This is a genomic window from Pseudomonas sp. B35(2017) (assembly GCF_002113645.1).
Classification (GTDB): Bacteria; Pseudomonadota; Gammaproteobacteria; order Pseudomonadales; family Pseudomonadaceae; genus Aquipseudomonas; species Aquipseudomonas ekonensis.
In genome coordinates this window covers 1-57,671 of record NZ_NEIZ01000017.1, presented here as the reverse complement: position 1 = coordinate 57,671, position 57,671 = coordinate 1, and the positions used below count along the sequence as shown (strand labels likewise).

At 65.2% G+C, this 57,671-nt stretch carries 49 protein-coding genes and 1 pseudogene (1 of these 50 running past the window's edge); 22 read left to right on the top strand and 28 right to left on the bottom strand.

The window, feature by feature from the left end:
- The 11 genes from hemE to CAG41_RS22680 all read right to left on the bottom strand — a co-directional run.
- On the bottom strand, nucleotides 1–502 hold the 5' portion of the coding sequence (gene hemE, locus CAG41_RS22735; protein WP_085707495.1) for a uroporphyrinogen decarboxylase. Its footprint begins 566 nt before the window's first position; only the first 502 of its 1,068 coding nucleotides appear in the window; its start codon is at nucleotides 500–502; the stop codon falls past the left edge of the window.
- Between the two features lie 240 nt (nucleotides 503–742).
- Nucleotides 743–2,161 carry an FAD-dependent oxidoreductase gene (locus CAG41_RS22730; protein ID WP_085585409.1) on the bottom strand — a complete coding sequence of 473 codons (1,419 nt, stop codon included), beginning with the start codon at nucleotides 2,159–2,161 and terminating at the stop codon, nucleotides 743–745.
- 31 nt (nucleotides 2,162–2,192) lie between these two features.
- Nucleotides 2,193–6,638, bottom strand: a complete 4,446-nt coding sequence (gene gltB, locus CAG41_RS22725) for a glutamate synthase large subunit (RefSeq protein ID WP_085631053.1) — start codon at nucleotides 6,636–6,638, stop codon at nucleotides 2,193–2,195.
- Between the two features lie 350 nt (nucleotides 6,639–6,988).
- Nucleotides 6,989–8,596, bottom strand: a complete 1,608-nt coding sequence (locus tag CAG41_RS22715; RefSeq protein WP_085631055.1) for an AAA family ATPase — start codon at nucleotides 8,594–8,596, stop codon at nucleotides 6,989–6,991.
- Nucleotides 8,597–8,606: 10 nt separating this feature from the next.
- Nucleotides 8,607–9,707: a 3-dehydroquinate synthase gene (gene aroB / locus CAG41_RS22710; protein ID WP_085585415.1), complete on the bottom strand. Its 1,101-nt coding sequence runs from the start codon at nucleotides 9,705–9,707 to the stop codon at nucleotides 8,607–8,609.
- A 131-nt stretch (nucleotides 9,708–9,838) separates the two neighbouring features.
- Nucleotides 9,839–10,357, bottom strand: coding sequence for a shikimate kinase AroK (aroK, locus tag CAG41_RS22705; protein WP_085585417.1), 519 nt, complete (start codon nucleotides 10,355–10,357; stop codon nucleotides 9,839–9,841).
- A 4-nt stretch (nucleotides 10,358–10,361) separates the two neighbouring features.
- Nucleotides 10,362–12,440 carry a type IV pilus secretin PilQ gene (gene pilQ / locus CAG41_RS22700; RefSeq protein ID WP_085585419.1) on the bottom strand — a complete coding sequence of 693 codons (2,079 nt, stop codon included), beginning with the start codon at nucleotides 12,438–12,440 and terminating at the stop codon, nucleotides 10,362–10,364.
- Between the two features lie 13 nt (nucleotides 12,441–12,453).
- Nucleotides 12,454–12,978 carry a pilus assembly protein PilP gene (locus CAG41_RS22695; protein WP_085631057.1) on the bottom strand — a complete coding sequence of 175 codons (525 nt, stop codon included), beginning with the start codon at nucleotides 12,976–12,978 and terminating at the stop codon, nucleotides 12,454–12,456.
- On the bottom strand, nucleotides 12,975–13,616 hold the full coding sequence (gene pilO / locus CAG41_RS22690; RefSeq protein ID WP_085585423.1) for a type 4a pilus biogenesis protein PilO: 642 nt from the start codon (nucleotides 13,614–13,616) through the stop codon (nucleotides 12,975–12,977). The genes CAG41_RS22695 and pilO overlap by 4 nt, the downstream gene beginning before the upstream one ends.
- On the bottom strand, nucleotides 13,613–14,179 hold the full coding sequence (locus CAG41_RS22685) for a PilN domain-containing protein (RefSeq protein WP_085585425.1): 567 nt from the start codon (nucleotides 14,177–14,179) through the stop codon (nucleotides 13,613–13,615). Before CAG41_RS22685 ends, pilO begins: the two co-directional genes overlap by 4 nt.
- A complete protein-coding gene (locus CAG41_RS22680; RefSeq protein WP_085585427.1) occupies nucleotides 14,179–15,243 on the bottom strand; it encodes a pilus assembly protein PilM in 1,065 nt (354 codons plus the stop codon). Before CAG41_RS22680 ends, CAG41_RS22685 begins: the two co-directional genes overlap by 1 nt.
- A 218-nt stretch (nucleotides 15,244–15,461) precedes the next feature.
- On the opposite strand from CAG41_RS22680, the gene CAG41_RS22675 reads away from it, so the two are divergent.
- Nucleotides 15,462–17,900, top strand: coding sequence for a penicillin-binding protein 1A (locus tag CAG41_RS22675; protein WP_371917485.1), 2,439 nt, complete (start codon nucleotides 15,462–15,464; stop codon nucleotides 17,898–17,900).
- 244 nt (nucleotides 17,901–18,144) lie between these two features.
- On the opposite strand, the gene CAG41_RS22670 is transcribed toward CAG41_RS22675, so the two are convergent.
- From CAG41_RS22670 to rpmE, 3 genes are all read right to left on the bottom strand, one after another.
- Nucleotides 18,145–19,413, bottom strand: a complete 1,269-nt coding sequence (locus tag CAG41_RS22670) for a malic enzyme-like NAD(P)-binding protein (protein WP_085585431.1) — start codon at nucleotides 19,411–19,413, stop codon at nucleotides 18,145–18,147.
- Between the two features lie 182 nt (nucleotides 19,414–19,595).
- Entirely contained in the window at nucleotides 19,596–20,378 is a 783-nt protein-coding gene (locus CAG41_RS22665) for a thermonuclease family protein (protein ID WP_085585433.1), read from the bottom strand.
- A 41-nt stretch (nucleotides 20,379–20,419) separates the two neighbouring features.
- On the bottom strand, nucleotides 20,420–20,638 hold the full coding sequence (rpmE, locus tag CAG41_RS22660) for a 50S ribosomal protein L31 (RefSeq protein ID WP_085585435.1): 219 nt from the start codon (nucleotides 20,636–20,638) through the stop codon (nucleotides 20,420–20,422).
- Between the two features lie 203 nt (nucleotides 20,639–20,841).
- On the opposite strand from rpmE, the gene CAG41_RS22655 reads away from it, so the two are divergent.
- From CAG41_RS22655 to CAG41_RS22610, 10 genes are all read left to right on the top strand, one after another.
- Complete coding sequence (locus tag CAG41_RS22655; protein WP_085631063.1) at nucleotides 20,842–23,061, top strand: primosomal protein N'; 2,220 nt, start codon at nucleotides 20,842–20,844, stop codon at nucleotides 23,059–23,061.
- Between the two features lie 176 nt (nucleotides 23,062–23,237).
- Nucleotides 23,238–24,974, top strand: coding sequence for an arginine--tRNA ligase (gene argS, locus CAG41_RS22650; RefSeq protein ID WP_085631065.1), 1,737 nt, complete (start codon nucleotides 23,238–23,240; stop codon nucleotides 24,972–24,974).
- Nucleotide 24,975: 1 nt separating this feature from the next.
- Nucleotides 24,976–25,692, top strand: coding sequence for an SPOR domain-containing protein (locus CAG41_RS22645; RefSeq protein WP_085585441.1), 717 nt, complete (start codon nucleotides 24,976–24,978; stop codon nucleotides 25,690–25,692).
- 241 nt (nucleotides 25,693–25,933) lie between these two features.
- Entirely contained in the window at nucleotides 25,934–26,464 is a 531-nt protein-coding gene (gene hslV, locus CAG41_RS22640; protein WP_007968352.1) for an ATP-dependent protease subunit HslV, read from the top strand.
- A 53-nt stretch (nucleotides 26,465–26,517) separates the two neighbouring features.
- Entirely contained in the window at nucleotides 26,518–27,855 is a 1,338-nt protein-coding gene (gene hslU, locus CAG41_RS22635; protein WP_085656848.1) for an HslU--HslV peptidase ATPase subunit, read from the top strand.
- Between the two features lie 142 nt (nucleotides 27,856–27,997).
- Nucleotides 27,998–28,369 carry a gamma-butyrobetaine hydroxylase-like domain-containing protein gene (locus tag CAG41_RS22630; protein WP_085585445.1) on the top strand — a complete coding sequence of 124 codons (372 nt, stop codon included), beginning with the start codon at nucleotides 27,998–28,000 and terminating at the stop codon, nucleotides 28,367–28,369.
- Nucleotides 28,370–28,628: 259 nt separating this feature from the next.
- Complete coding sequence (gene phaC / locus CAG41_RS22625; RefSeq protein WP_085585447.1) at nucleotides 28,629–30,308, top strand: class II poly(R)-hydroxyalkanoic acid synthase; 1,680 nt, start codon at nucleotides 28,629–28,631, stop codon at nucleotides 30,306–30,308.
- A 61-nt stretch (nucleotides 30,309–30,369) separates the two neighbouring features.
- Entirely contained in the window at nucleotides 30,370–31,224 is an 855-nt protein-coding gene (phaZ, locus tag CAG41_RS22620) for a poly(3-hydroxyalkanoate) depolymerase (RefSeq protein WP_085585449.1), read from the top strand.
- Nucleotides 31,225–31,350: 126 nt separating this feature from the next.
- Nucleotides 31,351–33,033 (top strand): class II poly(R)-hydroxyalkanoic acid synthase, encoded by a 1,683-nt coding sequence (phaC, locus tag CAG41_RS22615; RefSeq protein WP_085631067.1) that lies wholly within the window; start codon nucleotides 31,351–31,353, stop codon nucleotides 33,031–33,033.
- A 27-nt stretch (nucleotides 33,034–33,060) separates the two neighbouring features.
- Nucleotides 33,061–33,681: a TetR/AcrR family transcriptional regulator gene (locus tag CAG41_RS22610; RefSeq protein ID WP_085585453.1), complete on the top strand. Its 621-nt coding sequence runs from the start codon at nucleotides 33,061–33,063 to the stop codon at nucleotides 33,679–33,681.
- Nucleotides 33,682–33,882: 201 nt separating this feature from the next.
- Here the strand turns inward: CAG41_RS22610 and CAG41_RS22605 are convergent, their stop codons facing one another.
- From CAG41_RS22605 to CAG41_RS22595, 3 genes are all read right to left on the bottom strand, one after another.
- Nucleotides 33,883–34,692, bottom strand: coding sequence for a phasin family protein (locus CAG41_RS22605; RefSeq protein ID WP_085585455.1), 810 nt, complete (start codon nucleotides 34,690–34,692; stop codon nucleotides 33,883–33,885).
- A gap of 10 nt (nucleotides 34,693–34,702) precedes the next feature.
- Complete coding sequence (locus CAG41_RS22600) at nucleotides 34,703–35,125, bottom strand: phasin family protein (protein WP_085585457.1); 423 nt, start codon at nucleotides 35,123–35,125, stop codon at nucleotides 34,703–34,705.
- A gap of 251 nt (nucleotides 35,126–35,376) precedes the next feature.
- A complete protein-coding gene (locus CAG41_RS22595) occupies nucleotides 35,377–35,652 on the bottom strand; it encodes a polyhydroxyalkanoic acid system family protein (protein WP_085585459.1) in 276 nt (91 codons plus the stop codon).
- A 154-nt stretch (nucleotides 35,653–35,806) separates the two neighbouring features.
- Between CAG41_RS22595 and ubiE the strand changes: the two genes are divergently transcribed.
- From ubiE to CAG41_RS29255, 11 genes and pseudogenes are all read left to right on the top strand, one after another.
- Nucleotides 35,807–36,577: a bifunctional demethylmenaquinone methyltransferase/2-methoxy-6-polyprenyl-1,4-benzoquinol methylase UbiE gene (gene ubiE / locus CAG41_RS22590; RefSeq protein WP_085585461.1), complete on the top strand. Its 771-nt coding sequence runs from the start codon at nucleotides 35,807–35,809 to the stop codon at nucleotides 36,575–36,577.
- Nucleotides 36,577–37,200 (top strand): SCP2 domain-containing protein, encoded by a 624-nt coding sequence (locus CAG41_RS22585; RefSeq protein WP_085585463.1) that lies wholly within the window; start codon nucleotides 36,577–36,579, stop codon nucleotides 37,198–37,200. Before ubiE ends, CAG41_RS22585 begins: the two co-directional genes overlap by 1 nt.
- Nucleotides 37,197–38,801 (top strand): ubiquinone biosynthesis regulatory protein kinase UbiB, encoded by a 1,605-nt coding sequence (gene ubiB, locus CAG41_RS22580; protein WP_085631068.1) that lies wholly within the window; start codon nucleotides 37,197–37,199, stop codon nucleotides 38,799–38,801. The genes CAG41_RS22585 and ubiB overlap by 4 nt, the downstream gene beginning before the upstream one ends.
- A gap of 81 nt (nucleotides 38,802–38,882) precedes the next feature.
- Nucleotides 38,883–39,287: a phosphoribosyl-AMP cyclohydrolase gene (hisI, locus tag CAG41_RS22575; protein ID WP_085585467.1), complete on the top strand. Its 405-nt coding sequence runs from the start codon at nucleotides 38,883–38,885 to the stop codon at nucleotides 39,285–39,287.
- On the top strand, nucleotides 39,280–39,612 hold the full coding sequence (locus CAG41_RS22570; RefSeq protein WP_085585469.1) for a phosphoribosyl-ATP diphosphatase: 333 nt from the start codon (nucleotides 39,280–39,282) through the stop codon (nucleotides 39,610–39,612). Before hisI ends, CAG41_RS22570 begins: the two co-directional genes overlap by 8 nt.
- A 25-nt stretch (nucleotides 39,613–39,637) precedes the next feature.
- Nucleotides 39,638–39,916, top strand: coding sequence for a twin-arginine translocase TatA/TatE family subunit (locus tag CAG41_RS22565; protein WP_085585471.1), 279 nt, complete (start codon nucleotides 39,638–39,640; stop codon nucleotides 39,914–39,916).
- Nucleotides 39,917–39,926: 10 nt separating this feature from the next.
- On the top strand, nucleotides 39,927–40,373 hold the full coding sequence (tatB, locus tag CAG41_RS22560) for a Sec-independent protein translocase protein TatB (protein WP_085631070.1): 447 nt from the start codon (nucleotides 39,927–39,929) through the stop codon (nucleotides 40,371–40,373).
- Nucleotides 40,370–41,158 (top strand): twin-arginine translocase subunit TatC, encoded by a 789-nt coding sequence (gene tatC, locus CAG41_RS22555; RefSeq protein WP_085585475.1) that lies wholly within the window; start codon nucleotides 40,370–40,372, stop codon nucleotides 41,156–41,158. The genes tatB and tatC overlap by 4 nt, the downstream gene beginning before the upstream one ends.
- The gene (locus tag CAG41_RS22550) at nucleotides 41,155–41,862 is read left to right on the top strand and encodes a 16S rRNA (uracil(1498)-N(3))-methyltransferase (protein WP_085695048.1); all 708 of its coding nucleotides are present in this window, start codon (nucleotides 41,155–41,157) and stop codon (nucleotides 41,860–41,862) included. The genes tatC and CAG41_RS22550 overlap by 4 nt, the downstream gene beginning before the upstream one ends.
- Before the next feature lie 147 nt (nucleotides 41,863–42,009).
- Nucleotides 42,010–43,011, top strand: a pseudogene (locus CAG41_RS29260) (methyl-accepting chemotaxis protein); the annotation flags it as partial.
- 42 nt (nucleotides 43,012–43,053) lie between these two features.
- Complete coding sequence (locus tag CAG41_RS29255) at nucleotides 43,054–43,926, top strand: methyl-accepting chemotaxis protein (protein ID WP_371857106.1); 873 nt, start codon at nucleotides 43,054–43,056, stop codon at nucleotides 43,924–43,926.
- 288 nt (nucleotides 43,927–44,214) lie between these two features.
- Here the strand turns inward: CAG41_RS29255 and CAG41_RS22540 are convergent, their stop codons facing one another.
- From CAG41_RS22540 to hutI, 11 genes are all read right to left on the bottom strand, one after another.
- The gene (locus CAG41_RS22540) at nucleotides 44,215–44,949 is read right to left on the bottom strand and encodes an amino acid ABC transporter ATP-binding protein (RefSeq protein WP_085585481.1); all 735 of its coding nucleotides are present in this window, start codon (nucleotides 44,947–44,949) and stop codon (nucleotides 44,215–44,217) included.
- The gene (locus CAG41_RS22535; RefSeq protein ID WP_085585483.1) at nucleotides 44,942–45,901 is read right to left on the bottom strand and encodes an amino acid ABC transporter permease; all 960 of its coding nucleotides are present in this window, start codon (nucleotides 45,899–45,901) and stop codon (nucleotides 44,942–44,944) included. Before CAG41_RS22535 ends, CAG41_RS22540 begins: the two co-directional genes overlap by 8 nt.
- Before the next feature lie 175 nt (nucleotides 45,902–46,076).
- Nucleotides 46,077–46,874 carry a transporter substrate-binding domain-containing protein gene (locus CAG41_RS22530; RefSeq protein ID WP_085585485.1) on the bottom strand — a complete coding sequence of 266 codons (798 nt, stop codon included), beginning with the start codon at nucleotides 46,872–46,874 and terminating at the stop codon, nucleotides 46,077–46,079.
- 220 nt (nucleotides 46,875–47,094) lie between these two features.
- Nucleotides 47,095–49,668, bottom strand: a complete 2,574-nt coding sequence (mdoH, locus tag CAG41_RS22525) for a glucans biosynthesis glucosyltransferase MdoH (protein WP_085631077.1) — start codon at nucleotides 49,666–49,668, stop codon at nucleotides 47,095–47,097.
- Complete coding sequence (locus tag CAG41_RS22520; RefSeq protein ID WP_371856121.1) at nucleotides 49,661–51,445, bottom strand: glucan biosynthesis protein G; 1,785 nt, start codon at nucleotides 51,443–51,445, stop codon at nucleotides 49,661–49,663. Before CAG41_RS22520 ends, mdoH begins: the two co-directional genes overlap by 8 nt.
- A 306-nt stretch (nucleotides 51,446–51,751) precedes the next feature.
- A complete protein-coding gene (dtd, locus tag CAG41_RS22515) occupies nucleotides 51,752–52,189 on the bottom strand; it encodes a D-aminoacyl-tRNA deacylase (RefSeq protein ID WP_085585489.1) in 438 nt (145 codons plus the stop codon).
- Nucleotides 52,186–53,157 (bottom strand): prolyl aminopeptidase, encoded by a 972-nt coding sequence (gene pip, locus CAG41_RS22510; protein ID WP_085585491.1) that lies wholly within the window; start codon nucleotides 53,155–53,157, stop codon nucleotides 52,186–52,188. The genes dtd and pip overlap by 4 nt, the downstream gene beginning before the upstream one ends.
- 104 nt (nucleotides 53,158–53,261) lie before the next feature.
- A complete protein-coding gene (locus tag CAG41_RS22505; RefSeq protein ID WP_085707493.1) occupies nucleotides 53,262–54,179 on the bottom strand; it encodes an alpha/beta hydrolase in 918 nt (305 codons plus the stop codon).
- 67 nt (nucleotides 54,180–54,246) lie between these two features.
- Nucleotides 54,247–55,194 carry a choline ABC transporter substrate-binding protein gene (locus tag CAG41_RS22500; protein ID WP_085585495.1) on the bottom strand — a complete coding sequence of 316 codons (948 nt, stop codon included), beginning with the start codon at nucleotides 55,192–55,194 and terminating at the stop codon, nucleotides 54,247–54,249.
- Nucleotides 55,195–55,482: 288 nt separating this feature from the next.
- A complete protein-coding gene (gene hutG / locus CAG41_RS22495; protein ID WP_085707492.1) occupies nucleotides 55,483–56,286 on the bottom strand; it encodes an N-formylglutamate deformylase in 804 nt (267 codons plus the stop codon).
- 10 nt (nucleotides 56,287–56,296) lie between these two features.
- Nucleotides 56,297–57,502, bottom strand: coding sequence for an imidazolonepropionase (gene hutI, locus CAG41_RS22490; RefSeq protein ID WP_085631085.1), 1,206 nt, complete (start codon nucleotides 57,500–57,502; stop codon nucleotides 56,297–56,299).
- Nucleotides 57,503–57,671 lie beyond the last annotated feature (169 nt).

The window sequence follows — 57,671 nt, the reverse complement described above, 5'->3', positions numbered from 1 at the left end:
TCTTGCGGAAGTCTTTCGACGAGCCGCCTTCGACCATGTAGGTCGCCAGGGTCCACGGGCTGCCGGAGAAACCGATCAGCGGCACGCGGCCGTTCAGTTCGCGGCGGATGGTGCTGACCGCGTCCATCACGTAGCCCAGGTCCTTCTGCGGATCGGGGATCGGCAGGGCTTCGATGTCGGCCAGGGTGCTGACGACTTTCTTGAAGCGCGGGCCTTCGCCGGTCTCGAAGTACAGGCCCTGGCCCATGGCGTCGGGAATGGTGAGGATGTCGGAGAACAGGATCGCCGCGTCCAGCTGCGGATAGCGGTCGAGGGGTTGCAGGGTGACTTCGCAAGCGAACGCCGGGTTCATGCACAGGCTCATGAAGTCACCGGCCTGGGCACGGCTGGCGCGGTATTCAGGCAGGTAGCGGCCGGCCTGGCGCATCATCCACACCGGGGTGACGTCAACGGGTTGCTTGAGCAGGGCGCGGAGGAAACGGTCGTTCTTCAGGGCAGTCATGTCGGCATCCGGAAAAAAAGTGCGGGCATTTTCTCAGAGCGCGACGCAAAAGGCACGGATGCAGGTCAGCCTTTTGTCTATCGGGTCAATTTGTCGCAATGAATGCGCAGGTTTCGGCAACACCGAGAAACAACTGTAGGAGCGAGCCTGCTCGCGATGGCGGCGGATCAGCCACTGTGCAGTGACTGAAATACCTTCATCGCGAGCAGGCTCGCTCCTACAGGGTTTTGTGCCGCCCGGTCAGACACCCAGGTAGTCGAGGATCCCTTCCGCCGCATTGCGGCCTTCGAAGATCGCCGTCACCACCAGGTCAGAACCGCGCACCATGTCGCCGCCGGCGAAGATCTTCGGGTTGCTGGTCTGGTGCTTGTACTGGCCCTTCTCCGGAGCCACGACGCGGCCCTGGCTGTCGGTCTGGATGCTGAACTGCTCGAACCACGGCGCCGGGCTCGGGCGGAAACCGAAAGCGATGACCACGGCGTCGGCCGGGATGATCTCTTCGGAGCCCGGGATCGGCTCAGGGCTGCGGCGGCCGCGGGCGTCCGGTTCACCGAGACGGGTCTCGACCACCTTCACGCCTTCGACCTTGTCTTCGCCGACGATGGCGATCGGCTGGCGGTTGTAGAGGAACTTCACGCCTTCTTCCTTGGCGTTCTTCACCTCTTTGCGCGAGCCGGGCATGTTCGCTTCGTCACGGCGGTAGGCGCAGGTCACCGATTTGGCGCCCTGGCGGATGGAGGTGCGGTTGCAGTCCATCGCCGTGTCGCCGCCGCCGAGCACCACGACCTTCTTGCCTTTCATGTCGACGAAGTCTTCCGGCGACTTCTCGAAGCCCAGGTTGCGGTTGACGTTGGCGATCAGGAAATCCAGCGCGTCATAGACGCCCGGCAGATCCTCGCCGGCGAAGCCGCCCTTCATGTAGGTGTAGGTGCCCATGCCCATGAACACCGCATCGTATTCGGCGAGCAGTTGCTCCATGGTCACGTCCTTGCCCACCTCAGTGTTGAGGCGGAACTCGATGCCCATGCCGGTGAAGACTTCGCGCCGGTTGCTCAGCACGGTCTTCTCCAGCTTGAACTCGGGGATGCCGAAGGTCAGCAGACCGCCGATTTCCGGGTTCTTGTCGAACACCACCGGGGTCACGCCGCCGCGCACCAGCACGTCGGCACAACCCAGGCCCGCCGGGCCCGCGCCGATGATCGCGACGCGCTTGCCGGTCGGCTTGACCCTGGACATGTCCGGACGCCAGCCCATGGCGAACGCGGTGTCGGTGATGTACTTCTCGACCGAACCGATGGTCACCGCGCCGAAGCCGTCGTTGAGGGTGCAGGCACCCTCGCACAGACGGTCCTGCGGGCACACCCGGCCGCAGACTTCCGGCAGGGTGTTGGTCTGGTGCGAGAGTTCGGCGGCCTGGAGGATGTTGCCCTCGGCCACCAGCTTCAACCAGTTGGGAATGAAGTTGTGCACCGGGCACTTCCATTCGCAGTACGGGTTGCCGCAACCCAGGCAGCGGTGGGCCTGGTCGGCCGACTGCTGGGGTTTGAACGGTTCGTAGATCTCGACGAACTCTTTCTTGCGCTGACGCAACAGTTTCTTCTTCGGATCCTTGCGCCCGACATCGATGAACTGGAAGTCGTTATTCAGACGTTCAGCCATTGTTAAAACCTCATCAAACTCTTCAGGCGCATCACTGCGGGTTGGCACGGGTGCTGGAAAGCAACGATTTCAGGTTGGCGGCCTTCGGCTTGACCAACCAGAAACGGCGCAGGTAATCGTCGAGGTTCTCGGCGAGCTCACGACCCCACTCGCTGTCGGTTTCCGCGACGTACTCGTTCAGCACGTTCTGCAGGTGGCTGCGATAGGCCTCCATCGCCTCGCCGCTGATCCGCTGGATCTCCACCAGTTCGTGGTTGACCCGGTCAACGAAGGTGTTGTCCTGGTCGAGCACGTAGGCGAATCCGCCGGTCATGCCGGAGCCGAAGTTGTAGCCGGTCTTGCCCAGGACGCAGACAAAGCCGCCGGTCATGTATTCGCAGCAGTGATCGCCGGTGCCTTCCACGACCGTGTGGGCGCCGGAGTTGCGCACGGCGAAACGCTCGCCTGCGGTGCCGGCGGCGAACAGCTTGCCGCCGGTGGCGCCGTACAGGCAGGTGTTGCCGATGATGGCGCTGTTCTGAGTCTGATAGGCGCTGCCCTTGGGCGGCACGATGGTCAGCTTGCCGCCGGTCATGCCTTTGCCGACGTAGTCGTTGGCGTCGCCTTCCAGGTGCATGTTCAGGCCGCCGGCGTTCCACACGCCGAAGCTCTGGCCCGCCGTGCCCTTGAAGCGGAAGGTGATCGGCGCCTTGGCCATCCCTTGGTTGCCGTGCTTGCGCGCGATTTCGCCGGAGACCCGCGCACCAATCGAACGGTCGCAGTTGCAGATGTCCAGGCTGAATTCGGCGCCGCTGAGGTCGTTGATCGCCGCGGTCGCCATCTCGACCATTTTCTCGGCCAGCAGGCCCTGGTCGAACGGCGGGTTGCGTTCCACGCCGCAGAACTGAGGCTTGTCCGCCGGCACGTGGTCGCTGCCCAGCAGCGGCGTCAGGTCCAGGTGGTGCTGCTTCTCGGTCTGGCCTTCGAGCACTTCCAGCAGGTCGGTGCGGCCGATCAGCTCTTCGAGCGAGCGCACGCCGAGCTTGGCCAGCCACTCGCGGGTCTCTTCGGCGACGTAGGTGAAGAAGTTCACCACCATGTCGACGGTGCCGATGTAGTGGTCCTTGCGCAGCTTCTCGTTCTGGGTCGCCACGCCGGTGGCGCAGTTGTTCAGGTGGCAGATGCGCAGGTACTTGCAGCCCAGGGCGATCATCGGCGCGGTGCCGAAGCCGAAGCTTTCGGCGCCGAGGATCGCGGCCTTGATCACGTCGAGGCCGGTCTTCAGGCCGCCGTCGGTCTGCACCCGCACCTTGCCGCGCAGGTCGTTGCCGCGCAGGGTCTGGTGGGTTTCGGCCAGGCCGAGCTCCCACGGCGCGCCGGCGTACTTGATCGAGGTCAGCGGGGAAGCGCCGGTGCCGCCGTCGTAGCCGGAGATGGTGATCAGGTCGGCATAGGCCTTGGCCACGCCGGCGGCGATGGTGCCGACGCCCGCTTCAGCCACCAGCTTCACCGAGACCAGCGCCTGGGGGTTGACCTGCTTCAGGTCGAAGATCAGTTGCGACAGGTCTTCGATCGAATAGATGTCGTGGTGCGGCGGCGGCGAAATCAGGGTCACGCCCGGCACCGCATAGCGCAGCTTGGCGATCAGGCCGTTGACCTTGCCGCCCGGCAGTTGACCGCCCTCGCCCGGCTTGGCGCCCTGGGCGACCTTGATCTGCAGCACTTCGGCGTTGACCAGGTACTCGGGAGTCACGCCGAAACGGCCGGTCGCGACCTGCTTGATCTTCGAGCTCTTGAGGGTGCCGTAACGCGCCGGATCCTCACCGCCTTCGCCGGAGTTGGAACGCGCGCCGAGGCGGTTCATGGCTTCGGCCAGGGCCTCGTGGGCCTCGGGCGACAGGGCGCCGAGGGAGATGCCGGCGGAGTCGAAGCGCTTGAGCACCGATTCCAGCGGCTCGATCTCACTGAGGTCCAGCGGCTTGTCGAGGGTCTTGACCTTGAGCAGGTCGCGGATCATCGACACCGGACGGTTGTCCACCAGCGCGGTGTATTCCTTGAACTTGGCGTAGTCGCCCTGCTGCACGGCGGCCTGCAGGGTGTTGACCACGTCCGGGTTGTACGCGTGGTATTCGCCGCCGTGGACGAACTTCAGCAGGCCGCCCTGCTGGATCGGCTTGCGCGGGCTCCAGGCTTCGGTCGCCAAGGCCTTCTGCTCGGCTTCGATGTCGACGAAACGCGCGCCCTTGATGCGGCTCGGCACGCCGCGGAAGCTCAGGTTGCACACTTCCTCCGACAGGCCGATGGCTTCGAACAGCTGGGCGCCGCGGTACGAGGCGATGGTCGAGATGCCCATCTTCGACAGGATCTTGAGCAGGCCCTTGGTGATGCCTTTGCGGTAGTTCTTGAACACCTCGTAGAGGTCGCCCAGCACTTCGCCGGTGCGGATCAGGTCGCCCAGCACCTCATAGGCCAGGAACGGGTAGACCGCCGACGCGCCGAAGCCGATCAGCACCGCGAAGTGATGCGGGTCGCGGGCGGTGGCGGTCTCGACGAGGATGTTGGAATCGCAGCGCAGGCCCTTTTCGGTCAGGCGGTGGTGCACCGCGCCGGTGGCCAGCGAAGCGTGGATCGGCAGTTTGCCCGGCGCGATGTGGCGGTCGCTCAGGACAATCTGGGTACGGCCGGCGCGCACGGCTTCTTCGGCCTGGTCGGCGACATTGCGGATCGCCGCTTCGAGGCCGACGCTTTCGTCGTAGTTCAGGTCGATGATGTGCCGCTCGAACCCCGGACGGTCGAGGTTCATCAGCGAACGCCACTTGGCCGGCGAAATGACCGGCGAGCTGAGGATCACGCGGGAGGCGTGCTCCGGCGATTCCTGGAAGATGTTGCGCTCGGCGCCGAGGCAGATCTCCAGCGACATCACGATCGCTTCGCGCAGCGGGTCGATCGGCGGGTTGGTCACCTGGGCGAACTGCTGACGGAAATAGTCGTACGGCGTGCGCACGCGCTGGGACAGCACGGCCATCGGCGTGTCGTCGCCCATCGAGCCGACGGCTTCGTAGCCTTGCTCGCCGAGCGGACGCAGCACCTGGTCGCGCTCCTCGAACGTGACCTGGTACATCTTCATGTACTGCTTGAGCTGGTCGACGTCGTAGAAGGCCGAACCGTGGTCGTTGTCTTCCATGGTCGCCTGGATGCGCAGGGCGTTCTTGCGCAGCCATTGCTTGTACGGATGGCGGGACTTGAGACGGTTGTCGATGGCGTCGGTGTCGAGGATCTGCCCGGTTTCGGTGTCCACGGCGAAGATCTGGCCAGGGCCGACGCGGCCCTTGGCGAGCACGTCCTCAGGCTGGTAGTTCCAGACGCCGATCTCCGACGCCAGGGTGATGAAACCGTTCTTGGTGGTGACCCAGCGCGCCGGGCGCAGGCCGTTGCGGTCGAGCAGGCACACGGCGTAGCGACCGTCGGTCATCACCACGCCGGCCGGGCCGTCCCACGGCTCCATGTGCATCGAGTTGTACTCGTAGAACGCACGCAGGTCCGGATCCATGGTCTCGACGTTCTGCCAGGCCGGCGGAATGATCATCCGCACGCCGCGGAACAGGTCGATGCCGCCGGTGACCATCAGTTCGAGCATGTTGTCCATGCTCGAGGAGTCGGAACCGACGCGGTTGACCAGCGGACCGAGCTCTTCCAGGTCCATCAAATCGTTGGTGAACTTGGTGCGGCGGGCCTGGGCCCAGTTGCGGTTGCCGGTGATGGTGTTGATCTCGCCGTTGTGGGCGAGGAAGCGGAACGGCTGGGCCAGCGGCCACTTCGGCAGGGTGTTGGTGGAAAAGCGCTGGTGGAACACGCAGATCGCGGTCTGCAGGCGCTGGTCACCCAGGTCCGGATAGAACGCGGCCAGGTCGGCCGGCATCATCAGGCCTTTATAGATGATGGTCTTGTGGGAAAAGCTGCAGATGTAGTGGTCGGTGTCGGCGGCGTTGGCCACGGACGAGCGACGGCGGGCGCTGAACAGCTTGACCGCCATGTCCTGGTCGCTCAGGCCTTCGCCGCCGATGAACACCTGCTCGATCTGCGGCAGGCGCTCCAGGGCCAGGCGGCCGAGGACGCTGGTGTCGATCGGCACCTTGCGCCAGCCGATCAGCTGCAGGCCTTCGGCGAGGATCTCGCGGTTCATGTTTTCGCGAGCGGCTTCGGCCTTGGCCGGATCCTGATTGAAGAAGACCATGCCCACGGCGTATTGCTTGGGCAGTTCGACGCTGAAGGCTTCCTGGGCGATGGCGCGCAGGAACGCATCAGGCTTTTGAATCAGCAGACCGCAACCGTCACCGGTCTTGCCGTCCGCGTTGATCCCACCGCGGTGGGTCATGCAGGTCAGGGCCTCAATGGCCGTTTGCAAAAGGGTATGACTGGGCTCGCCCTGCATGTGGGCTATCAGGCCGAAGCCGCAGTTATCCTTGAATTCATCTGGTTGGTACAGACCTGCTTTCATAGACACTTTCTCACCAGGCTGCCTCTTTTCGAGGCAAATTTCTTTTCAATTCAACCACTTGCGTCTCGCGCCGAACGTACGCCGGCTTTGCGGGGGCAAAAGGGTGGTCATTGTACACAGCGACACAGAGGCTCACAAATTTGACGACGAAATGTCGCAAATTCATGTCGCGTTTGTGAAATGTTTAAAGCGATCTGCTGTGCTAGTCAAAACTTTTTTAATTCTGACCGCAACGACTCAAAGACTACTGTGACGCAGACACCACAAGGCACGCGACCTTGGAAGGAAGCGCGCACTCGTGGAGATTTTGAGGTGCCGGGAGAGGCGGCCTGGGTAAGGCCGCCGAATCTTCAGCGAGTTGTAGCCAGTTCCTGTTGGACGCTGGCGACAGTGCGAGGCCAAGGTTTACCAGCCTGAACCTTCGCTGGCAAGGCCTTGATGGCAGAAACGGCCGCATCACGGTTGGCGAAGCTGCCATAGGTGATCACGTAGAGAGGCTTGCCGTTGAGAACCTTCTTGAAATAGCGGTACTCGCCGCCCTGCTCCTTGACGAAGCTTTGCGCGGTCGCTTCGGAGCTGGTGCCGAGGATCTGCACCACGTAGTTGCCCGGCGCCTGGCCGGCGTACCAGCTGCCGCCGGCAGCCTTGGCGACCGGCTTCTCGGCGGGCTTCTCGGCCGGTTTGGCGGCCGCCACAGGCTTGGCCGGCGCCGGGGCCGGTTTGGCCGCTGGCGCGACAGGAGCAGGCTTGGCGACGGCGACTTGGGTCGGGGCCGGCGCAGGCTTCGCCGCCGGCACGGGCACAGGCACCGGAACCGGGGTCGGCGCAGGACCGGCCGGCACACCTGCCGGCGGCGCGGTGGTGGTCACGGTCGGCGGCGTGGCGCTGGAGCCCTCGACCGGCACACCGTCGTCGCCTTCGGTGATGCCGCCGGCCGCTTCGGCCAGCGGGCCGCGCATCACCGGCTGCGAGTTGCCGACCAACGGCAACGGCATCGGCTGGGTGTTGCCGTTGAACTCGACGGACGGAGCACCGCCCTGACCGCCCTGGCCCAGCGGCAGTTGGGCCTGTTCGTTGGCCGGTGCCCCGGCGGTCGGCGCCTTGCTGCGGCCCGGCATCAGCCAGGCAGCCGCGACCGCGACCACGACCACGGCGGAAATCGCCAATACGTGTTTCTTCGGCATGTTGAACCCCATACTTGGACGCTTGACCGCAGTGCGGCTGGCGATCATGGCTTCGATCATCGCATCGCGGGCGACCTGGTTGATGTTGCCCGGCCAGCCCTCGGAGCTTTCGTGAATATCAGAGATCTGATCTGCGGTGAAAAGTTCGATGCCGCGGCCTGCGCCTTCGAGCCGCTGGTCGAGGTACTCGCGGGTTTCCTCTTCCGTGTACGGCTGCAGCTCGATCACATGGAAGCGCTCTTCCTCAAGCTGCAGCGCGTCGAGCTGGGCGATCAGCGACGACTCGCCGAACAGGAACACGTGCGGACGGCCCTCCGGCGCACCGGCGCCCAAGGCCATCAGGGCCTCGAGGGCCGACTCGTCGAGCTGCTCGGCGTCATCCACCAGCAGGTAGACCTCCTGACCGGTCAGCGCCAGCTGCACCACCTGGGCGAGGATCGCGTTGACGTCGGCCTGGGCCACGTCCAGCGCCTGGGCCACCTGGCGCAGCACACCGGCCGCGTCGCCGGCGCCACGGGCCGAGACGACGACGCTCTGCACCGACTGCTTGTTGGTGCTGGCCACCAGCGCCTGGCGCAACAGGGTCTTGCCGCTGCCCTGAGGGCCGGTGACCACCAGCAGCAACTGGCTGTAGCGCGCCAGATGATGGAGCTGGCCCAGCACTGGCTTGCGCTGGGCGGGGAAGAATTTGAAGCCCGGCACCCTTGGCGCGAACGGGTCGTGACTTAACTGGAAATGGCCGAGGAACGCCTCGTCGGCATGCAAACTGGTCATCGGAATCCTATCAACCTTTAAGCTGAGCCAGGGCGCGGTAGTCCGCTCCCAGCGTGGCCTGTAGAACCTCTTTCGGATAATCGTCGGTCACCACCGCTTCGCCCATCCGGCGCAGCAGCACCAGGCGCAAGCGACCGTCGATCACTTTCTTGTCAATTGCCATGTGTTCGAGGAAATCGGCCTCGGTCATCTCTTCGGGCGGCACCACCGGCAGGCCGGCGCGCTGGAACAGGCGGATGCCGCGGTCACGCTCCCGGGCGCTGATCCAGCCCAGGCGCGCGGACATGTCCAGGGCCATGACCGTACCGGCGGCGACCGCCTCGCCATGCAACCAGACACCATAGCCCATGTGGGTCTCGATGGCGTGGCCGAAGGTATGGCCGAGGTTGAGGGTGGCGCGAACGCCGGACTCCCGTTCGTCGGCGCCGACCACGGCCGCCTTGGCCGCGCAGGAACGCTCGATGGCGTAGGTCAGCGCCTGCGGGTCGAGGTTGCGCAGCTTGTCGACGTTGTCTTCGAGCCAGGTCAGGAACGGCTCGTCGCAGATCAGCCCGTACTTGATGACTTCCGCCAGACCGGCGGACAGCTCGCGCGCCGGCAAGGTCTTGAGCGAGGCGGTGTCGATCAGCACCACGTTCGGCTGATAGAACGCGCCGACCATGTTCTTGCCCAGCGGATGGTTGATCCCGGTCTTGCCGCCCACCGACGAATCGACCTGGGACAGTAGCGTGGTGGGGATCTGGATGAAGTCGACGCCGCGCTGGTAGCAGGCGGCCGCAAAACCGGCCATGTCGCCGATGACGCCGCCGCCCAGGGCGATCACGGTGGTGCGGCGGTCGTGCCGGGCGGTCAGCAGGCCGTCGAAGATCAGTTGCAGGGTTTCCCAGTTCTTGTGCGCCTCGCCGTCTGGCAGCACCACCGAGATCACCGAGTACGGCGCCAGAGTGCGGGTCAGACGCTCAAGATAGAGCGGCGCCACGGTCTCGTTGGAGACGATCGCCACTTGCCGCCCATGGATGTGCGGAGCCAACAGTTCAGGCCGGTCCAACAAACCTTCGCCAATATGAATCGGGTAGCTGCGCTCGCCCAGATCGACCTTGAGTGTCTGCATGTGTCCCCACAGTGAAGATGGCTGAATTATCGGATGTCCGCGGTCTTAGCCGGTATGACGCCGCCCGCACGCCATCCGCCACACCCCCGGGCATGACGGGACGCCGAGGATAGCGCATTTCGGGCGGCGCTTTAACGGGGCGGAAGCTGCTGCAGACGGTCGAGGATGTCGAGCACCACCAGGCGCGGTGGCCGCTCGTCGGTTTCCACCACCAGATCGGCGATCTCCCGGTACAGCGGGTCACGGATCGCCAGCAGGTCGCGCAGGGTCTTTTCCGGATCGGCGGTGCGCAGCAACGGCCGGTTGCGGTCGCGTGACGTGCGCCCGACCTGCTGCTCGACGGAGGCGTGCAGGTACACCACCCGCCCGCCCTCGTGCAGGGCCTTGCGGTTGGCGTCGCGCATCACCGCGCCCCCGCCGGTGGCCAGCACCACGCCGTCGAACGCGCACAGCTCGGCGATCATCGCCTGCTCGCGGTCACGAAAGCCGGGCTCGCCTTCCTTGTCGAAGATCCACGGGATATTGGCGCCCGTGCGCAGTTCAATTTCCTTGTCGGAATCTTTGAACGGCAGGCGCAGCTCTTTGGCCAGCAACCGGCCGATGGTGCTTTTTCCAGCGCCCATCGGGCCTACAAGAATCAAATTTCGCACAGAATCAACGACTCACAGCAATCGCCTGGTTATTCATGATACGCGGAGTGAGGAAGACCAGCAGCTCGGATTTTTTCTCCGAGACCACATCACGCCGGAAAAGGCGGCCAAGATACGGCACATCGCCAAGAAATGGCACCTTATCTACGACCTTGCTTTGAGTATTTGAGAAAACGCCCCCGATCACGATGGTTTCGCCGTCGTTCACCAGCACCTTGGCGTTGACCTCGTTTTTCTTGATCGGCGGCACATCCTGCACCTTGTTCAGGTAGTCCGGTTCGTCCTTGGTGACCTTGACCTCCATGATGATGCGGTTGTCCGGGGTGATCTGTGGCGTCACCTCCAGCGACAGCGAAGCCTCCTTGAACGACACCGAGGTGGCGCCGCTGGAGCTGGCTTCCTGGTAGGGGATTTCGGTGCCCTTGAGGATCTTGGCGGTTTCCTTGTCGGAGGTGACCACCTTCGGCTGGGAGACGATTTCCCCGTTGCCGGTCTTCTCCATGGCAGTCAGTTCGAGATCGAGCAGCACGTTGTCGGTGATGAAGGCGATGCCGATCCCCGAGGTGTTGCCGGTGGTGCCCATGTCGACGAACGGCGTGTTGGTGCTGGTGCTGCCCGGCGTGCCGATGGTGGTGGACGCGCCGTTGGTCACGCCGGAGGTGTTCCAGTTGCCCTTGTTGCGGATCGATCCGCCCCAGCGCACGCCCAGGCTCTTGTCGTAATCGACGTTGGCCTCGACGATCCGCGCCTCGATCATCACCTGGCGCACCGGGATGTCCAGTTGCGCCACGATCCGCCGCAGCTCGTCGAGGCGATCCTGGGTCTGGTAGGCAATGATGTTGTTGGTGCGTTCATCGACGGTGATCGACCCCCGTTCGTCGACTTTCGCCTCGGCGCTGGTCACCGACTGGAACAGCTTGGCGATGTCCGCCGCCTTGGCGTAGTTGACCTGCAGCAGCTCGCGGCGCAGCGGCGCCAGTTCGGCGATCTGCTTCTGCGACTCGAGCTCCTGCCGCTCGCGGGCGGCGATCTCATCGGCCGGCGCCACCAGCAGCACGTTGCCGATCTTGCGCTTGTCCAGCCCCTTGGTCTTGAGCACCAGGTCCAGGGCCTGATCCCACGGCACGTTCTGCAGACGCAAGGTGATCCCACCCTGCACCGTGTCGCTGGCCACCAGGTTGAGGTTGGTGAAGTCGGCGATCAGCTGCAGCACCGAGCGCACGTCGATGTCCTGGAAATTCAGCGAAAGCTTCTCGCCGCTGTAGCTGTTGCGGTCGGCGTTGCGCTTTTGCAGGTCATCGACCGTCATCGGCCGGATGCTGACGGTGAGCTTGTTGTCGGTCTGGTAGGTCGAGTACTCGTAGGTGCCGACGGGCTCGACGGTCACGGTCGCCCGGTCGCCGCTGACGCTGGAGCTGACGAACTGCACCGGCGTGGCGAAGTCCTTGACGTCGAGGCGCACCCGCAGCGGTTCGGGCAGTTGGGTGCGGGTGAAGTTGAGGACGATCTTGCCGTCGCGTTCCTGGATGTCCGGGGCGATGGCCGGGTCGGACAGGTCGATGACCACATTGCCCTCGCCCGCCGTGCCACGCTGGAAGTCCACGCCCCGGATGGCCCTGGCCGTCGGGGCGTAAGCCTTGGCCGGCGCGGCGGCCGGCACGGGGCGCGATGTGGCCGCCGCCGTGCGGGGCGCAGCCTTGCGGGCGCCCTGGCCGACCACGACGAACAGCGTGTTGCCTTCGACCCGGGTGTCGTAGGGCACCAGCTGGGTCAGGTTGATGATCATCCGCGTCCGATCCTTGGCCTCGACCACCGTGGCCGAGCGGGCATTGCCGCTGCCCAGGTCACGGGTCTTGTTCGCCAGCTGGCTGGAGACGCCCGGCAGGTCGAGGGCGATCCGTGCCGGCGAATCGGTGGTGTAGCCCTTGGGCTGCGGCGGCGGGCCGTCGAAGGACAGCTTCAGCTCGACCCGGTCGCCCGGCAGCGCCGCCACGTCCAGGGCCTTGAGGGTGGCCGCATCGACCATCGGCGACAGCAGCGCTATCCATAGCGAAAGACCGAAGGTTGCGAAAATCCTGTTCATTGTTCGTCTTCCACTATGAGTGCTCTTTCAAAGGAATGGTGCGCGGCCGCTCCAGCCAGGCGCCCTCGCCGTCGGGAACGATTTCGACCACATCGACCTGGGAGGCGCTGATGGCGACGATGCGACCGTCGTTGCGCCCCAGGTAGTCGCCGACCTTCAGCCGGTGCACCCCGCCCGCCCCGCGCAGCAGCGCGAAGGCGCCGGAGGCGTTGGAAATCGTGCCGACCATCTCGAACTGCTCGATGTTGAAACCTTCGAGGTACTGCTTGACCCGGTTGGGGTCGGGCCGAACATTGCGCGAGCCGTGCCGCTGCCCCGCCAGGTCGACCCGCACCTGGCGGGAGAACGGGCTGCGCAGGTTCGCTGCGCTGTAGGTGAAGGTCGGATAGGCATGGAAGACCGGCGTGGGCTCGATCTTGCCGGGCGGGCGCTGGCGGATCTCGTTCATGTACGCGTCGAGGTCGCCGAAGTCGCCGCCCCCGCAGCCACCCAGCCCCAGCGCCAGGGCAAGCGCAATGAAACACCGGATCGGGCTCATGGCGTCGGCCCCTTGTCTTGCGGCTGTCCCTTGTCGTTGTAGCGGTAGGTCTTGGCCAGGATGCTCATGCGCAGCTTCGAGCCGCCTTCGGGGTTGGCCGGCGCGAGTTCGAAATCGTGCAGGGTGACGATCCGGGGCAACCCGGCCACGCCGCTGACGAATGTCGCCAGGTCGTGATAGCCGCCGGTGACGGTGATCTGGATCGGCAGCTCGATGTAGAACTGCTGGACCACCTCCGGCAGCAGCTTGATCTCTTCGAACTCGAGCCCGCTGCCGAGCCCCGTCCGGGTGATGTCCTCCAGCAGGCCCGGCACCTCGGTGTCGCTGGGCAACTGACGCAGCAGCACGCCGAACGAGTTTTCCATCTCCTTCATCTGCCGGGTGTAGAGCTCGAGGTTGGCCGCCATGTGCGCCTTGGTCGCGAACTGCTCCTTGAGCGTGGCCTCTTCCTCGCGCTTGAGCTCGAGCTGGTTCTCCAGGTCGCTGATGAAGAAGTTGTAGCCAAGCGCCAGCACCAGCACCATCAGCAACGCGCCGGCCAGCCCCTTCACCGCGGTCGGCCAGGAGCCGATGTTGCCGGTGTCCAGGTCGTTGAAGTCGATGCTGCGCAGGCTGCCCAGCCATTCGGACGGCTTCATTGGACGTCCTCCGCCAGCTTGGGCCGGGTCTGGCGAACGGTCAGCTGAAAGGTGTTGGCCTGATCCAGCTGCCCGGCGGTGGTCGCCTTCACTTCGTTGAGGACCGGCGCATCGAACCAGTCGGAGGCGTCGAGGTTGCGCATCAGGTCGGAGACGCGGTTGTTCGACTCCGCCGCACCGCTGATCGACAAGGTCTTGCCGACCATCTTCACGTCGGTGAAGTACACCCCGTCAGGCAGGGTGCGGGCGAGCTGGTCGAAGATCCGCCCGCTGACCTGCCGGTTGCCCTGCAGATCCTGGATGATGCGCATGCGCTCCACCAGTTGCTGGCGACGGGCCTTGAGTTCGCTGATCTGTTTGATCCGCTCGTCGACCGAGGCGATCTGCTTGCCGATGTAGTCGTTGCGCGACGTTTGCCGCTCGATGGCCGCGCCGATGATCTGGTCGGCGATCAGCACCGCGCCCACCGACCCCACCAGCACGCCGGTCAACGCCAGCAGGAAACGCTTGCGCCGTTCTTCGCGGCGCTCCTCGCGCCAGGGCAGAAGGTTGATCCGCGCCATCAGTCGAAACTCCTGAGCGCCAGCCCGCAGGCGATCATCAGGGCCGGCGCATCGCTGGCCAGCGCCCCGGCGTTGACCTTGCCGCTCAACGCCATGTCGGAAAACGGGTTGGCGACCTGGGTCGGCGTGCCCAGGCGCTGTTCGATCAGGCTGTCGAGCCCCGGCACCGATGCCGTGCCCCCGGCCAGCAGGATATGGTCGACCGCATTGTACTGGCCGGACGCGAAGAAGAACTGCAGCGAACGCGACACCTGCTGCACCAGCGCCTCGCGGAACGGCTGGAGCACTTCGCCGACATAGTCGTCCGGCAGGCCGCCCTGTTTCTTCGCCAGCCCCGCCTGCTCGAAGGTCAGGCCATAGCGGCGCTGGATCTCCTCGGTGAGCTGGCGCCCGCCGAACAGTTGCTCGCGGGTGTAGATGATCCGGCCGTTGTGCAGGACGCTCAGGGTGGTCATGGTCGCACCGATGTCGACCACGGCGACCGTCAGGCGCTCCTGGGATTGCGCCAGCTGGGTCGCGAGCAGGCCGAACGAGCGCTCCAGGGCATAGGCCTCGACATCCACCACCCGCGCCGTGAGTCCCGCCAGGGCCAGGGCCGCTTCGCGGACTTCGACGTTCTCCTTGCGGCAGGCCGCCAGCAGCACGTTGACCCGCTCGGCATTGCGCGGCGACACGCCCTGCACCTCGAAATCGATGGCGACTTCGTCCAGCGGATAGGGAATGTACTGGTCGGCCTCGATCCGGAGCTGGTTCTCCATCTCGTCGTCGGACAGGCCGGCATCCATCTCGATGACCTTGGTGATCACCGCCGATCCGGCCACCGCCACCGCCACGCCCTTGAGCCCCGTGCGCGCCTTGGCCAGCACCCTGGACAGGGCATGGCCGACGCCTTCGAGTTCGGCGATGTTCTTTTCGACCACGGCGTTCGCCGGCAACGGCTCCACCGCGTAGGCCTCGACCCGGTAGCGCTCGCCCTGGCGGCTCAGCTCCAGCAGCTTCACCGACGTGGAGCTGATGTCGATCCCCAGCAGCGTGTTGGTCTTTTTGTTGAAGAGTCCTGGCACTGCCCAATCCCTATGACTATCCGTGACTTACGGACTCCGTTATGCGCCTTGCGTTCCCTCGCCCCGTCTTGACAGAAGCGCAAATGACGCCCCCAGCGGAAAAGTGCTTATAATGCCCAGCGATTTTTTCCGCTTTTACCGCCAGCGCGGGCCCTTCGGCAGGTCGCCGCAAGCCCGTCGCCAATTTCATTCTTTGCCCTGGATGTCCAAGAGCCTTGATTCGTCTGCTGAAATTTTTCGGTTGGTCCATCGTCGCCGTTTTCTGCGGACTGCTTTTAGGTCTCAGCGGCGCGTTCCTTTACCTTAGTCCGGGTTTGCCATCTGTGGAGGCGCTGAGAAGCATTCAGTTGCAGATTCCGCTCCGGGTGTACAGCAGCGACAACAAGTTGATCGCAGAATTTGGCGAAATGCGCCGCACGCCGATCCGTTTCGCCGACATTCCCCCCAATTTCATCAATGCGTTACTAAGTGCTGAAGACGACAACTTCGCCAACCACTACGGCGTCGATCCGAGCAGCCTGATGCGCGCCGCGACCCAACTGCTCAAGAGCGGCCACATCCAGTCCGGCGGCAGCACCATCACCATGCAGGTGGCGAAGAACTTCTTCCTGACCAGCGAACGCAGCTTCTCGCGCAAGACCACCGAAATCCTCCTGGCCCTGCAGATCGAACGGCAGCTGACCAAGGACGAGATCCTTGAGCTGTACGTGAACAAGATCTATCTGGGCAACCGCGCCTACGGCATCGAGGCCGCGGCGCAGGTGTACTACGGCAAGTCGATCCGCGAGGTCAGCCTGGCGCAGATGGCGATGATCGCCGGCCTGCCCAAGGCCCCGTCGCGCTTCAACCCGCTGGCCAACCCGGCGCGCAGCAAGGAGCGCCGCGACTGGATCCTGGGGCGCATGTACAAGCTGGGCAAGATCACCGAGGCGGACTACACCGCCGCCGTCAACGAGCCGCTGAACGCCAGCTACCACGTGCCGACCCCGGAAGTGAACGCCCCGTACATCGCCGAAATGGCCCGGGCGGAAATGGTCGGTCGCTACGGCAGCGACGCTTACACCGAAGGCTTCCGCGTCACCACCACGGTGCCGAGCAACCTGCAGGAAATGGCCAACAACGCCTTGCATGAAGGCCTGATGACCTACGACCAGCGCCACGGCTACCGCGGCCCCGAATCGCGCCTGCCCGGCAAGACCCGCGAGGCCTGGGCCAACGAGCTGACCAAGCAGCGCACCATCAGCAGCCTGGAGCCGGCCATCGTCACCCAGGTCGACAAGAACGGCCTGCAGGTGCTCACCCGCACCGGCGAAGAACACGTCGCCTGGGACACCATGAAGTGGGCCCGGCCGTTCCTCAACACCAACAGCATGGGCGCCGCCCCGCGCCAGCCATCGGACGTGGCGCAGGTGGGCGACCTGGTGCGCGTGCAGCGCCAGGCGAACAACTCGCTCAAGTTCAGCCAGATTCCTCAGGCCCAGGGCGCGCTGGTGTCGCTGGATCCGCAGAACGGCGCGATCCGCTCGCTGGTCGGCGGCTTCGCCTTCGAGCAGAGCAATTACAACCGCGCCATGCAGGCCAAGCGCCAGCCGGGTTCGAGTTTCAAGCCGTTCGTCTACAGCGCCGCGCTGGACAACGGCTACACCGCCGCCAGCCTGGTCAACGACGCGCCGATCGTGTTCGTCGACGAATACCTGGACAAGGTCTGGCGTCCGAAGAACGACACCAACACCTTCCTCGGCCCGATCCGCCTGCGCGAAGCGCTGTACAAGTCGCGTAACCTGGTGTCGATCCGCCTGCTGCAGGCGATGGGCGTCGGCAAGACCATCGACTACATCACCCGCTTCGGCTTCAACAAGCAGGACCTGCCACCGAACCTGTCCCTGGCGCTGGGCACCGCGACCCTGACCCCGATGGAGATCGCCACCGGCTGGAGCACCTTCGCCAACGGCGGCTACAAGGTCACGCCGTACATCATCGACAAGATCGAAAGCCGCAACGGCGACACCCTGTTCGTCGCCAACCCGCCGACGGTGCCCCAGGGCACGGCGGCGACCGACGGCATCGCCGCCCCGGCCCCCCCGTCGTTCACCGTCAACGCCACACCGGGCGAAGCCCCCGGCAGCAACGTGGCGCCGCAGACGCCGGCGGTGGCCGAACGGATCGTCGACGGCCGCACCACCTACATCCTCAACAGCATGCTGCAGGACGTGATCAAGCTCGGTACCGGCCGCCGTGCGCTGGCCATGGGCCGCAGCGACATCGCCGGCAAGACCGGCACCACCAACGAATCGAAGGACGCCTGGTTCTCCGGCTACAACGCCGATTACGTGACCACGGTCTGGACCGGTTTCGACCAACCAGAAAGCCTCGGCCGCCGGGAGTTCGGCGGCACCGTGGCGCTGCCGATCTGGATGAACTACATGTCCGCCGCCCTCAAGGACAAGCCGCCGCATGTCCAGGCGGAGCCGGAAGGCATCCTCAGCCTGCGGGTGGATCCGGTCAGCGGCCGCGCCGCCTCGCCGAGCACGCCGGGCGCGTACTTCGAGCTGTTCAAGGCCGAAGACACACCGCCGTCGGTCAACGAGATCGGCAATGGCGCCGTGCCGGGCAGTCCGCTGCCGGCGGACGAACAGGCGCCGATCGATCTGTTCTGATCGCAGCCCCAAAAGAGCCCCGCCTTCGCGAGAAGTGCGGGGCTTTTTTTATACCTGTCGGATTTGCAGTGAATGAACTGGTCTCATCGCCAGCAAGCTGGTTCCCACAGAGTGGGTACAGTGCAAAAAACGGTGGGAGCCAGCCTGCTGGCGATGGGGCCGGTGAAGCCGGTACAAGAACCCTCAGGCACAAAAAAGCCCCGACTCTCACGAGCCGGGGCTTCGATTGAAGCGCTACGACGGCTTAGCCGTTGAACACGTCATCCACGCTTTTCAGCGGGTAGTTCTTCGGATACGGCAGGGTCGCCACACCGGTCTCGATGGCGGCCTTGGCCACCGCGTCGGAAACGACGGTGATCAGGCGGGCGTCCATCGGCTTCGGAATGATGTACTCACGGCCGAACTCCAGCGCGTCGACGCCGTAGGCGGCGCAGACTTCCTTCGGCACCGGCAGCTTGGCCAGGTCCTTCAGGGCGTTGGCGGCGGCGATCTTCATTTCTTCGTTGATGCGCTTGGCGCGAACGTCCAGGGCACCGCGGAAGATGAACGGGAAGCCCAGCACGTTGTTGACCTGGTTCGGGTAGTCCGAACGGCCGGTGGCCATGATCACGTCGTTGCGGGTGGCGTGGGCCAGTTCCGGGGCGATTTCCGGATCCGGGTTGGAGCAGGCGAACACGATCGGGTTGGCCGCCATGCGCTTGAGCTGCTCGGCAGTCAGCAGGTTCGGGCCGGACAGGCCGACGAACACGTCCGCGCCTTCGATGGCGTCGTCCAGGGTGCGCTTGTCGGTGGCGTGGGCGAACACGGCCTTGTACTGGTTCAGGTCGTCACGGCCGGCGTGGATCACACCGGTGCGGTCGATCATGTAGATGTTCTCGACCTTGGCGCCCATGCTCACCAGCAGCTTCATGCAGGAGATGGCGGCGGCGCCGGCGCCCAGGCAGACGATCTTGGCGTCGGCCAGGGTCTTGCCGGCGATTTCCAGGGCGTTGATCATGCCGGCGGCGGTCACGATGGCGGTGCCGTGCTGGTCATCGTGGAACACCGGGATGTCGCACTGTTCGATCAGGGCGCGTTCGATCTCGAAGCACTCGGGTGCCTTGATGTCTTCCAGGTTGATGCCGCCGAAGGTGATGGAGATGCGCTTGACGGTGTCGATGAAGGCTTGCGGGCTTTCCGAGTCGACTTCGATGTCGAACACATCGATGCCGGCGAAGCGCTTGAACAGCACGCCCTTGCCTTCCATCACAGGCTTGGAGGCCAACGGGCCGAGGTTGCCCAGGCCGAGAATCGCGGTGCCATCGGAAATGACTGCAACCAGGTTGCCCTTGCCGGTGTACTTGTAGGCCAGTTCAGGATCGCGGGCGATCTCGCGTACCGGCTCGGCTACGCCGGGGCTGTAGGCCAGCGACAGGTCGCGGGCGGTGGCGGTGGCCTTGGTGAGCTCGACACTCAGCTTCCCTGGACGAGGATTGGCGTGATATTCGAGAGCGGCAGTTTTCAGATCAGACATTTTGGCATTCCGCTTTTTACTGTTGGACAGACTGGTCAGCGAGGATACGCGCCTCGCAAAGTCCTCACAAGACTGGCCGGTCACCCCTGTCAAGCGCGCTGTCCTACGACTTTGGGCCAAGAGCCACGGCCCGCAAGGGCTGGACTGTTCACAATCACCGGCAAAAATGTCTACAATTTTTTTCAGCGGGAAGGCTGCAGCATGGCCGGATCCGTCAACGGCAGCAGCCAGCGCGGCTGCCCCGGCGACGATCCGCCGCGCCGCGAGCGGTCGACCACCCAGCCACGGGCCTCGATCTGCCTGCCTTCCAGCCGTTGCAGCGCCGCGCCGTCGAAACGGTCTAGCAGATTGGGCGCAACGCGCAGTACAAGCGCGTCCTGTATTTCGATCAAGATTGCGCCCCGATTGCGTCGGACCGTGCTCACACGCCCGCTGACCACGGCAAAGCCCGAGCGGGCGATCTGCTCCGCTTTCAGTACAGGCGAGCGCTTCCACACGCCGCGCCCGGCCCGTCGCGCCTGGCGCTCGGCGGCCTGCTGGCAGGCGACGAAATCCACGTTCGGCGCCACCGCCACCTGATACCCGAGGCCGTCAGCGAGCATTTGCGCTTCGAGATTGACGCCGCCGCGGCTGAAAACGTGCGCCAGCGTCCGACCGTAACGGTCCTTGGACTCCTTGCCGGGCAGCAGGCCGACGCGCCCGCCACTGTCGGCCACCAGCGACGCCAGGCGTTGGCGCGCCGCCTCGGCGAACGGCTCGTCGCGGCGGCCCTGCTTGCCCAGCTCCGGGGTGTTGAGCCCGATCATCCGCACGCTGCGCCCGTCGCTCAAGCGCAGGGTGTCGCCGTCCACCACGCGCTGCACCGCGACATCAGCCAATCCGCCGGGCGCCGGGCAGAACGCCTGGGCGCCCGGCAGCCAAATCGCGGACACAAAAAAGGCGCCCGCAAGGGACGCCTTTTTCATCAGACCGGAAAAGCCTTGAAGGTTTTCCAGAATGAGCGGCCTTAGGCCTTTTTCGCGCCGAAAGCACCGAAACGGTCGGCGAACTTCTGAACGCGACCACCGGTGTCCAGAGTCTTCTGCTTACCGGTGTAGAACGGGTGGCACTCGTTGCAAACGTCGATCGGCAGAGCTTTGCCGTGAGTCGAACGGGTGACGAACTTGTTACCGCAGCTGCAGGTAACATCGATTTCAACGTAGTTTGGATGAATATCGGCTTTCATGGTGCTTTCCTCAGCTAGCGTGCCGCCACCCAACACGATTGTTGAATACCGCACGGAATTAGGGCGCGGATTCTACCAGACCTTGCCGATCACGCAAGCTGTCCCTTGAACCGACCGTCTGCTAGGCTCCCGCCCCATAGGCGACGCCCCACAGGTCATGTGCGCGACCGCTCCTTTCATCAGTCTGCCGATCGAGACCCCGCGTGCCCGACGCCATCTTGCGCCTCGCCTTGCCCTCCCCCCTGCGCCGCCTGTTCGACTACCGCGCTCCGGCCGGCGTGCCGCGCGACCGTCTGCAGCCGGGCATGCGCCTGCGGGTGCCGTTCGGCCGGCGGGAAATGATCGGGATCCTGGTGGAGGTCTGCGACACCAGCGACGTGCCGGCGGACAAGCTCAAGCCCGCGCTGGCCCTGCTCGACGCCAGCGCACCGCTGCCGCCGGCCCTGTTCAAGCTGTGCCTGTGGACGGCCCAGTACTATCAGCACAGCCTCGGCGACACCCTGAACTGGGCGCTGCCGGTGCTGCTGCGCCAGGGCGAGCCCGCCGAGGCCCGCCAGGAACGCTTCTGGTCGGCGGCCCCAGGCGCCAGCCTCGACGACCCGCGCATCGCCCGCGCCCCGCGCCAGCGGGAGGCCCTGGCCACACTGGCCCAGCATCCGCACGGCGTCGCCCACGGGCTGCTGGGCAAACTGATGCTGAACAAGGACAGCCTCGACCTGTTGCTGGCCAAGGACCTGGTGCAGGTGGAGGTGCGCCGCCATGCGCCGGGCGTGCGCCACGAGCATTGGCTGGCGCAGCCGGAGCTGCCGCTCAACGCCGAACAGCGCGCAGCCTATGAGGCGATCCGCGCCGGCTTCGACAGTTATCACGCGTTCCTGCTGGCCGGCGTCACCGGCAGCGGCAAGACCGAAGTCTACCTGCAACTGATCCGCGAAACCCTCGAAGCCGGCAAGCAGGCCCTGGTGCTGATCCCCGAGATCAACCTCGGCCCGCAGACCCTGGCGCGCTTCGAGCAGCGCTTCAACGCGCGCATCGCCCTGCTCCATTCGGCGGTCAACGACCGTGACCGCCTCGACGCCTGGCTCGCCGCCCGGGACGGCGAGGCCGACATCATCATCGGCACCCGTTCGGCGCTGTTCACCCCAATGAAGAACCCGGGGCTGATCATCATCGACGAAGAGCACGACGGCTCCTATAAACAGCAGGAAGGCCTGCGCTACCACGCCCGGGACCTGGCGCTGGTGCGCGCACGGCAGGAGAACATCCCGATCGTCCTCGGCTCCGCGACGCCTTCGCTGGAAAGCCTGCACAACGCCTACACCGGCCGCTACGGCCTGCTGCGCCTGAACGAGCGCGCCGGCGGCGCCAAGCAACCGCGCTTCCTGCGCCTGGACGTGAAGAGCCGGCCGCTGGACAGCGGCATCAGCGGCCCGATGCAGCAAGCCATCGGCCAGACCCTCGCCGCCGGCCAGCAGGTACTGGTGTTCCTCAACCGCCGGGGCTTCGCGCCGACCCTGCTGTGCCACGACTGCGGCTGGATGTCCGAATGCCAGCGCTGCGATGCGCGGATGACCGTGCACCAGCGCTACGGCGAACTGCGCTGCCACCATTGCGGCCATGTCGAGCGCGTGCCGCGCCAGTGCCCCAAGTGCGAGCGGGTCGACCTGCGGCCGGTGGGCGCCGGCACCGAACGGGCCGAGGAGCGGCTGGCGATCCTGTTCCCGGACTACCCGGTGCTGCGGGTCGACCGCGACAGCACCTCGCGCAAGGACGCGATGAACCAGCTGTTCGCCACCATCCAGAAAGGCCAGCCGTGCATTCTGGTCGGCACCCAGATGCTGGCCAAGGGGCACCACTTTCCCCGGGTCACGCTGGTGTCGATCCTCGACGCCGACGGCGGCCTGTTCTCCGGCGACTTTCGCGCAAGCGAAAGGATGGCGCAGCTCATCGTGCAGGTGGCCGGCCGCGCCGGACGGGCGGAGGAGCCGGGCAAGGTAATCATCCAGACCCACCTCGCCGACCATCCTTTATTGGTGCAACTGACCGAACAGGGCTACTTCGCCTTCGCCGAGCAGGCCTTGAGCGAGCGCCGCGCCGCCGGCCTGCCGCCGTTCGCCCACCTGGCGCTGCTGCGCGCCGAGGCGCACAAGCCGGGCCAGGCCGAAGCTTTTCTCGACGAAGCGTGCAGCGCAGCCGAACGCATGCTGGCCGAGCAGAACCTCGGCGGCATCGAACTGCTGGGCCCGGTGCCGGCACCGATGGAGCGCCGGGCCGGGCGCTATCGGGCTCAATTGCTGCTGCAGGCGACGGCGCGGGCTCCGTTGCACCGGCTGCTGGCCGGTTGGCTGCTGGCCCTTGAGCAGATGCCGAGCGGGCGGGCGGTGCGCTGGTCGCTGGATGTCGATCCGGTGGACCTGTACTGACGGACGGATCGCCATCGCCGGCCGGCCCTCTGCCACAAGGAATCGCGGCGCAATTGTCGCCGCACATCCACATCCTGCCTGCTAAGGTTGGCAAGCCCGTCTTCGCAACGGATAATGCCCAGTTTTTCCACCCGCGCACCGATGCGCCGCCGCGCCAGCGGTCGAAAGAGACGACCATGAAAGACACCATTCGCCAGCTGATCCAGCAAGCCCTCACCCAACTCGTCAACGAAGGTGTGTTGCCTGAAGGCCTGTCGCCGGCGATCCAGGTGGAAAACGCCCGTGACAAGACCCACGGCGACTTCGCCAGCAACATCGCGATGATGCTGGCCAAGCCTGCGGGCATGAAGCCGCGCGACCTGGCGGAAAAGCTCATCGCCGCCCTGCCGGCCGACGAGAACGTCACCAAGGCCGAGATCGCGGGCCCCGGCTTCATCAACTTCTTCCAGAACACCCAGGCCCTGGCCAACCGCCTTGACGCCGCCCTGGCCGACGCCCGTGTGGGCGTGCGCAAGGCCGGTCCTGCGCAGCGCACCGTGGTCGACCTGTCGGCGCCGAACCTGGCCAAGGAAATGCACGTCGGCCACCTGCGCTCGACCATCATCGGCGACGGCGTGGCCCGCGTCCTCGAGTTCCTCGGCGACGACGTGATCCGCCAGAACCACGTCGGCGACTGGGGCACCCAGTTCGGCATGCTGATGGCCTACCTGCAGGAAAACCCGATCACCAGCGACGAGCTGTCGGACCTGGAGAACTTCTACCGCGCCGCCAAGCAGCGCTTCGACGAGTCCGCCGAATTCGCCGACCGCGCCCGCGGCCTGGTGGTCAAGCTGCAGGCCGGCGACGCCGAGTGCCTGGCGCTGTGGACCCGGTTCAAGGACATCTCGCTGTCGCACTGCCAGAAAATCTACGAGCTGCTCAACGTCAAGCTGACCATGGCCGACGTGATGGGCGAGAGCGCCTACAACGACGACCTGATCAACGTGGTCAACGACCTCAAGGCCGCCGGCATGCTGGTGGAGAGCAACGGCGCCCAGTGCGTGTTCCTCGACGAATTCAAGAACGCCGACGGCGACCCGCTGCCGGTGATCATCGTCAAGGCCGACGGCGGCTACCTGTACGCCACCACGGACCTTGCGGCCGTGCGCTACCGCAGCGGCAAGCTCAACGCCGACCGCGCGCTGTACTTCGTCGACCAGCGTCAGGCCCTGCACTTCCAGCAAGTGTTCGCCGTGGCGCGCAAGGCCGGTTTCGTGACCCATCCGATGGAGATGGAGCACATGGGCTTCGGCACCATGAACGGCGCCGACGGCCGTCCGTTCAAGACCCGCGACGGCGGCACCGTGAAGCTGATCGACCTGCTGACCGAGGCCCGCGAGCGCGCCTATAGCCTGGTCAAGGAAAAGAACCCGACGCTGGCCGAGGACGAACTGCGCAACATCGCCCGGGTGGTGGGCATCGGCGCCGTGAAATACGCCGACCTGTCCAAGCACCGCACCAGCGACTACAGCTTCAACTTCGACCTGATGCTCAACTTCGAAGGCAACACCGCGCCGTACCTGCTGTACGCCTACACCCGCGTGGCCGGCGTGTTCCGCAAGCTGGGCAAGGACTTCAGCGAAGTCGACGGCCAGATCGTCCTCGAAGCGGCGCACGAGCAGGAACTGGCGGCCAAGCTGGCGCAGTTCGGCGAAGTGCTGAACAACGTGGCCGAGAAAGGCACGCCGCACGTGCTGTGCACCTACCTGTACGACGTCGCCGGCCTGTTCTCCAGCTTCTACGAGAACTGCCCGATCCTCGCCGCCGACACCCCGGCGCAGATGCAAAGCCGCCTGCGCCTGGCCGCGCTGACCGGCCGTACCCTCAAGCAAGGCCTGGAACTGCTGGGCCTGGAAACCCTGGAGCGCATGTAAGTTGGCTGCCAAGAAAAAACCCGCCCCCAAGCGCGGCGCCAGCCGCTACCAGGCCCCGGCCAAGCAACCGATTCCGGGCTGGCTGTGGATGGCCATCGGCCTGACGGTCGGTGCGTTCATCGTGTTCCTGATGAAACTGGAGCCGGGCAAGGGCAGCGACACGGTCAAGCGCGAGAAGGTCGAGCAGCAGCAACAGCAGAAGGCCACCAAGATCGCCGAGGCCAACAAGACGCCTCCGAGCCCGACGCAACCGGTGAAGCCGAAGTACGACTTCTACACCCTGCTGCCGGAATCGGAAGTGATCGTGCCGCCGGACGCCGTACCGGAGAAAACCTTGCCGACGCCGCAGGTGCCGGCGATCCCGACCACCCCGGTGACCCCGGCGGAAGCGGCGAAGATCGACACCGCGCGGGCCCAGGCGGCGCTGGCCGGCATCACGCCGCCGCCGGCCCCGCCGGTGGCGAAGGCGGCGCCGGTGACCAAGTTCTTCCTCCAGGCCGGTTCGTTCCGCAAGGAAGCCGACGCCGACAAGGTGCGGGCGCAGATCATCCTGCTGGGCCAGGCGGTGTCGGTGGAGTCCGGCACGGTGAAGGACGAGACCTGGTACCGCGTGCTGGTCGGCCCGTTCAGCAACCGTGAGCAACTGACCACCGCACAGAAGCAGTTGGCGGGCAGCGGCTTCAGCAACTTGCTGTTACAACAACGCCAGAGCCGCTGACCCGGCACGTTGCGGCGAGGGCGCTGGCTCCCGACGGGGCGCCAAGCGCCCCCGAACCCTGCGGATCCTGCGCTTCAGACAGGCCAGGATCCCAGGACTTGCGGCGGGAGGGAGCGAACGCCCTCGCCACAGCCGCGCCCACCGCTCGTCCCCTCGCCACCCCCGCAGTTGAAATACCGTCCTCCACCCCCATATGGGTGTGCATAAGGCATTTTCGCCCCGCTGCGTGGAGACTCTTCCCTTGACCACCATCGTTTCAGTCCGCCGCCACGGCAAAGTCGTCATGGGCGGCGACGGCCAGGTTTCCCTCGGCAACACCGTGATGAAAGGCAACGCGAAGAAGGTTCGCCGCCTGTACCACGGCCAGGTCATCGCCGGTTTCGCCGGCGCCACCGCCGACGCCTTCACCCTGTTCGAACGCTTCGAAGGCCAGCTCGAAAAACATCAGGGCCACCTGATCCGCGCCGCCGTCGAACTCGCCAAGGAATGGCGTACCGACCGTTCCCTGAGCCGCCTCGAAGCGATGCTCGCGGTCGCCAACAAGGACGCCTCGCTGATCATCACCGGCAACGGCGACGTGGTCGAACCCGAAGACGGCCTGATCGCCATGGGTTCCGGCGGCGCCTACGCCCAGGCCGCCGCCAGCGCCCTGCTGAAGAAAACCGACCTGTCGGCCCGCGAAATCGTCGAGACCGCCCTCGGCATCGCCGGCGACATCTGCGTCTTCACCAACCACACCCAGACCATTGAGGAGCAGGATCTCGCTGAATGAGCCTGCCGCGCCCCGCGCCACAGCTCGTTTCTGCTTGAGGACCGTCAATCACCATGTCCATGACTCCCCGCGAAATCGTCCACGAACTCAACCGCCACATCATCGGCCAGGACGATGCCAAGCGCGCCGTCGCGATTGCCCTGCGCAACCGCTGGCGCCGCATGCAGCTGCCTGAAGAGCTGCGCGTTGAAGTGACCCCCAAGAACATCCTGATGATCGGCCCGACCGGCGTCGGCAAGACCGAGATCGCCCGTCGCCTGGCCAAGCTGGCCAACGCGCCGTTCATCAAGGTCGAAGCGACCAAGTTCACCGAGGTCGGCTATGTCGGCCGCGACGTCGAATCGATCATCCGTGACCTGGCCGACGCCGCGATCAAGCTGCTGCGCGAGCAGGAGATGACCCGCGTGCGCCACCGCGCCGAAGACGCCGCCGAAGAGCGCATCCTCGACGCCCTGCTGCCGCCGGCGCGCATGGGCTTCAACAGCGACGACGCGCCGACCCCGGACTCCAACACCCGCCAGCTGTTCCGCAAGCGCCTGCGCGAAGGCCAGCTGGACGACAAGGAAATCGAGATCGAAGTGGCCGAAGCCATGGGCGTCGACATTTCCGCGCCGCCGGGCATGGAAGAGATGACCAACCAGCTGCAGAACCTGTTCGCCAACATGGGCAAGGGCAAGAAGAAGGCCCGCAAGCTCAAGGTCAAGGAAGCGCTGAAGCTGGTGCGCGACGAAGAGGCCGGGCGCCTGGTCAACGAAGAGGAACTCAAGGCCAAGGCCCTGGAGGCGGTCGAGCAGCACGGCATCGTGTTCATCGACGAGATCGACAAGGTGGCCAAGCGCGGCAACGTCGGCGGCGCCGACGTGTCCCGCGAAGGCGTGCAGCGCGACCTGCTGCCGCTGATCGAGGGCTGCACCGTCAACACCAAGCTGGGCATGGTCAAGACCGACCACATCCTGTTCATCGCCTCCGGCGCGTTCCACCTGAGCAAGCCGAGCGACCTGGTGCCGGAACTGCAAGGCCGCCTGCCGATCCGCGTCGAGCTCAAGGCCCTGAGCCCGGAAGACTTCGAGCGCATCCTCAGCGAACCGCACGCCTCGCTCACCGAGCAGTACGGCGCGCTGCTCAAGACCGAAGGCCTGAACATCCAGTTCCAGCCCGACGGCATCAAGCGCCTGGCGGAGATCGCCTGGCAGGTCAACGAGAAGACCGAGAACATCGGTGCCCGTCGCCTGCACACGCTGCTTGAGCGCCTGCTGGAAGAGGTGTCGTTCAGCGCCGGCGACCTGGCCAGCGCCCACGACGAGAAGCCGATCCTGATCGACGCCGACTACGTCAACAGCCACCTGGGCGAATTGGCGCAGAACGAAGACCTGTCCCGTTATATCCTGTAAGCCACCCTTACAGATGTAGCGGAACGGTGGAAGCGAGCCTGCCCGCGATGGCGGCGGTTCAGACAACCTCTGGGTTGAATGTGCCGCCCCATCGCAAGCAGGCTCGCTCCCACAAGGTTCCGCACCAGACGGATACCCGGTCATGCTGCCCACCGACATCAAACTGCACAAAGCCTCCAAGACCCTGACGCTCGCCTACGCGTCCGGCGAATCGTTCACCCTGCCCGCAGAGTTCCTGCGCGTGCACTCCCCCTCCGCCGAGGTCCAGGGCCACGGCAAACCGATCCTGCAGTACGGCAAGCTCCACGTCGGCCTGACCAAGGTGGAACCGGCCGGTCAGTACGCACTGAAACTGACCTTCGACGACGGCCACGACAGCGGACTGTTCACCTGGGAATACCTGTACGAACTGGGGCGACGTTATGACGCACTCTGGGCCGATTACCTGGACGAACTCAAAGCCGCCGGCAAATCCCGCGACCCGGACGAGTCCGTCGTCAAGCTGATGCTCTAGCCCGTGCCTCGGGCGGTTTAGAGGGCATTTTCTAAATTCATCTGTTTGAATGCTCCGCTTGTGCGGCCGAGGACTGGCCCGCTTGCGAAAAAAACCAATCTCGGGTAACCAATGGAACTGGCAAGTTCCCTGCAGTGTTCCGTGCACTGCAGATCTGCCCTGCAGAATCAACGGTCACCCGAGCGGCAGTACCTGGCACCGGCTGTAAGACTGCACAGTGAGGACCGGGTACTCGTCTCAGGACAATGGAGCGTCGTAGATGAGTAACAAGAACAACGATGACCTGAAGTACCAAGCCTCGGAAAACACCTTGGGGCTCAATCCCGTCGTCGGGCTGCGCGGAAAGGATCTGCTGGCCTCCGCCCGCATGGTGCTGACCCAGGCCATCCGGCAACCGATACACAGCGTCAAGCATGTCGCCCATTTCGGCCTTGAACTCAAGAACGTGCTGTTCGGCAAATCCGAACTGCAGCCTGCCGGCGACGACCGTCGCTTCGTCGATCCGGCCTGGAGCCAGAACCCGCTCTACCGCCGTTATCTGCAAACCTACCTGGCGTGGCGCAAGGAACTCCACGACTGGATCGACGACAGCAGCCTCTCGCCCAAGGACATCGCGCGCGGGCACTTCGTGATCAACCTGATGACCGAAGCCATGGCCCCGACCAACAGCGCGGCGAACCCGGCGGCGGTCAAGCGCTTCTTCGAGACCGGCGGCAAGAGCCTGCTCGACGGCCTCTCGCACCTGGCCAAGGACCTGGTGCACAACGGCGGCATGCCGAGCCAGGTCAACATGGGCGCGTTCGAGGTCGGCAAGACGTTGGGCGTGTCCGAAGGCGCGGTGGTGTTTCGCAACGACGTGCTGGAACTGATCCAGTACAAGCCGATCACCGAGCAGGTGTTCGAGCGACCGCTGCTGGTGGTGCCGCCGCAGATCAACAAGTTCTACGTGTTCGACCTGAGCCCGGACAAGAGCCTGGCCAAATTCTGCCTGCGCAGCAACGTGCAGACCTTCATCGTCAGCTGGCGCAACCCGACCAAGGAACAGCGCGAGTGGGGCCTGTCGACCTACATCGAAGCCCTCAAGGAAGCGGTGGACGTGGTCACCGCGATCACCGGCAGCAAAGACGTGAACATGCTCGGCGCCTGCTCCGGCGGCATCACCTGCACCGCCCTGCTGGGCCACTACGCGGCCATCGGCGAGAACAAGGTCAATGCCCTGACCCTGCTGGTCAGCGTGCTCGACACCACCCTGGACACCGACGTCGCCCTGTTCGTCGACGAACAGACGCTGGAGACCGCCAAGCGCCACTCGTACCAGGCCGGCGTGCTGGAAGGCAAGGACATGGCCAAGGTCTTCGCCTGGATGCGCCCCAACGACCTGATCTGGAATTACTGGGTGAACAACTACCTGCTCGGCAACGAGCCGCCGGTGTTCGACATCCTGTTCTGGAACAACGACACCACACGGTTGCCGGCCGCGTTCCACGGCGACCTGATCGAAATGTTCAAAAACAACCCGCTGACCCGCCCCGACGCACTGGAAGTGTGCGGCACGCCGATCGACCTCAAGCAGGTCACCGCCGACATCTTCTCCCTGGCCGGCACCAACGACCACATCACCCCGTGGAAGTCCTGCTACAAGTCGGCGCAGCTGTTCGGCGGCAAGGTCGAGTTCGTGCTGTCGAGCAGCGGCCACATCCAGAGCATCCTGAACCCGCCGGGCAACCCGAAGGCGCGCTACATGACCAACAGCGAAATGGCCGACGACGCCGATGACTGGCAGGAAAACTCGACCAAGCACACCGACTCCTGGTGGCTGCATTGGCAGGCGTGGCAGGCCCAGCGTTCGGGCGAACTGAAGAAGGCCCCGGCGAAGCTGGGCAACAAGGCGTACCCGGCGGGCGAAGCGTCGCCGGGCACTTACGTGCACGAGCGGTAACCGACACCCCCCGCCCCACCCTGCGGGGCGGGGGTGAACCCAATAGCCACAGGGCCTGAGCATGCCGCACCCGTTCATCTTCCGCACCGTCGACCTGGATGGCCAGACCATCCGCACCGCGGTGCGCCCCGGCAAGCCTCACTTGACGCCCTTGCTGATCTTCAACGGCATCGGCGCCAACCTGGAGCTGGTGTTTCCCTTTGTCGCGGCGCTGGATCCGGATCTTGAGGTCATCGCCTTCGACGTGCCCGGCGTCGGCGGTTCCTCGACGCCGAGCCGACCGTACCGGTTCGCCGGCCTGGCGAAACTCACCGCACGGATGCTCGACTACCTCGACTACGGCCAGGTCAACGCGATCGGCGTGTCGTGGGGCGGCGCCCTGGCGCAGCAGTTCGCCCATGACTACCCCGAGCGCTGCAAGAAACTGGTGCTGGCGGCCACCGCCGCCGGTGCCTTCATGGTGCCGGGCAAGCCGAAGGTGCTGTGGATGATGGCCAGCCCGCGCCGCTACATCCAGCCGTCCCACGTGATCCGCATCGCGCCGCTGATCTACGGCGGCTCGTTCCGCCGCGACCCGACCCTCGCCGCCAGCCACGCGGCCAAGGTGCGCTCGGCGGGCAAGCTGGGCTACTACTGGCAATTGTTCGCGGGCCTGGGCTGGACCAGCATCCACTGGCTGCACAAGATCCATCAGCCGACCCTGGTGCTGGCCGGCGACGACGACCCGCTGATCCCGCTGATCAACATGCGCATGCTCGCCTGGCGGATCCCCAACGCCCAGCTGCACATCATCGACGACGGCCACCTGTTCCTGATCACCCGGGCCGAAGCGGTGGCGCCGATCATCATGAAATTCCTGGAGGAGGAACGTCAGCGTGCGGTGATGCATCCGCATCCGGCATCGCCGGGGGCATGACCGATCCGGCACGTTTTATGGAAGGTGTGTGGCAGGACGCCGCGCAGGCAACAATCCGCAACAGCGTCTATGGTTCTCTGGTTCGGTGTGTTTGTGTTTGGCCTGAAGACGAAGGAGTGTTGACTCATGCGCGACAAACCAGCGACCGGCGTGGTGCCCAGCCCCGCCGTGTTCATCAATGCACAAAGCGCGATGACCGGGCTGCGCGGCCGGGATCTGATCTCGACCCTGCGCAGCGTCGCGGCCCATGGCCTGCGCAACCCGATCCACAGCGCACGCCATGCCTTGAGGCTAGGAAGCCAGCTGGGCCGCGTCCTGCTCGGTGAGACCCTGCACCCGATCAACGCGCAGGACACCCGCTTCAGCGATCCGGCCTGGAGCCTCAATCCGTTCTACCGGCGCAGTCTTCAGGCCTATCTGAGCTGGCAGAAACAGGTCAAGAGCTGGATCGACGAGAGCAGCATGAGCGAAGACGACCGCGCCCGCGCGCAGTTCGCCTTCAGCCTGCTCAACGACGCCGTGGCGCCCTCCAACACCCTGCTCAATCCGCTGGCGGTCAAGGAGCTGTTCAACTCCGGCGGGCAGAGCCTGGTACGGGGCCTGGGCCACCTGATCGACGACCTGCTGCACAACGACGGCCTGCCGCGCCAAGTGTCGAAGCAGGCGTTCGAGATCGGCAAGACTGTCGCCACCACCACCGGCTCCGTGGTGTTTCGCAACGAGATGCTGGAGCTCATCCAGTACCGGCCGATGAGCGAGAAACAGTACGCCAAGCCGCTGCTGGTGGTGCCGCCGCAGATCAACAAGTACTACATCTTCGACCTGAGCCCGCACAACAGCTTCGTCCAGTTCGCCCTCAAGAACGGCCTGCAGACCTTCATGATCAGCTGGCGCAACCCGGACGTGCGCCACCGCGAATGGGGCCTGTCGACCTACGTCGAGGCGGTGGAGGAAGCGATGAACGTCTGCCGCTCGATCACCGGCGCCCGCGACGTCAACCTGATGGGCGCCTGCGCCGGCGGCCTCACCATCGCCGCGCTGCAAGGCCACCTGCAGGCCAAGCGGCAGCTGCGCCGGGTCTCCAGCGCCACTTACCTGGTGAGCCTGCTCGACAGCCAGTTCGACACGCCGGCGACGCTGTTCGCCGACGAGCAGACCCTCGAGGCGGCCAAGCGCCGTTCCTACCAGCGGGGCGTGCTCGACGGCCGCGACATGGCCAAGGTGTTCGCCTGGATGCGCCCCAACGACCTGATCTGGAACTACTTCGTCAACAACTACCTGTTGGGCAAGGCGCCGCCGCCGTTCGACATCCTCTACTGGAACAACGACAGCACCCGCCTGCCGGCGGCGTTCCACGGCGACCTGCTGGACTTCTTCAAGCACAACCCGCTGACCCACCCCGGCGGCCTGGAGGTGTGCGGCACGCCGATCGACCTGCAGAAGGTCACGGTCGACAGCTTCAGCGTGGCCGGCATGAACGACCACATCACACCGTGGGACGCGGTGTACCGCTCGACCCTGCTGCTGGGCGGCGAGCGGCGCTTCGTGCTGTCCAACAGCGGCCACGTGCAGAGCATCCTCAACCCGCCGGGCAACCCGAAGGCCAACTACGTCGAGAACGGCAAGCTGAGCGGCGACCCCCGCGCCTGGTACTACGACGCGAAAAAGGTCGACGGCAGCTGGTGGACGCAGTGGCTGGAGTGGATCCAGCAGCGCTCCGGCGCCCAGCGCGAGACCCAGATGACCCTCGGCAGCCCCGACTACCCAACGATGGAAGCGGCACCCGGCACCTACGTGCGCGTGCGCTGACGCCCCGAAACCTTTTAAGAAGACTGGATGAAAACCCGCGACCGGATTCTCGAATGTGCCCTGCAGCTGTTCAACGAAAAGGGCGAGCCGAACGTCTCCACCATGGAGGTTGCCAACGAGATGGGGATCAGCCCCGGCAACCTCTACTACCACTTCCACGGCAAGGAGCCGCTGATCCTCGGGCTGTTCGAACGCTTTCAGGGCGAACTGGCGCCGTTGCTCGACCCGCCCGCCGACGTCGAGCTGGCACCGGAGGACTACTGGCTGTTCCTGCACCTGATCGTCGAGCGCCTGGCGCTCTACCGGTTCCTGTTCCAGGACCTGTCGAACCTGTCCGGACGCCTGCCGAAGCTGGCCAAGGGCATCCGCAACCTGCTCAATGTCCTCAAGCGCACGCTGGCGTCCTTGCTGGCGCGCCTGAAGGCGCAGGGGCTGCTGGTCAGCGACACCCAGGCCCTGGGGCAACTGGTGGAGCAGATCACCCTGACCTTGCTGTTTTCCCTGGACTACCAGCGGATCCTCGACCGCGAGGGCGAGGTGCGGCTGGTGGTGTACCAGATCATGATGCTGGTGGCGCCGCACCTGCTGCCGCCGATCAAGGCGGCGACGGAGCGCTTCGCGCTGCAGTACCTCGAAGAGCACGAGTGACCATTGCATCTCCCTTGTGGGAGCGAGCCTGCTGGGGCCGGTGATGCCACATGACACTGTGGGAGCCAGCCTGCTGGCGATGGCGTCGGCAAGGGCGCTGCCGGGCAGGATCAAAAGGGTAAGGCAGCGTTCTGGATAGACAGGACCACAAACAAAAACACCCGGCCTTCACAGGCCGGGCGTTTTCTTGGGCCCTGAGGATCAGGACTGACTGGACGGCGCCGACGGGGTCGGTGCGGCAGTCGGGGTCACGGCGGATGCCGGAGCGGCGGCGGAGTTCGACGCGCTGACCGGAGCGGCCGGAGTCGCAGGCTTGGCGGCGGCCGGTTTCGGCGCTGCAGCTTTCGGTGCGGCCGGTTTTTTCACTGCCGGTTTCTTCGCGGCAGCCGGTTTGGCGGCTGGCTTGGCGGCAGCGGTTTTCGCCGCAGGTTTTGCGGCAGGCTTGGCAGCGGGTTTGGCCGCCGCTTTCGCAGCCGGTTTGGCCGCTGCGGTTTTCGCCGCAGGCTTGGCGGCCGGTTTGGCGGCAGCCTTGGCCAGTGGTTTGGCGGCAGGCTTCGCAGCCGGCTTGGCCGCTGCGGTCTTGGCCACAGGCTGGGTTTTCAGACCGGTGAGTTTCTCGATCTGCTTGGTCAGGGTCTCGACCTTGCTGTGCAGGGCCTTGACCTCATTGCGGCTCGGCACGCCCAGGCGCGAAATCGCGCTGTTCAGGCGCTTGTCGAAAGCCTCTTCCAGTTCGTCCCACTTGCCCAGCGCGCGGTCTTTCACGCCGCTGATGCGCGATTTTGCCGAGGAAGCGGAATCCTTGGCGGCGTCGACTTTCTTGCCGACCGCCGACTTGGTGAGCTTCTCGGCCTTTTCGCCGTCTTTGACCAGTGACTCGAAGAGCTTGCTGCCGTCAGTGTCGATCTTCGAGTACACGCCCAGGCCTGCCAGCCAGATCTTGCGGGAGTAGTCTTCGACCTTCCCGATCCACGAGCTGCCTTCTTTATCGGTGTTCTTTTTGCCAGCCATCCCGTTCTCCTTAAGATTTACGCGCGACGCGTTCGAGCAATGCCGTCAGCTCATCGAGCTTAGCAGAGAGTGCCTCAACGTCATGTTTAGACGGAATGCCGATGCGATTCAAGGCACTGGCGACGCGTGTGTCGAACGCCTTCTCGACCTTGTCGAGCTGCACTTCGACCCGGCCCTTGAAGGTGCTGACTTCGCCCTTGGCCTCATCGATCTCGGCGTTGGCCGCTTCGAGTTTTTCGGCGACGGCTTTTTTGCCTTTCTTTTCAACCGCTTGACCGGCCTTGATCAGCTCTTGAAAGTAGTCGCTGCCCTCTTGGCCGACCTTGGCGTAGGCACCCAGGCCTGCCAGCCAGATCTTGCGGGCATAGGATTTGACGTCGCTCAGAGCGGAAGTCGAAGCGTCGATTTTTTTCTTCAAAATGACTTTGGCCATGGTGCACCTCACGCGCAGAAGGTTTGAGGAACTGCCCGGACGAGTGTCGGGCTCAGGCACAAAGTAGGGAGAAAAATTAGAAACGGCACCCTAACAACTGACATAAAGCAGGTGAACGTGACACGGTACCTGTGGGAGCGGGCTTGCCCGCGAAGACCATGTTCCTGCCACAAGAAATCTTGCGGATGCACCGGCCTCTTCGCGGGCAAGCCCGCTCCCACAGGATTATCCGTTCACCGCAAAGGTCGGGATCAGGCCAGCGCCTTGTCCAGCGCCTTCTCGATCTCGGCCTTGATCATGCCGCTCATGGCCGACATCACCATGCCCAGCTCCACGTCGACGCGGATCGAATCCTCCGCCACATGCACCTCGCCCTTCACGCCGGAGCGCTTGAGGTTCAGGGTGTCCCCCGACCACTGCGGCTCCAGGCCGTATTGGTCGGAGAGTTTCTGCGCCAGCTTGTCGGCTTTCTCGCGGGCGGCGTCCTTGCCCAGGCTATGGGCACGTTCAACACTGATTCGGGCCATCGGATGACTCCTGATTGATGAAGGCTTGTCGGCAGATCCTGACCGCGGCTGCGGCAAATCGTCCCGAGGGTCGCCCATCTTACCTTGAGCCATTCCAAGACAAAGCATGGCTTGGGGATTAGAATGTCGCGCATTCTCTTTTGGTGACAGCGATATGACTGATCAGCGCAAAGGCAGCGATGCCGAACCCACCACCCACTTCGGCTTCAAGAACGTCCCGGAAAGCCAGAAGGCCGAAAAGGTCGCTGAGGTGTTCCACTCCGTGGCCGCCAAGTACGACCTGATGAACGACCTCCTGTCGGGCGGCATGCATCGCCTGTGGAAGCGCTTCGCGATCGAGCTGTCGGGCGTGCGCAGCGGCAACCGCGTGCTGGACATCGCCGGCGGCACCGGCGACCTGACCAAGAAGTTCTCGCACCTCGTCGGCCCGACCGGCCAGGTGGTGCTCGCCGACATCAACGAGTCCATGCTCAAGGTCGGCCGCGACCGCCTGCTGGACGTGGGCGTGTCGGGCAACGTCGAGTTCGTCCAGGCCGACGCCGAAAAGCTGCCGTTCCCGGACAACCACTTCGACTGCGTGACCATCGCCTTCGGCCTGCGCAACGTGACCCACAAGGAAGACGCCCTGCGCTCGATGCTGCGCGTGCTCAAGCCCGGCGGCCGCCTGCTGGTGCTGGAGTTCTCCAAGCCGACCAACGCACTGATGTCCAAGGCCTACGACGCCTACTCGTTCGCCTTCATGCCGCTGATGGGCAAGCTGATCACCAACGACGCGGAAAGCTACCGTTACCTGGCCGAGTCGATCCGCATGCACCCGGACCAGGAAACCCTGAAGTCGATGATGGTCGAGGCCGGCTTCGACCGCGTGACCTATCACAACATGACCTCGGGCATCGTCGCCCTGCACCGCGGCATCAAGCCCTGATGCTGCTGACCGGGCTGCTGGCCAGCGTCGAAACCGGCCTGAACCGGGTGCTGCGTCTCGACAGCACCGCGCTGCCGCGCCTGGCGCACCTGACCGGCAAAGTCATCGCCGTCGACTGCGCAAGCCCGGCGCTGCAACTGTTCATCCTGCCCAGCGACGAAGGCCTGATGCTGGCCTCGCGCTGGGAGACCGGCGTCGACTGCACCCTGCGTGCGCCGGCGTCGAGCCTGGTGAAGCTGGCCCTGAGCAAGGACAAGACCGCGGTGCTGCACGCGCCGGAGGTCGAGCTCGACGGCGACAGCGGCGTGCTGCTGGAACTGGCGGGCATCCTGCAGGACCTGGAGCTGGACTGGGAGTACGAACTCTCGCGCTGGCTCGGCCCCGTCGCCACGCAACTGGTCGGTGGCCACCTGCGCAGCCGTGCCCGCTGGTACCGGCAAGGCTTCGCCAGCCTCAACCAGAACCTCGCCGAATACCTGGCCGAAGAATCGCGCACCCTCGTCGGGCAGCGCGAAGCCGAAGCCCGGTTCCGCGAACTGGACCGGATCAAGCTTGATCTGGAACGTCTCGAGGCGCGTTTCGAGCGCCTTTCCCGATCCCTCGACCCAAGCGATAACGCATGAAGCTGCTTGCCGTCCGCCGTCTGTTGCGCATCCAGCGCGTCGTGATCCGCTACCGACTCGATGACCTGCTGTTCGAACTCCCGTTGCCGTGGTTCCTGCTGGGCCTGCGCTATGTGCTGCCGTGGCGCTGGTTCCCGCGCAAGCCGCTGGCGCTGAGCCGGGGCGCGCGCCTGCGCCTGGCGCTGCAGGACCTGGGGCCGATCTTCATCAAGTTCGGGCAGATCCTCTCGACCCGCCGCGACCTGCTGCCGGAAGACATCGCCGACGAACTGATGCTGCTGCAGGACCGGGTGCCGCCGTTCGACTCGCAACTGTCGGTGCGGCTGATCGAAGAGCAGTTGGGCAAGAGGATCGACGAGGTGTTCAGCCGCTTCGACGTCGAGCCGCTGGCCTCCGCCTCGGTGGCGCAGGTGCATGCCGCCCAGCTCAAGACCGGCGAAGAGGTGGTGGTCAAGGTGATCCGTCCGGGCCTCAAGCCGGTGATCGCCCAGGATCTGGCGTGGCTGTTCATCCTCGCCCGCGCCGCCGAGAAGGTCTCGGCCGATGCCCGCCTGCTGCACCCGGTGGACGTGGTCAGCGACTACGAAAAGACCATCTACGACGAACTCGACCTGCTGCGCGAGGCGGCCAACGCCAGCCAGCTCAAGCGCAACTTCGACGGTTCGCCGCTGCTCTATGTGCCGCAGGTCTATTGGGACTGGTGCCGGCCGAAGGTGCTGGTGATGGAGCGCATCTACGGCATCCAGGTGACGGACCTGGCGACCCTGGCCGACCAGCGCACCGACATGAAGATGCTCGCCGAACGCGGCGTGGAGATCTTCTTCACCCAGGTGTTCCGCGACAGCTTCTTCCACGCCGACATGCACCCGGGCAACATCTTCGTCAGCACGGTCAACCCATGGAGCCCGCAGTACATCGCCATCGACTGCGGCATCGTCGGCAGCCTGACCCCGCAGGACCAGGACTACCTGGCCCGCAACCTGTTCGCCTTCTTCAAGCGCGACTACCGCCGCGTGGCGCAGCTGCACATCGATTCGGGCTGGGTGCCGGCGGAAACCAAGCTCAACGAATTCGAAGCGGCGATCCGCACCGTGTGCGAACCGATCTTCGAAAAACCGTTAAAAGATATTTCATTTGGCCAGGTGCTGATGCGCCTGTTCCAGACGGCGCGGCGCTTCAACATGGAAGTCCAGCCGCAACTGGTGCTGCTGCAGAAGACCCTGCTGAACATCGAAGGCCTGGGTCGTCAGCTGTATCCGGAGCTGGATCTGTGGAACACCGCCCAGCCGTTCCTCGAACGCTGGATGCGCGAGCGCGTGAGCCCCAAGGCCTTGATCGGCAACGTGCAGAGCCAGTTCGAACAGCTGCCGCACCTGGCCAACATGGCCCGCGACCTGCTCGAGCGCCTGTCCCAGCCCCACGCCAGCGACCCGCCGCCGCCCTGGAAAAAGCGCAAGGACGACTGGTTCCTGCGCCTGCTCGGCAGCGCCCACCTGGCGGGCGGCACGATCCTCGCCGCCGGCGGTCCGCTGCACGAACTGGGGCACTGGCCCGCCGGGATCATGGTGGCAGTGGGCTTGTATCTGGTCGTTCGCCGATAGCCAGTTCCGCGATCGGCTGGCACACTGTTCGAACGCCTGAACCCGACCAATGAAGCGTGGGGTTCGCTGTCGGAGTCGAAGATGAAAAACTGGCTGGACGAGATCAAGTGGGACGCCGATGGCCTGGTGCCGGCGATCGCCCAGGATCACAAGACCGGACGCGTGCTGATGATGGCCTGGATGAACCGCGAGGCGCTCGAGCTGACCGCCGCGGAAAACCGTGCAATCTACTGGTCACGTTCCCGTGGCAAGCTGTGGCGCAAGGGAGAGGAGTCCGGCCATGTGCAGACCCTGCACGAGATGCGCCTGGACTGCGACGCCGACGTGATCATCCTGATGGTCGAGCAGATCGGCGACATCGCCTGCCATACCGGCCGTCAGAGCTGCTTCTACCGCGTCTTCGAGAACGGCGACTGGAAAACGGTCGACCCGGTCCTGAAAGACCCGCACGCCATCTATTCCGCCGCAGGACACACACATGAGTGACACCCTGACCCGCCTCGCCCAGGTGCTCGAAGAGCGCAAGGGCGCGGCCGCCGACACCTCGTATGTCGCCAGCCTGTACCACAAGGGCCTGAACAAGATTCTGGAGAAGGTCGGCGAAGAGTCGGTGGAGACCATCATCGCCGCCAAGGACGCCGCCGTCAGCGGCGACTGCAGCGACGTGATCTACGAGACCGCCGACCTGTGGTTCCACAGCCTGGTCATGCTCGCCCAGCTCGGGCAGCATCCGCAGGCCGTGCTGGATGAGCTGGACCGTCGCTTCGGCCTGTCCGGACACGCCGAGAAAGCCTCGCGTCCGTCCGCCTGAAAACCAATTAGAGAGGAGCTGCAAGATGGGCATTTTTGACTGGAAACACTGGATCGTCATTCTGGTGGTCGTGGTGCTGGTGTTCGGCACCAAGAAACTGAAGAACCTGGGCACCGACGTCGGCGAATCGATCAAGGGCTTTCGCAAGGCCATGAACGACGACGAGAAACCGGCCGACCCGGGCGCCGCGCCTGCCCAACCGGTGCCGCCGGTGCAGCCGCAAGCCACCGCCCAGGCCAACCCGCCGCACACCATCGACGTGCAGGCGCAGAAGGTCGAAGAGCCGATCCGCAAAGACGTGTGAGCACTGACTAATGTTTGGTATCAGCTTCTCTGAACTGCTGCTCGTCGGCCTCGTCGCCCTGCTGGTGCTGGGCCCCGAGCGCCTGCCGGGCGCTGCGCGCACCGCCGGCCTGTGGGTCGGGCGCCTGAAGCGCAGCTTCAACGCGATCAAACAGGAAGTTGAACGTGAGATCGGTGCCGACGAGATCCGTCGGCAACTGCACAACGAGCACATCCTGTCCCTGGAGCAGGAGGCTCGCAAGATCCTCACGCCGGTCCAGCAGGAACCGACGCCGGTCGAGCACGTGGGCGGGCAGACGATCCACAGCCCTGCAGCGCCGACACCTGCGGCCCCCGCGCCAGCGCCAGCCGAACCCGCGCCCGCCGCCGCAGCGGCCCCGGCCGAACCCGTTGCCCCAGTTGCCGCGCCGACCGCGCCGGCCCCTCATGACCCGACATTGCCACCGCGAGCCCCATGAGCGATCTCCCCGAAAACGACCAGCACATGCCGCTGGTTTCGCACCTCACCGAGTTGCGCACCCGTCTGCTGCGTTGCGTCGCGGCGATCTTCATCATCTTCGCCGGGCTGTTCGCCTTCACCCAGCAGATCTACACCTTCGTCTCGACGCCGCTGCGCCAGTACCTGCCGGCCGGCGCGACGATGATCGCCACCGACGTGTCGTCGCCGTTCCTGACGCCCCTGAAGCTGACGATGATGGTCTCGCTGTTCCTGGCGATCCCGGTGATCCTGCACCAGATCTGGGGCTTCATCGCGCCGGGCCTGTACAAGCATGAGAAACGCGTCGCGGTGCCGCTGCTGATCTCCAGCATCCTGCTGTTCTACACCGGCATGGCGTTCGCCTACTTCTTCGTGTTCCCGCTGATCTTCAAGTTCTTCGCCTCGGCCACCCCGGCCGGCGTCGAGATGATGACCGACATCACCAGCTACCTCGACTTCGTCATGACGCTGTTCTTCGCCTTCGGCGTGGCGTTCGAGATCCCGGTGGCCGTGGTGCTGCTGGTGTGGATCGGCGTGGTCGACGTCAAGTACCTGAAGAAGATCCGCCCGTACGTGATCATCGGCTGCTTCGTGGTCGGCATGATCCTCACCCCGCCGGACATCTTCTCCCAGACCCTGTTGGCCGTGCCGATGTGGATGCTGTTCGAGGTCGGCATCCTGTTCGGCAGCCTGGTGAGCAAGCGCGAACGCCCGGACGAGACCGCCGACGACCACAACGACCAGCCGCCAGCGACCCAGCCATGAACCTGCTGCTGCTCGAAGAGGCCGATTTCATTGCGGCCGACCGCGTCGTGCTGCGCGACCGCCGCCTGACCCACATGCAGGAGGTCCACCGTTCGGAAGTCGGCGACAGCCTGCGGGTGGGGCGCATCGGCGGGCTGATGGGCTCGGCGCAGGTGCTGCGCCTGGACGCCAATGAGGCGGAGCTGCAGATCAGCCTCGACCAGCCGCCGCCGGCCAAGCTGCCGCTGACCCTGGTGCTGGCCCTGCCCCGGCCGAAGATGCTGCGCCGGGTGTTCCAGACCGTGGCGACCATGGGCGTGCCCAAGGTGATCCTGGTCAACAGCTACCGGGTCGAGAAAAGCTTCTGGCAGACCCCGTTCCTGGAACCCGACGCGATCCGCGAACAATTGATCCTGGGCCTCGAACAGGCCCGGGACACCGTGTTGCCGCAGGTCATCATCGAAAAGCGCTTCAAGCCGTTCGTCGAGGATCGGCTACCGGCGATCGCCGACGGCACCCTCGGCCTGGTGGGCCATCCAGGCGATTTCCCGCCCTGCCCCCGCGCGCTCAGCGAGCCGGTCACCCTGGCCATCGGCCCGGAAGGCGGCTGGATCCCCTACGAAATCGACCTGCTGAACAAGGCCGGGCTGCAACCGGTGCAGCTGGGCGACCGCATCCTGCGGGTCGAAACCGCCGTCACCGCCCTGCTCGCCCGGCTGTTCTGACGGCCGCAAACCGCTCAAGCCCGTGGTGAGGGAACAAGCGCCCTCACCCCAGGATCCCTCGCTGCGGACAAATCGCGTTACAGAATGCCATCACGCCGCCGATACACTCTCCACAAGTCCAATTAGTGGTCCGAGGGGAGTCGTCGCATGTACCGTTGGTTAGCCGAGAATCTTGGAAACGTCAGCGTCAAACGCAAGCTGGGCATCGGCTTCGGCCTGGTGCTGCTGCTGACCTTGCTGATCACCGTGACCGGCTGGACCGGCATGAGCGGCATCATCAGCCGGGGCGACAAGCTCGGCTTCATCTCCAGCCTGAACGAGCTGACCAAGGACCTGCGCCTGGCCCGCCTGGACTATGAGATGCGCCGCGGCGAACAAGGCCCCGGCGCCGTCAACGACCTGCTCGGCAAGCTCGACAGCGGCCTGCAGACCGCCCGCGGACTGATCGAGCAACCGGCCGACGTGGCGATGATCGACCAGCAGCTGGCCGCCGTGGCCGAGTACAAGCGCGCCTTCGCCGACATGACCCAAGCCACCGCCCTGCGCGAAGACGCCCGCGGCAAGCTCGGCGCCACCGCCGACAACGCCGTGGCCCGGGTGGCCGAAGTCGAGAAATCGATGCTGCAGGGCGACAGCGTCGCCCAATTCAACGCGGTGATCGAGCTCAGCAAGCTGATCCAGCAGGCGCGCTTCCAGGTGCGCGGCTACACCTACAGCGGCAAGGCCGAAGCCGAGCAGCCGGCATTGGACGCCATCGACAACGCCCTGAAGAACCTCGAAAGCCTGCCGGCCAAACTGCCGGAACAGCACATCGCCAACCTGCAGCAGGCCACCGAATCGCTCAAGGCCTACCGCGCGGCGGTCAGCCAGTTCCGCGACTCCCAGGTGGCCAGCGCCAAGGCGCTGGCGCGCATGGCGGCCCAGGGCGACATCCTGCTCGACGTCAGCAAGAAGCTCACCGAGTCGCAGACCCTCGTGCGCGACACCGACGCCGCCGCCGCCAAGAACCAACTGCTGATCGCCACCCTGCTGGCCGTGGCCTTCGGCCTGCTGGCCGCCTGGGCGATCACCCGACAGATCATCATTCCACTGAACCAGACCCTCAAGGTCGCCGAGCGCGTGGCCGCCGGCGACCTCACCCATAACCTGGTGTCCCAGCGCCGCGACGAACTGGGCCAACTGCAGCGCTCGATGCAGAGCATGAACCAGGGCCTGCGCGAACTGATCGGCGGCATCAGCGACGGCGTCACCCAGATCGCCAGCGCCGCCGAAGAACTGTCGGCCGTGACTGAGCAGACCAGCGCCGGGGTGAACAATCAAAAGGTCGAGACCGACCAGGTGGCCACCGCCATGAACGAAATGGCCGCCACCGTGCAGGAAGTCGCGCGCAACGCAGAGGAAGCCTCCGAGGCCGCCGTGGCCGCTGATCAGCAGGCCCGCGAAGGCGACAAGGTGGTCGGCGAGGCCATCGCCCAGATCGAGCGCCTGGCCGCCGAGGTGGGGCATTCCACCGAGGCCATGGGCGAGCTCAAGCGCGAAAGCGACAAGATCGGCAGCGTGCTCGACGTGATCAAGTCCGTGGCCCAGCAGACCAACCTGCTGGCCCTCAACGCCGCCATCGAAGCGGCCCGCGCCGGCGAGGCCGGCCGCGGCTTCGCGGTGGTGGCGGACGAAGTGCGCAGCCTGGCCCAGCGCACCCAGAAATCCACCGAAGAGATCGAAGAGCTGATCGTCGGCCTGCAGAACGGCACCCAGCAAGTGGCGACGATCATGGACAACAGCCGCACCCTGACCGACAGCAGCGTGGAACTGACCCGCCGCGCCGGCGGCTCGCTGGACAGCATCACCCGCACCGTGTCGGCGATCCAGGCGATGAACCAGCAGATCGCGGCGGCGGCCGAGCAGCAGAGCGCCGTGGCCGAAGAGATCAACCGCAGCGTGCTGAACGTGCGGGACGTGTCGGACCAGACCTCGGCGGCCAGCGAAGAGACGGCGGCCTCCAGCGTCGAGCTGGCGCGCCTGGGCACCCACCTGCAGACGCTGGTGGGGCGGTTCAAGGTTTGAGCTGATGCATAGACCTCGGTTCACTGCGGACCGAGGTGATGCCATCGCTGGCAAGCCAGCTCCCACAGTGACCGAGTTGAACACAGACTTTATAGTCGACCGAAAACCTGTGGGAGCTGGCATGCCAGCGATGGCGTCCAAGAGGACGCCGCCGCTAGAGCACCTGACGCAGGAAGGCCTGCGCCCGCGGATCCTCCCACAGTGACCGAGTTGAACACAGACTTTATGGTCGACCGAAAACCTGTGGGAGCTGGCTTGCCAGCGATGGCGTCCGAAAGGACGCCGCCGTTAGAGGACTTGACGCAGGAAGGCCTGCGCCCGCGGATCCTTCGGCGCCGCGAAGAACTGCTCCGGCGAAGCGTCCTCCAGCAGCTTGCCGTGATCGAAGAACAGCACGCGATCCGCCACTTCCCGGGCGAAGCCCATTTCGTGGGTGACGCAGACCATGGTCATGCCCTCCACGGCCAGGTTTTTCATCACATCCAGCACTTCGCCGACCATTTCCGGGTCGAGGGCCGAGGTCGGCTCGTCGAACAGCATCACCTTCGGATCCATCGCCAGCGCCCGGGCGATGGCCACGCGCTGCTGCTGGCCGCCGGACAGGCGCGACGGGTACTCGCGGGCCTTCTGCGCGATGCCGACCTTCTCCAGCAGCGCCAGGGCCTTGGCCTCGCTTTCTTTCTGCCCGCGCTTGCGCACGATCTTCTGCGCCAGGCACAGGTTCTCCAGCACGGTCATGTGCGGGAACAGGTTGAAATGCTGGAACACCATGCCGACTTCGCGGCGGTAGGCGTTGATGTCGGTCTTGGGGTCGGCCAGTTGCAGGCCGTCGATGCTCACCGAGCCTGAGTCGAACTGCTCCAGGCCGTTGAGGCAGCGCAGGAAGGTCGACTTGCCCGAACCGGACGGGCCGATCACCACCAGCACTTCGCCCTTGGCGACGGCGGTGCTGACGTTGTCCACCGCACGCACCACCTGGCCGCGGGTGTCGAAGACTTTTACCAGATCGCGGACTTCAATCACTTTGCGCGAGCCTCCGCTCGAGCCGGCTGGCGATTTTCGACAGCGGCAGGTTGATCAACAGGTACAGGCCGGCGACGCAGAACAGGATCTCGAACGGCGAGAACGAAGTGGTGATGACTTCCCGGCCGCTCTTGAGCAGTTCGGTGATGGCGATCACCGACACCAGCGAGGTGTCCTTCACCAGGCTGATGAACTGCCCGGCCAGCGGCGGCAGCACGCGCTTGAACGCCTGCGGCAGCACCACATGGCGCATCGACTGGCCGGCGCTCAGGCCCAGCGAGCGGGCGGCCTCGTTCTGGCCGCGGGCGATCGACTGCACGCCGGAGCGGATGATCTCGGCCACGTAGGCGCCGGTGAACAGCGACAACGCGGCGATCCCGGCGAACTCCCGGGACAGGTTCATCACCGTGCCGATGAAGAAGTAGAAGATGAAGATCTGCACCAGCAGCGGCGTGCCGCGCACCAGCTCGACGTAGATCGTCGAAAGGTCGCGCAGGGTCGGGTTGTTCGAGAGGCGGCACAGCCCCGTCGCCAGGCCGATCAGCAGGCCCAGCACGCCGGACACCACCGACAGCCACAGCGTCGTCCAAAGCCCCCACAGCAGCGGCCCTGCTGCCCAATGGCGGGTGACGCCCACCACGTCGCCTTCGGCGACATCATCGCCCTGGGCGAACTGCAGGCTGTTCTCGTCGACGGTCAGGCGCTGCTCGTCACCGGCGTCGTTGCGCAGGGTGACCTCGGCGCTGCCGCCCTTGCGCACCAGTTCGCTGACGGTGGAGATGTCGGCGGCACGGTGGGTTTCCTCGGCCTGATAGGCGAAGTACTGCGGCACGCGGTTCCAGCGCCACTCGTAGGACATCAGCGACGTCGCGTAGTACAGCGCACCGGCCAGGCCGATCAGCACCAGCACGGTCAGGATGTGCCAGGGCCATTGGGCTTTTTTCTGTTTCATTGGATTTGCAGGTTCCGAAATCTGTGTCGCTTGGGAGGCCGCTATCGCGGGCAAGCCCGCTCCCACAGGGAATTGGGTGAACACAAATGTTGTGTTCGACGCGAAACCTGTGGGAGCGGGCTTGCCCGCGATCGGAGCGACTCGGCCTTAATGACCCGTCGCCATCAGAACGGGCTTATTCCATGTCCTTGAGCCACTCGGTGCTCTTGAACCACTTGTCATGGATGCGATCGTAGGTGCCGTCTTCGTGGATCTGGTGCAGGAAGTTGTTGATGAAGTTGATGCTGTCGTAGTCGCCCTTCTTCAGGCCGAAGGCCAGCGGCTCGTAGGTGAACGGCTTGTCGAGGAACACCAGCTTGCCGGCGCCGACCTTGTTCACCGCCACCACGTTGTACGGCGCGTCGTAGATGAAGGCGTCGGCCTTGCCGTTGACCACGTCGAGCACGGCTTCCTGCTCGTTGTCGTAGCCGTGGTACTTGGCCTTGGCGATCAGTTTCTTGGCCACCAGCTCGCCGGTGGTGCCGAGCTTGGAGGTGATGCGGTAGTCGGCGGTGTTCAGGTCCTTGTAGGACTTGACGGTGCCTTCCAGCTCCTTGCGGATCAGCAGGGTCTGGCCGACCACGATGAACGGTTCGCTGAAGTTCAGGCGCAGGTTGCGTTCCTGGGTCAGGGTCATGCCGCTGCCGATCATGTCGAACTTGTCGGTCATCAGCGCCGGGATGATCCCGTCGTAGCCGGTGGACACCAGCTCCAGCTTGACGCCCATGGCCTTGGTCATGGCCTTGAGGATGTCGACTTCGAAGCCGATGATCTCGCCGCGCTTGTTGGTCATCTCGAACGGCATGTAGGTCGGGTCCATGCCGACCTTCAACGAACCGCGCTTGACCGCGTCGTCGATGGCGCCGGCCTGCGCCGCATTGACCGCAACCAGTGCCGTGACGCCGACCAGCAGCATCGACAGATACTTCTTCATCTTCAAGTCCCCAAAACCATTGCATGTGCGGCGCGAAAACGACAGAAGCAGGCAAGAACGCCCGGGCGCGCCAATTCGGGGACGGATGCTAACGCACTCGCTCGATTGCACAAGGGTTAATGGACGATTTGTTTAACAATCGACAGCGGTTTCCCACCGCGCCCTGAAGGACAGGCGGGCAGCGCAAACAAAAAAGCCCCGCCAGGAGGCGGGGCTTTCGTCAGGCCGGCTGGGCCTGCAGGCTGACCGGCGGCCGCAACGGCAGCAACGGCGCGTGCGGGTCGGCTTTCACCGACGCCCGCCAGGCGTCCAGCCAGTCGCCCAGGCCTTCGCTCCAGACCTGCTCGTGCAGGCGGGCCAGGGCCACCGGGTCGCTCAGCAGTTGCAGGCGGTCGTGGTTGTTCAGCCCGGCGGGGCCGACCTTGACCGCATGGCGCACGCGCTCCTGGCGCAGCCACTCGATCGGCTCGGCCTGACCGTGACGGGACGTCGCCAGCGAGCACGCCAGGGCGTTCTGCTGCGGGTCGACCACGGCGCGGACGAAACCGTCGTTCAGCGCATGCCAGCGGTTCTCGTGGGTGTACTGGTCGGTGGCCAGCAGCGCCTGCGGCGGATTGTATTCCTCAGGGATGAGGAACAGGCTCTCGTCGCGGGACTTGAGGCCCAGGCCCACGCGGCTGGAGATCACCGACACCGGGATCGACAGCATCAGGGAACCGACGATCGGCACCAGCCACCACAGGAAGCTCGGGTTCAGCCAGATCACCAGCAGCGCCCAGAAGAAGCCCAGCAGCGTCTGCGGGCCGTGGCGCTTGACCGCTTCGCTCCACGGCGTGGAGTCGTCGTCACGCTGCGGCGAGTTCCAGGTCGCGGCCCAGCCCAGGAACGCGGCGAGGACGAAGCGGGTGTGGAAGATCATCCGCACCGGCGCCAGCAGCATGGAGAACAGCATCTCCAGCAGCATCGACACGGTCACCTTGAACTTGCCGCCGAACTCTTTCGCGCCCTTGGCCCAGATCAGGATGATGCTCAGGAGCTTGGGCAGAAACAGCAGCACGATGGTGGTCGAGAACAGGGCGATGGCCTTGTCCGGGTGCCACTGCGGCCACAGCGGGTAGAGCTGGCGCGGTTCGAGGAAGTACTGCGGCTCCATCAGCGTGTTCACCGCCAGCAGCGCGGTGGACAGCACCAGGAAGAAGAACCACAGCGGCGCCGACAGGTACGACATCACGCCGGTGAGGAACACCGCGCGGTGCACCGGGTGCATGCCCTTGACCAGGAACAGGCGGAAGTTCATCAGGTTGCCGTGGCACCAGCGACGGTCGCGCTTGAGCTCGTCGAGCAGGTTCGGCGGCAGCTCTTCGTAGCTGCCCGGCAGGTCGTAGGCGATCCACACGCCCCAGCCGGCCCGGCGCATCAGCGCCGCTTCGACGAAGTCGTGGGACAGGATCGCACCGGAGAACGCGCCCTTGCCCGGCAACGGCGCCAGGGCGCAGTGGTCGATGAACGGCTTCATCCGGATGATCGCGTTGTGGCCCCAGTAGTGGGATTCGCCCAACTGCCAGAAGTGCAGGCCGGCGGTGAACAGCGGGCCGTACACGCGGGTGGCGAACTGCTGCATGCGCGCATAGAGGGTGTCCATGCCCGAAGCCCGCGGCGCGGTCTGGATGATCCCGGCGTCCGGCGTGGCTTCCATCAGACGCACCAGGCTGGTCAGGCACTCGCCGCTCATCACCGAGTCGGCGTCCAGCACGACCATGTACTTGTAGTCGCCGCCCCAGCGACGGCAGAAGTCGTCGAGGTTGCCGCTCTTGCGCTTCACGCGGCGACGGCGGCGGCGGTAGAAGATTTTGCCGAAGCCTTTGGCTTCGCGGCAGACGTCCAGCCAGGCCTGCTGCTCGGCCACGCAGATGTCGGTGTCGTTGCTGTCGCTGAGGACGAAGAAGTCGAAGCGGTCCAGATCACCGGTGGCGGCGACCGACTCGAACGTCGCCCGCAGGCCGGCGAACACCCGCGGCACGTCTTCGTTGCAGATCGGCATCACCAGTGCGGTGCGGGCGTCCTTGGGAATCGGCTCGTTGCCGGCGCTCTTGCCGGAGATCCGGTACTTGTCGTGACCGGTGAGCAGTTCCAGGAAGCCCATCAGCGCGGTCCAGAAACCGGCCGACACCCAGCAGAACAGGATCCCGAACATGATCAGGATGCTGGTCTGCAGCGCATACGGCAGCACTTGCGTGGCGGTCTGCAGCAGCGGCTGGTGCAGGACCTCTTCCAGGTCGACGAACGACCAGCCCTGGTACGGCATGATGCCTTTCATGTACCAGCCGGCGACGACGGTCTGGCCCAGCATCAGCAGCAGCAGGATGTAGCGGCGGATCGACCCGACGGTGCGCCAGCGGGCCGCCGGCAGCACGTTCTGGTCCTTCGGCGGCTGCGGCGGGTTGGTGCGCCCGGTCAGGCGCCGCCAGCCGCGCACCAGGATGTTGGTGCGCCATGGCTCCGGCACGACCTTGGTGCGCCGGATCGGCGGCGCGGCCTTGAGGCAGACGCGGCCGCTGGCGTCGAGCGCCAGCATTTCCGCGTCCTGCAGCTCTTCGGCGGTGCTCAGGGCCAGGCGCTGGCCCACCGAAGCCTGGGCGGCTTCGGCAGGGGCACCGAACGTGCTGGAGGACAGGCGTTCATGCAGTTCGCTGAAGGACCGGCAGCCCGCGAGTTCCGCGCGCTGCTCGTCGGTCATCGGCAGATGCGCCAGATACTCGGACAGAGTTTCCGGCTGTACTTGAGAGTTACTCATCGGCAGGCAACTGATAGCTCCAGGTCTCGGTCAGGACTTCTTCAGTCGGGGCCGATTCCGGTGTGGCTGGGGCCGCTTCGGCAGCCGCTGGCTGCTTGGCGTCTTTGTTGGCCTTTTCCTTGGCATCTGCCGCAGGCTTGGCGTCGGCTTGTTTAGCCTCCGCTGCCTTGGCTTCCTTGTCGGCTTTTTCCTGTTGCTTGGCGGCGACCTTGTCGGCCTTGGCGACGGACGAGTTCGACGCCGGCACCGAAGTCTTGGCCAGGTCCGCCGGCACCACGTGCTGCACCAGGGCGGCACGCATCTCGGTGGACTTGCTTGCGTCCTTGATCTTCAGGCGCAGGGTCAGGCGCCAGCCCTTGGTCTCAGGGTTGTAGCGCACGCTGTTCTCGACCAGTTCGGCGTTGTCGCCGACGCTGACCTGGCTGCGCACGTCCGCGTCCGGCGACAGCGCCGACAGGGACGGGCCTTCGAAGTCCACCAGGTAGGCGACGCTGCCGTCCGGCTGACGGATCAGGTTGGACTGCTTCACGTCGCCGGTGGAACGCAGGGTCTGGTTGACCCAGGCGCTGTCCGGCGCGTGCAGCGCGGCTTCGTCGATGGTCCAGTGCATGCGGTAGGCGAAGTCCAGCGGCTGGCCTGGCTCCGGCATCTTCTCCGGGCTCCAGAACGCAACGATGTTGTCGTTGGTCTCGTCGGCGGTCGGAATCTCCACCAGGTCGACGGTGCCCTTGCCCCACTCGCCCTTCGGCTCGATCCAGGCGCTCGGGCGCTTGTCGTAGCGGTCGTCGAGGTCTTCGTAGTGGCTGAAGTCGCGGCCACGCTGCAGCAGGCCGAAACCGCGCGGGTTCTCGACGCTGAAATTGCTCACGGCCAGGTGTTTCGGGTTGTTCAGCGGACGCCAGATCCACTCGCCGTTGCCGGCGTGGATCGACAGGCCGCTGGAGTCGTGCAGCTCGCGACGGTAGTTGAGCACCTTCGACGGCTGGTTGGCGCCGAACAGGAACATGCTGGTCAGCGGCGCGATGCCGAGCTTGCCGACCTTGTCGCGCAGGAACATCTGCGCCTTGACGTCGACGATGGTGTCGCTGCCCGGACGCAGGATCAGGCGGTAGGCGCCGGTGGCGCGCGGCGAGTCCAGCAGGGCGAAGATCACCAGGTGCTTGTCGCCCGGCTTCGGTTGCTGGATCCAGAACTCGCGAAAGCGCGGGAACTCTTCGCCCGACGGCAGGGCGGTGTCGATGGCCAGGCCACGGGCCGACAGGCCGTAGGTGTGGCCCTTACCGACGACGCGGAAGTAGCTCGCGCCCAGCATGGTCATGATTTCGTCTTGCTTGTCGGCCTTGTTGATCGGGTACAGCACGCGGAAGCCGGCATAGCCCAGCTGCTCGGTGGCCTTCGGATCGAACTGCAGGTCGCCGAAATCGAAGCGGGACGGGTCGTACTTGATCTCTTCGACGGTGTTCGCGGTGATTTCGTTGATTTTCACCGGCGTATCGAAGTGCATGCCCTGATGGTAGAAGGACAGCTTGAACGGCGTCTTCTGGTCGGCCCACTCAGCCTTTTCGGTGCGGAAACGGATCTTCTGGTAGTCCGCGAACTTCATTTCGCGGAACTCGGTCGGCAGGTTGCTGCGCGGGGCTTCGAACTTCTGCCCGGCCAGCTCTTTAGCCTTGGCGGACACATCGTCCAGATTGAACGCCCAAAGCTGGCCGGCGCTGAGCAGGCACAGGAGCGCCGAGCCCGCTACCAGCGCGCTTCGCATGCGTTTGGCAGACATTCTTGCTGCATTACAGGGACTAACAATCACGAGCAACCCTCGCCGAAAACAGATCAAAAAACCAACGGCCAGCTATCTATGTGCCAGGTTGGCGAGCATTGTTCCGACTCCGCTGGGGCAAAATGATTCCCCAATCGGATCCGTCCAAGTCTCTACCTAAGTCAAAATGGATCAACGAACGCTGATCCCCATAGCGCGCGATTATCTAGTAGCCCGAGTGACAACGCATCAGGGGCAACAAAGTATTTATCGCGAAAATTCCCTGTTTTCAGTCGAAAAGCCCTTGAAATGATGTTTCAAGGGCTTTCATGTCTGTAACAGAAACGTCACCGGGCCATCGTTGACCAGGTGCACCTGCATATCCGCGCCGAATCTACCTGATGCCACAGTGCCATGCACCTGTTTCGCTTTGCCCAATAGATAGTCGAACAGCTCCTCGCCCAGGGCCGGAGGGGCCGCGGTCGAGAAACTCGGGCGCAACCCGCTTCGGGTGTCGGCGGCGAGGGTGAACTGAGAGACCAGCAGCAGCCCGCCGCCCACATCCGCCAAGGACAGGTTCATCTTGCCCTCGGCGTCACTGAATACCCGATAGTTAAGCAGCTTATGCAGAAGTTTGTCGGCGCTGGCCCGCGTGTCGTCGGGTTCGACCGCCACCAGCACCAGCAGCCCCTGGTCGATCGAGCCGACCGTCTCCCCCGCCACGTCGACCCGCGCGCCTTTCACGCGCTGCAGCAGCCCCTTCATGCTTCTTCGGGCGGCAGGTCGAGCAGGCGGCGCGCCATCTTGCTCGCGGCACGCACCAGCGCATCGGTGATGCCCGGTTCCGACGCGGCGTGGCCGGCGTCGCGGATCACCTGCAGTTCGCTGTTCGGCCAGGCCTGGTGCAGTTCCCAGGCGTTGTCCAGCGGGCAGATCACGTCGTAGCGGCCATGGATGATCACGCCCGGCAGGTGGGCGATCTTGCCCATGTCGCGGATCAGCTGGTTCGGTTCGAGGAAGGCGTTGTTGGTGAAGTAATGGCATTCGATCCGGGCGATGGACAGCGCGCGCTGCGGCTCGGAGAAGCGGTCGACCACCAGCGGGTTCGGCCGCAGGGTCGCGGTGCGCCCTTCCCAGATCGACCAGGCCTTGGCGGCGTGCATCTGGGCGATCTGGTCGTTGCCGGTCAGGCGCTTGTGGAAGGCGCCGAGCAGGTCGTCGCGCTCCTCCGGCGGGATCGGCGCGATGTAGTCCTGCCAGTAGTCGGGGAACAGGCGGCTGGCGCCGGCCTGGTAGAACCACTCGATCTCCTGCGGACGGCAGAGGAAGATCCCGCGCAGGATCAGCCCGTGCACCCGCTCCGGATGGGTCTGGGCGTAGGCCAGCGCCAGGGTCGAGCCCCAGGAGCCGCCGAACAGCACCCACTTGTCGATGCCCAGGTGCTTGCGGATGCGCTCCAGGTCCTCGACCAGATCCCAGGTGGTGTTGTTCTCCAGGCTGGCGTGGGGGGTGGAGCGTCCGCAGCCGCGCTGGTCGAAGGTGACGATGCGGTACAGGTTCGGGTCGAAGTAGCGGCGGCTCTGGGCGTCGCAACCGGCGCCGGGGCCGCCGTGGATGAACACCACCGGCAGGCCTTCGGGCGAGCCGCTTTCATCGACGTACAGCGTGTGGGTTCCATCGACGGCCAGATCGTGCCGGGCATGGGGTTTGATCTGCGGAAACAAAGTCTGCATTGCGCGCTCCGTAAGGGGTCGAGGTCATCCCTGGGGGGACTTCTATTATTCTGCCGTCCGGCATCATAAACCCGATTCACGTCAATGAGCATGCCCGCTCGCAGTCACAATTTGTCAGCCATGAACCTCAGCAGGCTGTCGTACAGACGGTCCACCTCGGGCACCCGTCCACGGCCGCGCAGGCAACCGTGCACCAGCCCTTCGCCATAGTAGAGGTCGGCCTCGCCGCCGTCAGCGGCCAGCCGCTCGGCGTAGCGCACGCCATCGTCGCGCAGCGGATCGAACTCGGCCACGGCGATCCAGGCCGGCGGCAAGCGGCCGAGGTCCTGCGCCAGCAGCGGCATGGCGTAAGCGTCGGGTTGACGGCTGCCGCGCAGGTACAGCGTGTGGTAGCAATCGACGTCGCTGGCTGTGAGCAGCGGCGCATCGGCGCATTCGCTGCGCGACGGCAACCGGTCATCGCCGCCGAGCCCCGGATAGATCAGCACCTGGGCCACCGGCAGCGGCTCGCCGGCATCGCGCAGGGCCAGGCACAACGCGGCGGCGAGGTTGCCGCCGGCGCTGTCGCCGGCCACCAGCAGGCGCTGCGGATCCAGTGCCAGCCCGGCACCGCGCAAGCCGCGCCAGACGCTCAGGCAATCGTCGAACCCGGCGGGGAACGGATGCTCCGGCGCCAACCGGTAGTCCACCGCCACCACCCTCGCTTCCAGCTGCATCGCCAGTTCGAAGCAGATGAAGTCGTGGGAATCCAGGCCGCCGACCACCCACCCGCCGCCGTGCAGGTACAGCACGCACGGCCAGCCCTCAGCCGGCGGCGCGCGGGGCGGCAGGTAGGACCTGACCGGCACGCCGTTCAGCGTAAAGTCCTCCACCGCCAGCCCTTGCGGACGGGACGGGGTGAACGCCCGGCACATGCTGTCGTAGGCCTTGCGCAGTCCGGTCAGGCTGGAGTCCTCTGCGGTATGGCTCAGGGTTTCGGCGACGAATGCGGCCATTTCGGCGGAAAGCGGATAGGGAACCATGTCATTTCGATCCGACGGCGTCAGTTGGGAGTGGCGAGGCAGCTTGCTCCCTCGCCACAAGGCAGTGTCACTGCTTCAGGCTGGCCTGCACCGTGGCCACGCCGTCCTTGCCGTCGAAGCTGCTGACCCCCGCCAGCCAGCGCTGCAAGTCCTCGGGATGTTCGCGCAGCCACTTCTTCGCCACTTCCTGGGGTGTCTTGCGCTCCATGATCGGCACCATCAACTGGCTTTCCTGAGCGGCGGTGAAGGTCAGGTTCTCCAGCAGCCGGTAGACGTTGGGGCACCGCTCGGCGTAGTCCGGGGCCGTCACGCTCGACACGGTCGCGGCGCCTTCGTTGGGGCCGTAGACGTCTTCGCTGCCGGTCAGGTAGGTGATCTTCATGTTGATGTTCATCGGGTGCGGGGTCCAGCCGACGAACACCACGAATTCCTTGCGGTTCACCGCCCGCTGCACGGCGGCGAGCATGCCGGCCTCGCCGGACTCGACGATCTTGAAGTCCTTCAGGCCGAAGCGGTCGGTGTCGATCATGGTCTTGATCGTGGTGTTGGCGCCGCTGCCGGGTTCGATGCCGTAGATCTTGCCGCCCAACCGGTCCTTGAATTTGGCGATGTCGGCGAAGGTCCTGAGGCCCGCCTCGGCGACGTAGTCCGGCACCGCCAGGGTGGCCTGGGCATCGGCCAGGCTCGGCTTGTCCATGACCTTGACCTGTTTGGCCGCCAGGAACGGCGCGATGTTGTTGTCCATCGCCGGTTTCCAGTACCCCAGGAAGATGTCGAGGCGTTTGTCGCGGATGCCCGCGAAGATGATCTGCTGCACGGCGCTGGTCTGCTTGCTTTCGTAGCCCAGGCCGTTGAGCAGCACGTCGGCCATGCCGCTGGTGGCGATCACGTCGGTCCAGTTGACCACGCCCATGCGCACGGTTTTGCAGGAGGGGTCGTCATTGGCCAGGACAGGGGCGCTGAGCAGGGCACTGCTCGCGAGGATTAACGCACAACGAGTGAACAGTCTTTTCATGGGGTCGTCTCGTGCGGCAGCGGTTTTATTGTCGGATCGGTGTCTTCATGCACCGTGGCCGAAACATTACGCAGCAGACGGGACGCAAAAGCGACCTGTGGCGACCGGGATTTGCACTGGGGCGACTGTCTTGGGGGGCCTGGTCGGACGCCATCGCCAGCAGGCTGGCTCCCACAGGGATCCCGCCGAACCCTGTAGGCGCGAGCCTGCTCGCGAAAGCGGTGTGTCATTCAACCAGGATGTCGTCTGACACAGCAGGCTCGCTCCCACAAGGATTTGGATCAGCCGTCAAGCGGCGTAACGGCCCTGCGCCCAGCCCAGCAGGCCTTGCAGCAGCTCCTTGAGCACCCCTCGCGTCGGCTCCGCCAGGTCGGCGCGGTAGCGGAACGGTTCGAACTCTTCCATGTAGGTGCACTGGCCCAGCTCCAGCTGCACGGCGTGGATGTGCTCGTCCGGGTTGCCGTAGTGACGGGTGATGTGACCGCCCTTGAAGCGACCGTTGAGCACATGGCTGTAGTCGCCGTGGCGGGCGCAGATGGCTTCCAGCTGGGTGGCCAGCTGCGGATCGCAACTGGCGCCGTTGAAGGTGCCGAGGTTGAAGTCCGGCAACTTGCCGTCGAACAGGTGCGGGATCACCGAGCGGATCGAGTGTGCGTCGAACAGCAGCGCGTAGCCGAACTCGGCCTTCAGCCGCGCCAGCTCTTGCTGCAGGGTGCGGTGGTACGGCGTCCAGATCTGTTCCAGATAGGTCGCACGCTCCGCTTTCGAAGGCTCCAGCCCTTCCTGGAACAACGGGATGCCGTCGAACAGGGTGGCCGGGTACAGACCGGTGGTCGCCCCCGCATACAGCGGCTTGTCGTCGGACGGCCGGTTGAGGTCGATGACGAACCGCGAATACTCGGCAGCCAACGTGCTCGCACCCAGTTCCTGGGCGAAGTCGTACAGCTGCGGGATGTGCCAGTCGGTGTCCGGCAGGCTTTTCGCCGCCGGGATCAGCCCGGCCTCGACCGCCGGCGTCAGGCGCACGCCGGCGTGGGGCATGCTGATCAGCAGCGGCACGCGGCCTTGTTTGAAGTTCAGAACCTTATCCACAACCGCTCTCCTACAGGCTTGATTCGACGCCGTGACGCACGACGCGTTTGTCCAGTTCGCCGCCCAGCCAGTAGGCCAGGTCCGCCGGCCGGTCGATCTGCCAGGCGACGAAATCCGCGACCTTGCCGACTTCCAGCGAGCCGTGGGTGGCGGCCATGCCCAGTGCCTGGGCCGCATGGATCGTCGCACCGGCCAGGGCCTCTTCCGGGGTCATGCGGAAACAGGTGCAGGCCATGTTCAGCATCAGGCGCAGCGACAGCGCCGGCGAGGTGCCGGGGTTGAGGTCGCTGGCGACGGCGATCTTCACCTTGTGCTTGCGCAGGGCATCCATCGGCGGCAACTGGGTTTCGCGCAGGAAGTAGAACGCTCCCGGCAGCAATACCGCGACCGTGTCGGCTTCGGCCATGGCGATGGCGTCCTCTTCGGTCATGAATTCCAGGTGATCGGCGGACAGGGCGCGGTAGCGCGCCGCCAGGCTGGAGCCGTGCAGCGACGACAGCTGTTCGGCGTGCAGCTTCACCGGCAGGCCGAGTTTTTGCGCGACGACGAAGACCCGTTCGACTTGCTCCGGCGAGAAGGCCAGGTATTCGCAGAACGCGTCCACGGCGTCCACCAGCCCTTCGGCCGCCAGCGCCGGCAGCATCTCGGCGCAGATGTGATCGATGTAGGCGTCGGCACGGTCGGCGTATTCCGGCGGCAACGCATGGGCGGCCAAGCAGGTGCTGCGCACGCTGACCGGCAGCTCGTCGGCCAGGCGCCGGATGACCCTCAGGATCTTGCGCTCGCTGGCCAGGTCCAGGCCGTAGCCGGACTTCATTTCGACCGTAGTCACGCCGTCGCGCATCAGGCTGCGCAGACGCTTGGCGGCGCTGGCGAACAGTTCGTCCTCGGACGCCTCGCGAGTGGCGCGCACAGTGCTGGCGATGCCGCCGCCCTGGGCGGCGATCTCGGCGTAGCTGACGCCTTGCAGGCGCTTCTCGAACTCGCCGCTGCGGTTGCCGCCGAACACGGTGTGGGTGTGGCAGTCGATCAGGCCGGGGGTGACCCACGCGCCCTGCAAGTCGTTGACCGCCGGGTATTCGCCCGCCGGCAATTGATGGCGCGGGCCGATCCACTCGATGAGCGCACCGGACGTCACAATGGCCGCGTCCTCGATGATCGAGTAGGCGCCCTGCGCCATGGTCGCGACGTGGCAGTGTTGCCAGAGGGTTTTCATCCCAAGTCCTCGTCTTGTTCAAAATCGTTTCGCTGGCAAGCCAGCTCCCACAGGGGACTGCGCAGAACCTGTGGGAGCTGGCTTGCCAGCGATGAGGCCCTTACAGGCTCGGCAGCAGTTTGGCAGGCACCAACGCGCTCAGGCACCGCGACGCCAGCAGCCCGGTCGC

Bases quoted from the DNA above. Each gene is read 5' to 3' on its own strand.
- CAG41_RS22730 (WP_085585409.1), bottom strand. From the start codon at position 2,161: ATGGCTGAACGTCTGAATAACGACTTCCAGTTCATCGATGTCGGGCGC.
- gltB (WP_085631053.1), bottom strand. From the start codon at position 6,638: ATGAAAGCAGGTCTGTACCAACCAGATGAATTCAAGGATAACTGCGGC.
- CAG41_RS22715 (WP_085631055.1), bottom strand. From the start codon at position 8,596: ATGACCAGTTTGCATGCCGACGAGGCGTTCCTCGGCCATTTCCAGTTA.
- aroB (WP_085585415.1), bottom strand. From the start codon at position 9,707: ATGCAGACACTCAAGGTCGATCTGGGCGAGCGCAGCTACCCGATTCAT.
- pilQ (WP_085585419.1), bottom strand. From the start codon at position 12,440: ATGAACAGGATTTTCGCAACCTTCGGTCTTTCGCTATGGATAGCGCTG.
- CAG41_RS22695 (WP_085631057.1), bottom strand. From the start codon at position 12,978: ATGAGCCCGATCCGGTGTTTCATTGCGCTTGCCCTGGCGCTGGGGCTG.
- pilO (WP_085585423.1), bottom strand. From the start codon at position 13,616: ATGAAGCCGTCCGAATGGCTGGGCAGCCTGCGCAGCATCGACTTCAAC.
- CAG41_RS22685 (WP_085585425.1), bottom strand. From the start codon at position 14,179: ATGGCGCGGATCAACCTTCTGCCCTGGCGCGAGGAGCGCCGCGAAGAA.
- CAG41_RS22670 (WP_085585431.1), bottom strand. From the start codon at position 19,413: ATGTCTGATCTGAAAACTGCCGCTCTCGAATATCACGCCAATCCTCGT.
- CAG41_RS22665 (WP_085585433.1), bottom strand. From the start codon at position 20,378: ATGAAAAAGGCGTCCCTTGCGGGCGCCTTTTTTGTGTCCGCGATTTGG.
- rpmE (WP_085585435.1), bottom strand. From the start codon at position 20,638: ATGAAAGCCGATATTCATCCAAACTACGTTGAAATCGATGTTACCTGC.
- argS (WP_085631065.1), top strand. From the start codon at position 23,238: ATGAAAGACACCATTCGCCAGCTGATCCAGCAAGCCCTCACCCAACTC.
- hslU (WP_085656848.1), top strand. From the start codon at position 26,518: ATGTCCATGACTCCCCGCGAAATCGTCCACGAACTCAACCGCCACATC.
- CAG41_RS22630 (WP_085585445.1), top strand. From the start codon at position 27,998: ATGCTGCCCACCGACATCAAACTGCACAAAGCCTCCAAGACCCTGACG.
- phaC (WP_085585447.1), top strand. From the start codon at position 28,629: ATGAGTAACAAGAACAACGATGACCTGAAGTACCAAGCCTCGGAAAAC.
- phaZ (WP_085585449.1), top strand. From the start codon at position 30,370: ATGCCGCACCCGTTCATCTTCCGCACCGTCGACCTGGATGGCCAGACC.
- phaC (WP_085631067.1), top strand. From the start codon at position 31,351: ATGCGCGACAAACCAGCGACCGGCGTGGTGCCCAGCCCCGCCGTGTTC.
- CAG41_RS22610 (WP_085585453.1), top strand. From the start codon at position 33,061: ATGAAAACCCGCGACCGGATTCTCGAATGTGCCCTGCAGCTGTTCAAC.
- CAG41_RS22605 (WP_085585455.1), bottom strand. From the start codon at position 34,692: ATGGCTGGCAAAAAGAACACCGATAAAGAAGGCAGCTCGTGGATCGGG.
- CAG41_RS22600 (WP_085585457.1), bottom strand. From the start codon at position 35,125: ATGGCCAAAGTCATTTTGAAGAAAAAAATCGACGCTTCGACTTCCGCT.
- CAG41_RS22595 (WP_085585459.1), bottom strand. From the start codon at position 35,652: ATGGCCCGAATCAGTGTTGAACGTGCCCATAGCCTGGGCAAGGACGCC.
- ubiE (WP_085585461.1), top strand. From the start codon at position 35,807: ATGACTGATCAGCGCAAAGGCAGCGATGCCGAACCCACCACCCACTTC.
- CAG41_RS22585 (WP_085585463.1), top strand. From the start codon at position 36,577: ATGCTGCTGACCGGGCTGCTGGCCAGCGTCGAAACCGGCCTGAACCGG.
- ubiB (WP_085631068.1), top strand. From the start codon at position 37,197: ATGAAGCTGCTTGCCGTCCGCCGTCTGTTGCGCATCCAGCGCGTCGTG.
- hisI (WP_085585467.1), top strand. From the start codon at position 38,883: ATGAAAAACTGGCTGGACGAGATCAAGTGGGACGCCGATGGCCTGGTG.
- CAG41_RS22570 (WP_085585469.1), top strand. From the start codon at position 39,280: ATGAGTGACACCCTGACCCGCCTCGCCCAGGTGCTCGAAGAGCGCAAG.
- CAG41_RS22565 (WP_085585471.1), top strand. From the start codon at position 39,638: ATGGGCATTTTTGACTGGAAACACTGGATCGTCATTCTGGTGGTCGTG.
- tatB (WP_085631070.1), top strand. From the start codon at position 39,927: ATGTTTGGTATCAGCTTCTCTGAACTGCTGCTCGTCGGCCTCGTCGCC.
- tatC (WP_085585475.1), top strand. From the start codon at position 40,370: ATGAGCGATCTCCCCGAAAACGACCAGCACATGCCGCTGGTTTCGCAC.
- CAG41_RS22550 (WP_085695048.1), top strand. From the start codon at position 41,155: ATGAACCTGCTGCTGCTCGAAGAGGCCGATTTCATTGCGGCCGACCGC.
- CAG41_RS29255 (WP_371857106.1), top strand. From the start codon at position 43,054: ATGCAGAGCATGAACCAGGGCCTGCGCGAACTGATCGGCGGCATCAGC.
- CAG41_RS22535 (WP_085585483.1), bottom strand. From the start codon at position 45,901: ATGAAACAGAAAAAAGCCCAATGGCCCTGGCACATCCTGACCGTGCTG.
- CAG41_RS22530 (WP_085585485.1), bottom strand. From the start codon at position 46,874: ATGAAGAAGTATCTGTCGATGCTGCTGGTCGGCGTCACGGCACTGGTT.
- mdoH (WP_085631077.1), bottom strand. From the start codon at position 49,668: ATGAGTAACTCTCAAGTACAGCCGGAAACTCTGTCCGAGTATCTGGCG.
- CAG41_RS22520 (WP_371856121.1), bottom strand. From the start codon at position 51,445: ATGTCTGCCAAACGCATGCGAAGCGCGCTGGTAGCGGGCTCGGCGCTC.
- dtd (WP_085585489.1), bottom strand. From the start codon at position 52,189: ATGAAGGGGCTGCTGCAGCGCGTGAAAGGCGCGCGGGTCGACGTGGCG.
- pip (WP_085585491.1), bottom strand. From the start codon at position 53,157: ATGCAGACTTTGTTTCCGCAGATCAAACCCCATGCCCGGCACGATCTG.
- CAG41_RS22505 (WP_085707493.1), bottom strand. From the start codon at position 54,179: ATGGTTCCCTATCCGCTTTCCGCCGAAATGGCCGCATTCGTCGCCGAA.
- CAG41_RS22500 (WP_085585495.1), bottom strand. From the start codon at position 55,194: ATGAAAAGACTGTTCACTCGTTGTGCGTTAATCCTCGCGAGCAGTGCC.
- hutI (WP_085631085.1), bottom strand. From the start codon at position 57,502: ATGAAAACCCTCTGGCAACACTGCCACGTCGCGACCATGGCGCAGGGC.